Genomic DNA, 57,671 nt, shown 5'->3' on the forward strand with positions numbered 1-57,671 from the left:
GGCATCGGTGGTGCGCGCCAACGCCGACGGCTACACCCTGCTGTTCAGCTGGACCGGCACGCTGGTGCCCGCGAACACGCTGTATCACAACAAGCCCTACGATCCGCAAAAGGACCTGACGCCCATTGTGCTGGTCGCCTCGGTGCCGAACATCATCGTGGTGCAGCCGTCCTTGAAGATCGATACGCTCAGGGACCTCACGGTCTATGCCAAGGACCACCCCGACAAGCTGAACTTCGGCTCCACAGGCAGCGGCAGTTCTTATCACCTCTCCGGCGAGCTGTACAAGAAGACGGCCGGCGTCTCCATGCTGCATGTGCCGTACAACTCGCCCGGCGCCGTCTTCAGCGACCTGCTGGGCGACCGGCTGCAGCTGGCCTTCCCGGGCGTCACCGCCGCCGCGCCGCTGGTCAGGGACGGCAAGCTCAAGGCCCTGGCCGTCATGGCGCCAACGCGCTCGGACATGCTGCCCGACGTGCCGACGACCGCCGAGGCCGGCTACCCCACCCTGTTGTCCGACACCTGGTTTGGCTTGCTGGCGCCCAAGGGCACGCCGGCCGAGGTGACCACCAAGGTGAACGAGGCCATGAATGCAGCGCTGAAGACCCCCGCCTTCCGCAACAAGCTGGCGACCTTGGGTTTCGTCCCCTTGGGCGGGACGCAGGCGCGGTTCGTCAAGGCCATCGACGACGACATCACCAAGTGGGGCGAAGTCGTCAGGTTCTCCGGCGCGAAGATCGATTGAGCGCGCCGCGCGCCTATTCCCCGCGATAACCCAGGCGCGCCGACAGCCGTTGCGCTGTCGCGCGCAGGATGCGCGGCACCTCACCGTCCCAGTCGGGCGCCAGGCGCTCGGCCTGGCAGGTCGTGGACAGGGCGAGCACCATGTCCCCCTGCGCGTCGAACACCGGCACGCTGAATGCGTTGACCATCACCTTGTGCCGTGGCGATGGCGCGCAGCCCACGGCCCTGGCCATGCCGTGCTCGCGCGCCTCGGCCAGCCGCAGCGCGAACTGGCCTTCGTCGGGGTGGCCTTCCGCCTCGCGCAGCCGCAGCTCGTGGCGCACCGCGTCATCCACCACGCTAGGCCGCATGAAGGCGGCGAACGCCAGCCCCGTGGCGGACTGCGTCAGGCTCACCACGACGCCCGTCTGCAAATAAGGGCTGACCGGCTGCGACGACGGCTCCCAGCGCACGATGGTGGCGCCCTGGTTGCCCCACACCGCCAATCCCAAGGTGCGCTGCCCGATGCGTTCGCAGGTTTCGGCCAAGGCGGCGCCGGCCATGCGCACCGCCTCCAGCGCCGCCATGCCCGCGTTGCCCGGCGCCCCGCGCGCCTCGCCCAGGTCATGCGCGAACGTGACCATATAGCGCCCTTCGCCGAACGCGAGCGGGCGGTGCGCGCTGCGGTGTATGCGTTCGACCTGGCCGATGTACACCACATGGTCGCCCCCCGGATAGGCCGCCACCTTGCGGCACTCCAGGTGAGCGGCGCTATCGTCGATCACCGGCACGCCGCCCAGCCCCGTCTGTATGGGAATGCCCTGGAACTTGTCGTCGCCCGACTTGGCGAACTGGTTCGATACATGCACCTGATGGTCGGCCAGGATATTCACCACGAAGCGCTCGCAGTCGCGGAAGGCGGGATAGCTGCTGGACGTCAGCGCCTGGCTCCACAGGATCAGCGGCGGGTCCAGCGATACGGAACTGAACGAGTTGGCCGTCACGCCGTAGGGCTTGCCGGCGGCGTCCACGGTGGTGACCACCGTGACGCCGGTGGTGAACGCACCCAGGGTGCGCCGGAATTCCCGATGATCGAATGCGTCCATGACGCGCTCCAGCGCGGACGGCTGCGGTTTATTGTCCTGGGCCTGCATGGCCTTTCTCCTCGATGATCCAACGCGGATCAGACTGCGCACAGTCTAGGAGCCGCCCGGCCGGCCGGACAATTTGCGGAAATGAATGCACCTATAGCGAACGGGAATAAAAGCGGGGCCTGGACGACCGGATCGCCGGGACCGTCCACGCGCCGGCACGGCAGGCCGGCGCCGCGCGCCCGGTCCGCGCTCAGACGATGCTTTCCAGCGTCGTCTTGAAGTTCTTGCGCAGGTAGCCCTGGAAATTCGTCGCCGCGGCGCTGAGTTCGGCCTTGCTCGCGACCAGGCTGCCGTAGCGGCGCGACGCGTCCAGGTCCGAGACGGCCAGGGTCACGCGCGAACGCCGGCCATTGTTCTGCGCCATGCTGCGCGGCAGCAAGGTGATGCCGTTGCCCGCGTCTATCATGCCCAGCAGCGTCGGCAGCGTGGCGATGGTCGCCGGGTTGTAGGGCGCGCCGCGCGCCGCGTATTCGTCCTTCAGACGCTTGAAGAGGGACTTGTAGCGGTCCAGCATCATCAGGGGATAAGGCAGGATCATGTCCATGGTGACCGCCTGCTGCCCCGCCAGCGCGTGGCGCGCGGGCACCACGAGCAGCATGGGTTCCTCGGCCAGGGTCTGGAAGCGCAGTCCGCGTGGCGTGCCGTCCAATGCCGCCACCGCGAGATCCGCCCGCCCCTCGGCAACCTCGCGAATGACCTGGTCGTAGGGCAGGTCGTGCAGCACGATGCGCACGTCGGGATAGCGCTCGGTATAGGCGTGGATCAAGGACGGCATCACCGTGGCCGACAGCATGGGCGTCACCGCCACCGTCACGGTGTTGCGTTCGTGGTCCGACGCCGTCTGGAAATGACGCAGCGCATCACGCAAGCCGGCCACCGCGCGCTCCGCCGCCTCGCGCAAGCGTTCGCCGTCCGGCGTGGCCTCGACGCGGCGCGTGGTCCGCACCAACAGCTTCACGTGCAGCTTGTCTTCCAGGCGCTTGACCCGATTGGTCACGGCCGGCTGCGAAAGATGCAGTTTGCGCGCCGCAACGCTGAAACTCCCCTCCCTCACCACCCAGAGAAAGGTCTCCAGCTCGGCGAGCTCCAGGCGCGTCAGGGAAGGCGGGTCCGAAGATTTATTCATGTTCGTTATGAATGTATCACAGCGCGGAAATTGTGTTCGATCCGGTGCGACCCAATACTGGCTATCAAATTTTTGGACATCCCACCCGCACTCATAACGAGCAACGACATGACCAAGCCGCAACGACAAATGACCCTGGTTGCATTCATGCAAGCCCAGAACTGCACGAACTATGTCGGGTCCTGGCGACATCCGTCAAGCATGACCGACTACCTGTCGCCGGAATACTACCAACGCGTGGCTCGCACGCTGGAAGAGGGCAAGTTCGACATGGCGTTCTTCGACGACCGGCTGGCCATGCCGGACATCTACGGCGCCAGCCATCGCGATACGGTCAAGCATGGCGTGCGCGCCATCAAGCTGGAGCCGACGTCGGTGCTGATGGCCATGGCCATGGCGACGTCGCGCCTGGGCCTGGGCGCCACCTACTCGACCACCTACTACGAGCCCTTCCACGTCGCGCGCCTGTTCGCCAGCCTGGACCTGATGACCAAGGGTCGCGTGGCGTGGAACGTCGTGACGTCGATGAACAACTCGGAAGCCGCCAACTTCGGCCATTCGGAACATCTGGAACACGACCTGCGCTACGACCGTGCCGACGAGTTCATGGAAGTGGTGATGGGCCATTGGGACACGTGGAAGGAAGGCGCCATCGTCGCCGACAAGGAAAACAATTACTTCGCCGACCCCGACATGGTGACCCGCCTGGATCACAAGGGCCGCTTCTTCAACTCGCGCGGACCGCTGACCGTGCCGCGTTCGCAGCAGGGACATCCCGTCATCCTGCAGGCCGGACAGAGCGGCCGCGGCCTGGCCTTCGCCGCGCGCTGGGCCGAGGTCGTGTTCGCCAAGTACCCCACCCTGGCCAACGGCGTGAAGCAATACCAGGCGCTGAAGGACGGCGTGGCCAACGCGGGCCGCGATCCGGATGGCACCAAGATCGCCGCCGAAGTGAAAATCATCGTCGCCGAGACCGAAAGCCTGGCCCGCGAGCAGCGCGACCTGATCGCCAACCTCTCGCGTCCCATCGACGGCCTGACCATGATAGGCGAGACCTCCAACATCGATTTCTCCGGCCGGCCCTACGAGCAGCCCTTCACCGACGAGGAACTCGCCGCCATGTCCTGGCAGAGCCTGCGCGACAAGGTCGTCCAGGTCAGCGGCAAGCGCAACCCCTCGGTCAAGGATTTCGTCGAGGCTTCGGGCCGCGGGACCTTGAACGATGGCCCGGTGTTCTGCGGCACGGGCAAGCAGGTCGCGGACCAGATGGAAGAGTGGTTCAAGACCGCCTGCGACGGCTTCGTCCTGTCCGGCACCTCGGTGCCCGGCACCTACGAAGATATCGTCCGCCTGGTGGTCCCGGAATTGCAGAAGCGCGGCCTGTTCCGCAAGGAGTATGGCGACACCACCCTGCGCGGCAACCTGGGCGTGCCGAAGCCGCGCGCCGGCGACTGGCGCGGCCGCGCCTGAGGAGACGCCATGACTCGCAAAAGCGTGCGCATGATGTCGGCCAGCGGCATCCTCGGCTACGGCTTTCCCGAAGCATCCTTGCAGGCGGCGCTGGCCCTGAAGCCGGACATGATAGGCGTGGACGGCGGCAGCAGCGATCCCGGTCCGCACTACCTCGGCTCCGGCAAGACGCTGAATTCGCGCCTGGCCATGAAACGCGACCTGGGGCTGCTGCTGCGCGGCGCCATCGCCAACGGCATTCCGATGATGGTGGGCACCTGTGGCGGCGCGGGCGGCACGCCGCACCTGGCCGCTTGCGCCGACATCATCAGTGAAGTCGCGGCCGAGCACGGCCTGCACTTCAAGATGGCCCTGATCGAGGCCGAACAGGAAAAAGGCTTCCTGCTGGAGCAACTGGAAGCCGGTCGCATCAAGCCGCTGGGCAATGCGCCCGAATTGCGCGCCGCGGACCTCGAGGAGGCGGTGCGCGTGGTGGGCATGATGGGGCCCGAGCCGTATCTGGAGGCCCTGCGCGCGGGCGCCCAGGTGATCCTCGGCGGACGCGGCACCGACCCCGCGCCCTGGGCGGCCCTGGCCATGCATCATGGCCTGCCGCCGGCCCCCGCCTGGTACGCCGGCAAGATCCTGGAATGCGCCTGCAACGCGGCCATACCCAAGAAGCACGACTGCCTGATGGTCACCGTCGGCGAAGACTACGTCGAGACCGAGCCGCTCAATCCCGAACTGCGCTGCACGCCCTTGTCGGTGGCCGTGCAGGCCCTGCACGAAAACGCCAGCCCCATCATCCGCTATGAACCGGGCGGCGTGGTGGACTCCAGCGACTGCCGCATCGAGGCCCTCACCGACCGCCGCGTGCGCATCACCGGCATGCGCTGGACGGAGCGCCCCTACACCATCAAGCTCGAAGGCGCGCGCCAGGCCGGCTACAGCGCCATCGCCATCGCCGCCACGCGCGACCCCGGCCTGATCGGCCAGCTGGACAGCTTCATGGACTTTGTCCGTGAATCGACCGCGACCAAGGTCAAGGCGCTGGGCATCGCGCCGGAAGACTACCAGCTGGTGCTGCGGCTGTACGGCCGCGACGGCGTCATGGGCGCCTGGGAGCCGCATCCGGACGAGGCTCCCACGGAAGTATCCATCATCGCCGAAGTCGTCGCCCGCACGCAGGACATCGCCAACGCCGCCCTCTCGCTGGCGCGGGTCACCCTGCTGCACTCCGATTTCCCGGGCCGCATGTGTCGCGAAGGGAATATGGCCTTTCCCTTCTCCCCGTCGGACATCGAGCGCGGGGCCATCTACGAATTCATGCTGCAGCACGTCATCGAGATCGACGATCCCCTGCGCATGTTCCCCATCCGCTACGAGGACGTCTAGGAGCCACCATGGTCAAGCTCAAGCACATCGCCAAGGCGTGCAAAAGCAAGAATGCCGGACCTTTCCACATCACCCTGGACATCATGTTCGACAAGCCGGCCTTGTTCGAGCAGGTGCGCGAGACCGGCGTGATCAACGCCAAGCTGATCGCGCAGCTGTACGGCGTGGCGGAGGCCGACATCCTGTTCACCGAATACGCCCCGGCGCTGGCCTGGAAGGCCACCCTGCCGCGCCGCATTCCCTCCGGCGCCGTCGGCGACACCGACGTCTATGGCGCCCAGCAGCACGCGCCCCTGCTCGACATCGAGATCCCGCTGGACATCGCGGCATAGGGTCCGAGGGCGGACCCGACCGGGCCGGCACGGACAACGCCGGCGACGCTGCCGACGCCAGCGCGCGGGAAGATCCACGGCAAGCGAATAAAACCAGGCAAATAAAACCAAGGAGACAACCATGAAGTCGATCTGCACGGCATTGATCCCCGCCGTCCTGTTGCTGGCCGCGCCCGCCCATGCCCAGGACACGCTGAAAATCGGGGCCGTCGTAACGCTGTCCGGCGCCGGCGCCGCCTGGGGCCAGGCGCTGCTGTACGGCGCCGAGCTGGCCGCGGACGACGTCAACGCCAAGGGGGGCCTGGAAGTGGCCGGCAAGCGCTACAAGGTCCAGCTGGTTCCCTATGACGACAAGTACCAGTCCGGCGACGCGGTTACCGCCACCAATCGCCTGCTGTCGGACGATGGCGTCAAATACATCATCGGCCCCATGGGATCGGCGCCCGCGCTGGCCGTGCAGCCCGTCACGGAGCCCGGCAAGGTCATCATCATGACCCTGGGTTTCACCGCGAAGGCCCTCAGTCCGGAAAAGCCCTACTCCTTCCGCCCCAACCTGACGACGGAGGAAACGTCCTATCCCTCCATCGTATGGCTGGTGAATCACTTCAAGCTGAAGAAGGTCGCTGCGCTGTTCCCCAACGACGAATCCGGCCAGCAGATCGCGCGCGACCTGGAACAGGCCTACGCCAAGGCCGGATCGTCGATGTCGTCCAAGGAGTTCTTCGAGCGCCAGCGGGTCGACATGGTGCCTTTGCTGACCCGCATGATGGCGGCCGGCATCGACGCCATCGAACTGGACGGGAATTCGCCAGCCACCGCCGGCATGATCGTCAAGCAGGCGCGCGAACTGGGCTTCAAGGGCCCCATCGTGCGCAACGGCGGTCCGGCCACGCCTGAGATCGTCGCGGTGGCGGGCAAGGCGGCGACCGAGGGCATGATGGTCAGCTCCCTGACCGATCCGGACAACAAGGCGGTTGCCGAGTACGCCCAGCGCTACCAGAAGAAATACAACAAGAAGATGAACGGCTTCAGCCCGGCTTTCTATGACGGCACCCACATGCTGTTCAAGGCCATGCAGGACGCCGGCACCGTCACCGACTCGGAAAAGGTGCGCAACGCGCTGGAGGCGATCAAGAACTACCCGGGCATCCAGGGTACGTTGAACTGGGGCGGCAAGGCCAAGTACGGCATCAACCACCAGATCGAATCGCCCTTCTTCATCTCCGAGGTCAAGGACGGCGTCGAGGTGGTCCGGGCCCGCTGCAATGTCGAGCAATGCGTCGACGTGAAGTGATCGCCATGACCACGTCCACTCTACTCGCGCAGGCGCTCGTCAATGGCCTGATCATCGGCCTGCTCTATCTGCTGATGGCGGTGGGTTTTACCCTCGTCTTCGGCGTGATGCGGATCGTCAACTTCGCCCATGGCGAGTTCTATATGCTGGGTGCGTTCGCCGCCTACATCCTGGTCTCGCAATATGAGCTGCCGTTCATCGCGGCGGTGGCGCTGGCATTCGTTATCGCCGTCGGCGCGGGATGGGTGGTGGAGGAACTGGTGCTCAAGCCCTTCCGCCATGACGAGCTCAACGGCATGATCGCCACCATCGGACTGGCGATGATGCTGCAGGCCGGCGCCCTGATGCTCTATGGCCCGGACTCGCAGTTCATGCCCGCCGTGGCCGACGGCGTCATCGCCCTGGGCGGCGTCACCTTGCCGATGTCCAGGCTGTACGTGGTCGCTTTCTCCCTGGCGGTCCTGCTGGCGCTCTATCTTTTCCTCGGCCACACCCGCACCGGCCGCGCCCTGCGCGCGGTGGTGCAGGACACCGAGATCGCGGCCGCGCAGGGCATACGGACGCGCGTCATGTATCCGCTGGGCTTCGGCATCGGCGTCGGCCTGGCGGCCGTCGCCGGCGCCCTGATGGCGCCGCTGTTCTCGGTATCCCCCTTCATCGGCGCCACGCCCTTGCTCAAGGCCTTCGTGGTCGTCATCCTCGGCGGCCTCGGCAGCATCCCCGGCGCCGCGCTGGCCAGCCTGCTGCTGGGCCTGGCCGAAAGCGTGACCAGCACGTTCATGAGCAACAGCATCGCCGAAATCCTGATCTTCGTACTCGTCATGGCCATGCTCATCGTCCGCCCGACCGGACTGTTCGGCCGATCGGAGGCCTGACATGCAAGACGGCAAAGTTCTGCTATCCACCGCGGTCCCGGCCGCGCCGCCGCGGGCGCGGCGCAATCCCTGGGCCCTGCCGGGACGCCTCGCGCTGCTGGCGCTGGCCCTCCTGCCGCTGGCCCTGGGCAGGGACTTCACCCTGCACCTCGCCATCCAGATCTGCATCAACGTGGTGCTGGTCAGCGGCCTGTCCCTCCTGGCGCGAGCCGGTCAGGTATCCCTTTGCCACGGCGCCTTCGCCGGCATCGGGGCCTACGTTTCCGTGCTGGTGGTCATGGGCCTGGGCCAGCCCTTCGTGCTGGGCGCCCTCGCGGCCATCCTGGCGGCGGGCCTGTTCGCCTACCTGCTGGGCACCATCATGCTGCGCCTGACCGGCGTCTACTTCGTGCTGCTGACCTTCGCGTTCGGCGAGTTCGTGCGCCTGGTGCTGCTGGAAGGCGACAGCGTCACCGGCGGCGCCAACGGCATCACCGGCGTGCCGCCGGCGGCGCTGCTGGGCCATGTGCTGGACAACAAGACCGCGTTCTACCTGCTGGCGCTGGCTTGCGCGGCCGGCGTCACCTGGCTGCTGCACGCGCTGTACCGCTCGCCGGCGGGCCACGCCATCGACGCGGTGGGCGAGAACGCGCAATTGGCGGAGGCCACGGGCATCAGCGTGCGCGGCACGCAGCGCTACGCCTTCACCCTGGGCAGCGCACTGGCCGGGCTGGGCGGCGCGCTGACGGCGCACTACCTGCGCTATGTGTCGCCGGAGTCCTTCAGCATGCACCTGTCGCTGGCCCTGATCATCATGATGGTGGTGGGGGGCCGCCGCTATCTGTTCGGGCCCCTGATCGGCGCGCTGATCATGACGCCGCTGCCCGAATTGTTCCGCGGCGCCGTCGAGACCCAGAACATCTTCTACGGCGCGGCCCTGATCCTGATGCTCCGGTTCCTGCCGCAGGGCCTGGCCAGCCTGTTCCGCGCGCGCCGTGCGCATGAAGAGAAAAACCGGGGAGACAAAGCATGAGCGCGATGCTGGAAGTGCGCGAATTGAGCCGCAGCTTCGGCGGCCTGAAAGCGGTGTCCGGCCTGACCTTCGACGTGGGCCGCGACGAAGTGGTGGGCCTGATCGGCCCCAATGGCGCCGGCAAGAGCACGGCGTTCAACCTGATCAGCGGCACGCTGCGTCCCAGCGCCGGGCAGGTGCGCCTGCACGGACGCGACATCACCGGCCTGGCGCCCAGCCGGGTCGTGCGCCACGGCCTGGCCCGGACCTTCCAATCCACGGCCGTCTATCCCACCGCCACCGTCGCCGAGAACATCCAGCGCGGCGCCTTGTCGACCCTGCCGGGCTCGATCTGGACCCAGATCCTGCCCACGCGCGCACGCCGCCAGGCCCTGGCGGCGACCGCGCGCGAGGTCGAGGATGTGCTGGAACTGACGGGCCTGGGTCCCTATCGCCACGTGGTGGCGGGCGGACTGTCCTATGGGCACCAGAAGAAGCTGGGCGTGGCCGTCGGCATCGCCACCCGTCCCGACCTGCTGCTCATGGACGAACCGGCCGCCGGCCTGAACGGCGAGGAATGCGCCGAATTCGGCCGCCTGCTCAAGCAGCTGCAACGGGAGCGGCAACTGTCCATCCTGCTGGTCGAACACCACATGGCGCTGGTCATGGATCTTTGCCAGCGCATCGTGGTCCTGGTGCACGGACGCAAGATCGCCGATGACACGCCCGCCAACGTCCGCGCCGACCCGGCCGTGATCGAGGCCTACCTGGGAGCGCCCGACTATGCCCATGCTTGAAGCCCGCCAGCTCGCGGTGCGCTATGGACCGCTGGAAGCCGTCCATGGCATTTCCTTCGACGTCGACCAGGGCGAGATCGTCGCGCTGGTCGGCTCCAACGGCGCCGGCAAGTCGTCCACGCTGAAAGCCTTGATGGGCCTGAAGCTGCCGGCGGGCGGCACGGTCACGTGGAATGGCGAGCCGATCGCCCAGCTGTCGGCGGCGGCGCGCGTACAGCGCGGCATCGCCCTTTCGCCCGAGGGGCGGCGGCTTTTCCCGCGCATGACGGTGCTGGAGAACCTGCAAGTGGGTGCGCATGCCGTGCGTTGCGCCCGCACGCGGCAACGGGCGATGGACCAGATCCATGCCCTGTTCCCGCGCGTCGCCGAGCGACGCGGCCAGCTGGCCGGGTCGCTGTCCGGCGGCGAGCAGCAGATGGTCGCCATCGGCCGCGCCCTGATGGCGCAGCCGCGGCTGCTGATGCTGGACGAACCGTCACTGGGCCTGGCGCCCAAGGTGATCGCCGAGATCGCCGACGCCATCCAGGCCCTGAACCGCGAGACCGGCCTGTCCATCATCCTGGTCGAACAGAACGCGCGCCTGGCCTTGCGCCTGTCGCACCGGGCCTACGTGCTCGAACAGGGCGCCATCATGCAAACCGGCACGGGCGAGCAACTGCTCGCCGACGATTTCGTGCGCAAGTCCTACCTTGGAGCCTGACACCTTGGAAACCCTCACTCCCGATTTGCCCCGATACGAGGTCTACGCCCTGCGCTACGCCACCATGCAGCGCCGCGGCCCCGAGAATTTCATCCTCGGCGGCGACGAGCACGATGGCCTGGTCAATATGGACTTCTTCGTCTGGGTCATTCGCAATGGCGACCAGGTCGTCCTGGTCGATACCGGCTTCGGCGAGCGCGGCTCCAAGGCGCGCAACCGTCCGCTCGAATGCTGCCCCATCGAGGCCCTGCGCCAGCTGGACATCGATCCGGCGCAAATCCGCACGGTCGTGCTGACCCACCTGCACTGGGACCATGCCGGCAACCTCGACAAGCTGCCCAGCGCCACCTTCCACCTCCAGGACGCCGAGGCCGCCTTCGCCACGGGGCGCTGCATGTGCGAACCGGTGTTGCGGCGCGCCTTCGCCGTCGACGATGTGTGCGATTTCGTGCGCCGCGTCTATGAGGACCGCGTCGTCTTCCACGACGGCGACGATACCCTGGCGCCGGGCATCGAGCTGGTGCTCATCGGCGGCCATACAAGAGGCCTGCAAGCGGTGCGCGTGCACACGGCGCGCGGCTGGGTCATCCTGGCGTCCGACGCCGCCCATTACTATGCCAACCTCACGCGGCGCCTGCCTTTCCCGGTGGTGGTCGACGTGGCGGCCATGCTTGCGGGTCATGCCCGATTGCTGAAACTGGCCGACAGCGCCGATCATTTCGTGCCGGGACACGACCCGCTGGTGCTGGAACGCTATCCGCGCCTGCCGGGGACCAAGGCGGCGATAGCCTGCCTGCACCAGGCGCCCACGGCGGCCTGACGCGGCACACCATGCATCCGTTCCCGACCCGATACGCTCATCGTCCCTCACTTCGCATCCCAGACTGCCATGCATAGCGCATCCCGACTTCCCCAGCCTTCCGAGAACCTGGCCCTAGGCCTGGCGCGCTTCGCCCACGGGCTGCGCGCGGCCGACCTGCCGGCAGCGGTGCGGACCAAGTCCCTGCACCACATCATCGACGCCATCGGCCTGGCCTATGCCTCGCGCCACTTTCCTTTCGCGGCGCCCGGGCTGGCCGGCTTTCGCGCCGCCGGCGCGCCCGGCGCCGCGACCGTGATCGGCGGCGCCGAGCGCCTGCAAGCGCGCGACGCGGCGTTGTCCAACGGCTACCTGATCCATGGCCTGGACTTCGACGACACCCACCCCGGCAGCATCGTCCATCCCACGGTCGCCTGCCTGCCCGCGGCGCTGGCCATGGCGGAGGTCGCCGACGCGTCCTGGGGCGACCTGCTGGCCGCCTACGCCGCCGGCATGGAAACCTGCATACGCCTGGGCCGCGCGGTCAAGGGCGGCTTCCACCATGGCGGCTTCCACGCGACCGGCCTGGTGTCGCACTTCAGCGCGGCGCTCATCGCCGCCAAACTGCTGGGCCTGGACGTCCAGCAGATCGTGGCCGCCCAGGGCGTCGCCGCCAGCACCGCCTCCGGCGTGCAGGTCTTCCTGGAGAATGGCGCCTGGACCAAGCGCATGCACCCGGGCTGGGGCGCGCTGGCCGGCATCACCGCAGCGCAAATGGTGCAGGCGGGGTTCCACGGTCCGGACCGCCCCTATGAGGGCAAGTTCGGCTTTTTCGATACGCACATGCAGGAACGCGCGGGCCAGGTCGATACGGAATCCGTGATCAGGGACCTGGGCCGCGAATGGACGCTGCTCGACACCTCCATCAAGCCCTACCCCGTCTGCCACTTCATCCACGGCTGCGCCGAGGCGGGCGTGAAGCTGCACGCCCAGATCGGCGACCTGTCACAGGTTCGCCGCATCGTCTGCGAGCTGCCCGAAGCCACCTTGCCCATCGTGGCCGAGCCCGCTGCCGCCAAGCGCGTCCCGCGGTCCGACTACGAAGCCAAGTTCAGCGCGCAATTCGTGGTGGCCGCCTGCCTGCTGCGCGGCCGATTCGCGCTGTCCGAGCTGGACGACGCCAGCCTGGCCGACCCCGCCATCCTGCGGCTCGCGGCCAAGGTGGATTGCATCAAGCAGGAAGACACGGAATTCCCCAAGTACTTCTCGGGCGCCGTGACGGTGGAACTGGAACAGGGGGCCAAGCTGCACCATCACATTCCGATGAACCTTGGCAGCGGCGCCCGCGCCCTGGACCTGGACGACATCGCGGGCAAGTTCCGCGCCAATGCCGGCCTGGTGCTGCCCGAGGCTCGCGCGCAGGCGGTGCTCGATATGCTGCTGGCGGCGGGGCCGGATACGCCGGTGCGCGACTTGACGCGAGGATTGGTGGCCTAACCCTGGCGGCCCGACCCCGACGGCCCGACCCCGGCGGCGTCCTCGCCGCCACCCCGGCACGGCCTCACGCCGTGCCCCCCGCGCTCCGGGTAAACCCGGCATGCGTGTCGGCCAAGCTCGGCCGTGAACCGGCTATTCTCCGGTCCATACCTCCTATAACCAGGACCCGGGATTCCAGGACCCAGGCGCCGGCCGGCCCGGCCCGCGGCCTGGCCGGTCCCTATGCGAGACCAGCCTTCATGGACATGAGACAACTCCGTTACTTCGTCATGGTCGCGGAAGAACTGAGTTTCAGCCGCGCGGCCGAACGCCTGCACATGTCCCAGCCGCCGCTGTCGCAACACATCAAGCTGCTGGAGGAAGACATCGGCGTGCAGCTCTTTCATCGTACGCGCAGGGAGGTCAAGCTGACCGACGCCGGCGCGGTCTTCCTGCGGGAAAGCCGGCTGCTGCTGGGGCAGATGAAGACCGCGGTCAGCGCCACGGTACGCGCCGCCCAGAGCGACGCCGGCGTGCTGCGGCTGGGCGTCGCCACCTCGGCCCTGTTCCATGTCCTGCCCACCTTCGTCGATATGGTGCGGGAACGCTATCCCGGCGTGGAAATCTCGGTCAGCGACATGCAGTCGCAAGACCAGATCGCGGCGGTCAGCCATGGCCAGCTGGATATCGGCCTGGTGCACATCCGGCCCGACCGCAGCAAGCTGATGCGCATGCCGATCTACCACGAGCACTACATGGCCGTGCTGCCGCAAGGCCATGCCCTGGCCGCCAAGCCGGACTTCACGCTGGCGGACCTGGCCGACGAGCCCATGATCGCCCTCTCGCGCGAATCCGGGCCGACCGTCTTCGACGCCATCGTCGCCAGCTGCTACGAGGCCGGCTTCAGCCCTTCGTTCAAGCACGCCGCGCGCAGCCCGCTGACGATCTTCCAGATGGTGCGGCTGGGTTTCGGCGTGGCGCTGGTCCCGCGCTCCTATGCGTCCAGCGCCTATCCCGGCGTACTGTTTCGCGATCTGCCGCCAACGGCGGGACATGTGCGCATGGAGGCGGTCTGGAGCGAAAAGCACGCCTCCGAACTCACGCTGAAGATCGCCCGCGAACTGCTGCCACGGCTGGCGCCGGACATGGCGCCCGGTGCGGCGGCGCCCCTGGAAGCTACGGCTTCACATCCTGCTTAGGCGTGATACGCCCGTCCACCAGTTGCACAATGGCGGGATGGTAGTTGTTGACGATGCCGGCGTCGTGCGCCTGGCACATCAGGTTGTAGGTGTAGCTGGCGATCTTCGGCTGGAAGGATCCCGCCTTCGCCAGCGACAGCGCAAGGCTGGCATCCTTGATGGCGTAGACCATGGGGAACACCTTCTCCGGGAAGCTGTCCTTCACCAGGGATTTCATGCCGTGGTTGCGCAGGGCGAAGCTGTCGGCCGACCCGCCGGCCAGCAGTTCGAACAGGCGCTCGCCGTCCATGCCCGCGCGGCGGCCTATGGTCAGCACCTCGGACAGCGCATTCACCGTCATGAAGACCATCATGTTGTTCAGGATCTTGACGACCTGTCCGCAGCCCGTATCGCCACAGTGCAGCACGTCGGATCCCATGCAGGACAGCAGCGGCTTGAGTTCCTCGTACTGCGCCACGCTGCCGCCCACGCTGATCAGCAGCGTGCCCTTCAGCGCCGCCTCGGCCGTGCGCGCCACCGGCGCATCGACGAACGCCACGCCCCGGGCCTTCAGTTCCGCGGCCAATGCGCGGCTGCGCGCCACGTCGCTGGTGCTCATGTCGACGATCATGGCCGGCTTGCGCGCGCCGCCGGCCAGGGCACGCGCCACGGGCTCGACCTGGTCGATCGACGGCAGCGACAGGAACACCACGTCGGCCTTGGCGCCCACATCGGCCGCCGACGCTTCCGCCTTGCCGCCGTTGGCCGCCACACGGCCGACCGCGTCGGCGTTCATGTCGAAAATGTGTACCGGCAAGCCCGACTTGCGCACCAGGTTGTTGCACATGGGTTCGCCCATGACGCCGAGGCCGATGAATCCGAGAGTCTTGTATTTGCTCATGCTGTCTGCTCCATGCCGACGCCGTATCAGGCGTCCGCCTTGATATGTGCCTTGTTGATCAGGTCGCGGTACTTCTCCAGCTCGCTCGCCGAATATTTGGCGAAGGCGTCCGGCGAGGTGCCCATGGGGATGAAGGAAATCGCCGCAAGCTTTTCGGCCACGGCCGGCACCTTCAGCGCCTTGGCGGTTTCCATGTGCAGCCTGTCGACGATGGCGCGCGGCGTGCCCGCCGGCGCCCACAGGCCGTACCAGCTGGGCATGTCGAAACCCGGGAAGCCGCTTTCGGCCACGGTGGGCACATCCGGCAGCGATGCCAGCCGCTGCGCACTGGTCACCGCCAGCGCGCGCAGCTTGCCGGCCTGCACATGCGGATAGGCCGACGCCATGGGTTCGATCTGGGCCGAGACATGTCCGCCCATCACGTCCATCAGGGCGGGACCGCCGCCCTTGTACGGAATGATGGGCATGTCGACCTTCGCCTGCACGTTGACCAGCGCGCAGGCCAGGTGCCCGGCCGCGCCGAAGGCGGCGATGGCCCACGTGACGTGGCGGGGATGCTTGCGCGCATCTTCCACCAGGTCGCCCATCGTCTTGTAGGGACCGTCGGCCCGCACCACCACCAACTGTGGCTGCGCGCCGATCTCGGTGATGGAGACGAAGTCATTGAGCGGATCGTAGGTCGCGGTGGCCAGCAGCACCGGGTTCGCCACCTGCAGCGAAGCATTCAGCAGGATGGTGTAGCCGTCCGGCTTGGACTGCTTCACGTGCTGGGCGCCCATCACGCTGCTCGCGCCCGGCCGGTTCTCGATCACGACGGGCTGCCCCAGTTGCGCCTGCAATTGCGGGCCGACGGTGCGCGCCACGGTGTCGACCGAGCCGCCCGGCGGGAAGGGCACTACCAGGCGTATCGGCCCGGCGGGCCAGGCCTCCGCGGTCGTCGCCGCCACGGCTCGCGCGGGCGGATTCACACCCAGCATGGCGGCGCCTCCCAACGCCAGGCCGCGCTGCATCCACGCGCGCCGCCCCGGGGAAATCGCCTTGAGGGTCTTGTCTCCCATCTTTGTCTCCTTTTATTCTGATTGTCATCGCGGTCATCATTGGCGACCGCGGCGTTCAAGTCCGGATGGCGAACGGGTCCCTGACCTCGGTGGAGTAGTCGATCATCACGTTGCGTGTCGTCAAGTACTCGCGCAGGCCCGCTTCCCCACGCTCGCGGCCGATGCCGGACTCCTTGAAACCGCCGAACGGCGCCCCTGCCGCCAGGGCCCGATAGGTATTGACCCAGACCGATCCCGCCACCAAGGCACGCGACACCCGCATTGCCCGCGACAGGTCGCGGGTCCACAGGCCTGCCGCCAGGCCATAGCGGCTATCGTTGGCCAGCCGTATCGCCTCTTCCTCGGTATCGAAGGGAATGATGGCCAGCACCGGACCGAAGATTTCCTCCTGGGCCAGGTGGCTGGCGTTGTCCACGTCGGAGAAAATCGTCGGCTGGATGAAGTAGCCCTCGCCCAGCCCTTCGCCTTGCGCGCGGCCGCCGCCCGTCACCAGGCGCGCGCCGGCAATCTTGGCGCTGTCTATCGCCGCCAGGATGCGGCGGAATTGCGGTTCGTTGGCAACCGTGCCCATCTCCGTCGCGGGATCGAGCGGATCGCCCATGCGGATGCGCTGGGCGCGCTCGGCCAGGCGGTTCGCCACCTCGTCCAGGACCTTGCGCTGTACCAGCAATCGGGAGCCGGCGACGCAGGTCTGCCCGGTCGCGCCGAAAATGCCGGCCAGGGCGCCGACCACCGCGCGATCCAGGTCGGCGTCGTCGAAAATGATGTTGGGCGACTTGCCGCCCAGTTCCAGCTTGACCGGCACCAACCGGCGGCCGGCCATGGCCGCGATCTCGCGGCCGACGCCCGGGCTGCCGGTGAAGCTGACCAACGCCACGCCAGCGTCTTCGACCAGCGCGCGCCCGGTCTCCGCACCGCCGGTGACGACGTTGAATACGCCGGCCGGGAAGCCGGCCTCCTCCACCAGGGACGCGAACTCCAGCGTCGACGCCGATGCATGTTCGGACGGCTTGACCACCACGCAGTTACCCGCCGCCAAGGCCGGCGCGAGCTTGTTGGCCAGCAGCGCCAGCGGAGAATTCCATGCGGTGATCAAGGCGGCGACGCCATAGGGCTCCAACGTCAGGTAGTCCAGCACGTCGGCCTGGTCCACGGGCACCTGCTGGCCGAACAGCTTGTCCGCGTAGCCGGCGAAATAACGCAGCTGTCGGCCCACCCACATCATCTGCGGCTTGGTCTCGCGCACGATCTTGCCGTTGTCGGTGCTTTCGATGCGCGACATGCGCTCCGCGTCTTTTTCTATCAGGCCCGCCAGCTTGAGCATCAAGGCGGCGCGCCTGATGCCGGGCGTATGGCGCCATTCCCGCTCGAACGCGCGGTTGGCGGCGGCGACGGCGGCGGCCACGTCCTGCACGCTCGCGTCGGGAATTTCAGCCCACACCGCGCCGGTATAGGGGTTGGTGCTTTGCAGCATGCGGCCGCCGGTGCCGGGCACGCGCTGGCCATCGATGTATAGGGAATACTTCTGTATCACGCTCGTCTCCTGCTGGCCCTGGGTCGCCGGACCATGCGAAACCATGACCCTCCCACGCTGCCTGTGCCGTCTGAACGCGGCAAAAGGCAGTGTAGGAGTGGAGATCAAGAGCGTCTAATACCGTTTCGCACGTTCAGTTATAGGGAAACGGCGAAAGTAACGGCGGCGACGGCGGTGGCCCAGGCCGCCCGCCGCGCGCGCCATCAGCCGCTGTTGCGCAGGGCGGCGGCGATGCCGTTGATGCTGATGTGGATCGCGGTCTGGATGCGTTCGTCGGTCTCGCCGGCCCGCCAGCGGCGCAACAGTTCGACCTGTATGTGGTGCAGCGGATCGATATAGGGAAAGCGATGTCGCATCGAACGCGCCAGCCCCGGGTTGCCCGCCAGCCGGTCCGCGCTGCCGGTGATGCCGGCCAGCGCGGCCACCGTGCGGTGCCATTCCGCCGCGATCGCATCGAAGACCTTCGCGGCCAGTACCCGGTCCTCCACCAGCGTGCTGTACTTGCGCGCCAGGTTCATGTCGCTCTTGGCCAGCACCATATCGATATTGGCCACCAGCGTGCGGAAGAACGGCCACTCCTGGTGCATCTCGCGCAAGAGACGCCAGGCCGCGTCCGCGCCATCGGGATGATGCGCGACGTAGCGGTCCACGGCGCTGCCCAGGCCGAACCATCCAGGCAGGGTCAGGCGGCTCTGGCCCCAGCCGAAGCCCCAGGGAATGGCGCGCAAATCCTCCAGCCTGCGGCCCGGCTTGCGCGCGGCCGGACGCGAGCCGATGTTGAGTTCGGCGATCTCCCGCACCGGCGTCGCGTCATAGAAATACGCCGCGAAATCGGGGATGCCGTAGACCACGTCGCGATACGCGGCCATGCCCGCGTCGGACAGGGCCTGGGCCGCCGCCAGATAGTCCTCGCCTACCGGATGGCTGCCGTCCGACCGATCGCGGCCCGGCACCGCCGGCAGCAGCGTGGCTTCCAGCGTGGCCGCGACCAGCGTTTCCAGGTTGCGCCGCGCGATTTCCGGGTTGGCGTACTTGGACGCGATCACCTCGCCTTGTTCGGTCAGGCGGATCTGCGCATTGACCGTACCGGGCGGCTGCGCCAGGATGGCCTCGTAGCTGGGGCCGCCGCCGCGCCCCACGGCCCCGCCGCGGCCATGGAACATGCGCAGGCGCAACGGCGCGCCGTATTGCGCCGATAGTTCGGTGAACAGGCGCGCCAGCGCCACTTCCGCCACGTACAACTCCCAATGGCTGGTGAGTATGCCGCCATCCTTGTTGCTGTCGGAATAGCCCAGCATCACGTCCTGTTCAGCGCCCGAACGCAGCACCATGGCGGCGATGCCGGGCAGCGCGTAGTACTCCCGCATGATGGCCGGCGCGCGCCGCAGATCGCCTATGGTTTCGAACAGCGGCACGACGATGACCGGCGTGCGCGCCGATGCCGGCCAGGCGCCGGTGAGGATGCGCGCCTCCTTCAGCAGGACCAGCACTTCCAGCAGGTCGCTCACGTCTTCCGTGTGGCTGATGATGTAGTGGCGCAGCGCCTGCGCCCCATGCGTATCGACGACCTCGCGCGCGGCGGCATAGATGTCCAGCTCGCCCCGTGTACGGTCGCCGTAGCCATGGCCGGGTATGGTCAGCGGGCGCGGGTCGGCCAGCGTGCGCAGCAACAGGTCGCGGCGCGCCGGCTCGTCCAGCGTTTCGTAGTGCGCTTCGATGTCCGCGGCCCGCAGCAGTTCCGCGATCACGGCCTCATGCTGGTCCGAGCTCTGCCGCATGTCCAGCGTGGCCAGGTGGAACCCGAACACTTGCGCCTTGCGTATCAGTCCGCGCAGGCGTCCGGCCGCCAACGCGCCGCCGTAATGCGTCTTGAGCGACGTCTCGATGACGCGCAAATCGGCGAGGAATTCGTCCACCGTCGCATAAGGCGGACGGGTCACGCTTTCATGCGGATGGATATTCTCATTGGCCAACAAGGTGCGCAGACGGGCGGCGAGCCGGGCATAGACCACGGTCAGTGCGCGCCGGTAGGGCTCGTCGGCGCGCCGCTCGCTATCGTCGCCGGAAGACTGGGCCAGGTCGTGCAGGGCCTGGCTGACCGCCACGCGGCGTTCCGACAGGGAAAGCTCCGCGCCCAGCGCGTGCACTTCCGCCAGGTAATGCCGCAGGGCGACGCGCGACTGCCGCTGCAAGGCATAGCGCAGGGAAGCGGCGGACACGTTGGGGTTGCCATCGCGGTCGCCGCCTATCCATTGGCCCATCCTGAAGAAGACCGGCAGGTCCGGTGCATCCAGGCGGTCCTCCAGCCCCTCGTACAAGGCCGGAACTTCGGCCAGGAAGGTCGACTCGTAATAGCTCAGTGCATTGTCGATCTCGTCCTGCACGGTCAACCTGGCGTTGCGGATCATGCGCGTCTGCCACAGCTGGGTCACGCGCGCCCGGATGGCAGCCTCGGTCTCGCGCAGGTAGCCGGGCAGGCGCGCGTCGTCATCATCGCGCGCCTGGGCCTGGCGCAATTCCTCCCGGCGGCCCAGCAGGCCGGCGATGGCCTTTTCCGCGTCCAGGATGCTCTTGCGCTGGACTTCGGTGGGGTGCGCGGTCAGCACCGGGGAAATATAGGCCCGCTCCAGCGTCGCGACGATATCCGCCTGGCCGACGCCGGCGGCTGCCAGGCGATCCAGCGCCCCGGCGATGCTGCCGCGCGAGTGTTCGCCGCGCCGTTCATGCGCCTCGCGGCGGCGCAGGAAGTGCCGGTCCTCGGCCAGATTGGCCAGGTGGCTGAAGTAGGTGAATGCCCGCACCACCGTCACGACCTGGTCGCCCGTAAGCCCGTGCAGCAGGGCTTCCAGCTGGCCCTCGGCGCCTTCCCGGTCCCCTTGTCCGCGGCGGTCGGCGACCGCCAGCTGCCGTATGTGCTCGATCAGGGCATAGGCGTCCTCGCCCTCCTGCTCGCGTATCACCTCGCCCAATATCTGGCCCAGCAGGCGGATATCCTCCAGCAAGGGTTTCTCTTTATCGCTCTCGACCTGCTGATTCTTCATGGTTTTCGAAATCCAGGGAAAGCCTTCGGGCAGGGCGGCGCCAGCTCGGACGGAGCGGCGACGGGCCGAAGGGACAAGATGCGGGAGGGCCCACTATACGGGGCTTGGGATTTTTTTTCCGGCGGCCTGGCCACGCCAGGGGAACGTCCCAATTCTGGACTCCGAAAATTTCCCTATTGTGGTCCATACGGATGGACCACAAAGGTCCTAGAATCCCCGCAGCCACCCTCCCCTTTTTTCGCGCACGACAGACAACCATGGCATCCCGCACCAACGAATACGGACAACCCATAGGCCCCCCCCTGCCGGACTGGTCGCCGCCCGCCGAGCCGGCGGGCGTCACGCTGCAAGGCAGGCATTGCCGGCTGGAGCCGCTGGACGCCGAGCGGCATGCCGCCGATCTCCATGCGGCGTATCAAGCCGCGCCCGACGGCCGCGACTGGACCTATCTCTCCGTGGAGCGGCCCGCCACGCTTGAAGACTTCAAGCGCTACGCCGCGAACGCCGCGCGAAGCCGTGACCCGCGCCACTACGCCGTGATCGACCTGCGCACCGACAAGGCCGTCGGCACCCTGGCCTTGATGCGCATCACGCCGGCCGCCGGCGTCATCGAGGTCGGCCACGTCACGTTCTCGCCCCTGCTCAAGCGCACGCCCATCTCCACCGAAGCGCAGTACCTGCTGATGGCCTACGTCTTCGACCAGCTGGGCTACCGGCGCTACGAATGGAAGTGCGACAGCCTCAACGCGCCGTCGCGCGCCGCGGCCGATCGCCTGGGTTTCACCTTCGAGGGGATTTTTCGCCAGCTGGTCGTCTACATGGGACGCTCGCGCGACACCGCCTGGTTTTCCATCATCGACGCGGAATGGCCCTTGTTGAAGCAGGCCTTCGAAGCCTGGCTGGCGCCGGAGAACCACGATGCGCAGGGGCAGCAGCGCAGATCCTTGTCGGCCGTGCGCGAGGAGCGACGGGCAGCGATGGACGGACAACCAACGGCAGACGGACAGGCAAGGCTCAAGGCTTGAACCGCTGGCGCCGGGCCAGCGATTCGACGAAGGGATGCGCCTCGAAGTGGGCCAGCAGTTTTTTCTTCTGCTGGCCGGTGATGCTCGCGGCCGCAATCAGCGCCGGCCAGGTCCGGCTGGCCTTGCGCACGCAATCCGTGATGATCTTGGCAGCGGGTTTTTCGGGTATGCCCAAGGCGCCGCAGAATGCCCGCAGCAGTAGCGGTGAAAGCTGCTGCCTGGTCTTCGGCGCGTCCCGTGTATCGCGGCGCCTGGGCAGGATGTCCGGCGGGACAATCAACAACCCGTGGCCCACGTTGCGGTTGAAGGCGGCATAGGCAACGATGTCGTAGGCGGGGGGGAATTCCGGCGTCCGGCCGTCCGGGTAGCGCAATCCGATATTCTTCAGGTGCATGTCCGGATTGCCCAGCATCTCGTTGACCACCAGACGACGCAGCAATTCGTGTACGGCCGCCTCGCCCAGCGACTCGAAAGCGTACAGCACCGCCGCCACGTCCAGATACGTCAGGGGGCTGCCCCCGCGACGCCCGCCGCCGTATTTATCCTCGGGCATCTGGCCCAATACCTGAGCGAAGTCCTCGCAATGTATGCGTCCTCCCTCAGGCTTGCGGTCGTAGCGCACGACCGCAAGGAATTTCGTCCGGCCATCGGCGTCGCCCAGGTCGTAGCCATGTTGCACGGCCAGCTTTTCCAGGGGCTCCAGATACGCCTCGCAGGCATTTACGCCCGCGGCGGCGGCCAGTTGCAACGACAGGTACTCCAGCTCCGGCATCCTGGGCTGTCCCACGACCGGCAGCTTGGCGATGATATGCGTGTCGGCATCCTTGGTGCGCCCGACATAGCGGTCGCCATCCTGGATCACCGCAACCTTGGGCTGCACGCCGGATAGCGACACGCCGTCCTCCATGGGCGCCTCCGTGACCGACATCTCCAGCGCATCCTGGTCCTGGGTGATGTACCGGCTGATTTCCTCCTGGGACAACACGACCGGGAAAGCATGGACATTGCCCGGCAAATCCTTGCCGCAGGCCGCCAGCATTTCGAAGTTGTCCGTCGGCGCGCATGCCCGCAGCGCGGCGACATGGTCGCGGAATACCCCTTCGGGCAGGAGATTCTGGAAGAACGCCGGCAGCAGCCAGCCATTGCGGTTCGAATACCGCCCATTGAACGGCGTGGCGGTAATGTCACGCCAGAACGCCGCCTGCTGCGCGGGATTCTCGGACAGGTAGGCCGCCGACACGACGGGCGGATCGACCCGCCGCACGAAGGCGTCGTCGGCCACGAAGCGCGTGACGACCTGCGCGTCGTCGCGGCCGGGCTCGCGATATTGAAAGAGCACCCCGATACGCTGCTGCTGCTGGCCTATCGAGATTCCCAAGGCCTTGATGTTCACGTATCCGCCCCGTGTTTCGACCCGTCCACCCGCTCCAGCGCGCCAGCGACACGCGAGCGGATCGCCGGTTCCGTCACTGGGCCCGCCGCCACGGCCGGCGCGGCCTCCAGGGGCGCCAGGATCAGCGCCAGCCCCAATCGATCCGCCAGGGCGAAAAGCGTGCTGAGCTTGAAGTCCTCCGCGCCGCTCAACACCTTGGTAAGCGTGCGCTGGGACAGGCCAGCCTCTTCCTTGAGCCGCGCCTGGGTAAGCCCCCGGCGCTTGATCGCGTCTCTCAGCACTGTCGCAACATCAGCGTGGGTGTTCATAGCATTAAAGTAGTGTATATGTGCATAAAGATACTTTAGCACTACTTTTCCATGGTCTTCGGCCTACGCAAAGGATACTTTAATACTATTTTCGCAGATTACACTACTATAGCGCCATTTTGCTCCTTATGCCGGCGTGGCCCGCTACCCCTATCGGCCGCTGGCGACGGGGAGGCCACCGCAATGGTTCCAGGTGGGAGACATACGAAAGATCTAATCCCTTTACGTTCGTCGCGCCGGCACAGTAAGCTGCGTTTCAGTTCTACGCCAGCGGCGGTCGCCGGAATCCGAAGGCGCCGCTTCCGCAAGTCGCATGATGGTCTCCAGAGGGGAGTGCGGCGCAATGAGCCCTGTCGATAACATCGATAAGAATGCTGTCGTAGCTACATCCGTCTCGCGCCACAACGCGAGAAAAGGCCCTCGCAAAGCGGCTGTCGTCCCAGTGGGCGCCACGCTGCCGGGGCATGTAGCGTTGCACGATGGCACACAACTCCACGGGCTGCTGGAGCTGCTTCCCTTTGCCGTACTGCGGATCGGCCCGCACGGCCGCATCCTGCAGTCAAACGCCGCCGCGGACGCCCTCCTGGGCTACGGCGCCGACGCCCTGGCCGGCATGTCTGTCGAGACGCTGATCCCCGGCTTGAAAATACGGGCGCCGACGTCCGGCCAGGCCACTGCCGTCGCGAACAATCAACCTGCCCGCAGCGCGCCGTCCGGAATGGCGCGCTGTGCCGACGGTTCGGAAATCCCCGTGACGGTAATCACCGCGCCGCTGTCACCCGCGATGCAATCCGATGTCGTGATGACGATCATCGACCAGAGCCAGCAATACGAACTGGAACTCAATAAAAGGGTGCTGGCACACATGACCCGGGTGTCCACGCTGGGACAACTCGCTGGCTCCCTCGCGCATGAGCTGAATCAACCTCTCACTGCCATCCTCAGTAACGTGCAGACTGCTCAACGCCTGATGGCGTCGCCAGCCTGGAACCCGACCGAAATCCGGGAAATACTGAATGACCTCGTGAAGGACAACCACCGTGCAAGCGAGGTGTTGCGCAAAGTCCGCCTGCTGGTCAAGGAAGGCCCGCCCGAGCGGGAACCCGTCAGCCTTGGCGGCGTGATGCAGGACGTCGCCTTGCTGATGCACAGCGCCGCGATCGTGCGCGGCATCCGGCTATCCCTGAACATCGCCCCGGATCTTCCCCCCGTCTGCGGCGACCGCGTGCAATTGGAGCAGGTCGTACTCAACCTCGTCCTGAATGCATTCGACGCGCTGGCATCGCGCCCTCCCGCGGATCGCCTGGTGACCATCGACGCAGAGCCGGGGGAGCAGAACATGGTACGAGTCGTCGTGCGCGATCGCGGCTGCGGCTTTTCGGGCGATGTTCTCCAAAGTATCTTCAAGCCATACTTCACCTCCAAGCGCGAAGGACTCGGGCTCGGGCTATGGATCAGCCTCTCGATCGTGGAAAAGCACGGAGGCCGCATATGGGCGGAACACAATCAAGGGCAGGGGGCCGCGATTTTCTTCACTGTGCCCAGCATGGGGGCGATAAGCCCTTCGGCCGCGGAGAAAGCATAGTTCTCGCGCCTATCGTCTTTGTCGTCGACGACGACGATACCGTCCGCCGCGCGCTGGTCCGGCTGATCGGCTCGGCGGGCTATCGCGTTGCCGACTTTCCGTCGGCGGCCAGATTCCTCGAACATCCCTACGCCACGGACGATCCGAGCTGTCTTGTCCTGGACGTGCAGATGCCCGACCTCGGCGGCCTGGACCTGCAACGCGCGCTCAATGAGGCGAGTACATCGCTCCCCATCATCTTCCTCACCGGGCATGACGACTGTCCCACCATCGTAAAAGCCATGAAGGCCGGCGCCGTCGATTTCCTGGCGAAGCCGGTGGAGAGCGACGATCTGCTGCATGCCGTGGCGACCGCCCTGCGCGACGCGACGCAGGCGCTCGAACGACGGACCTCGCGCGAGCTGTTCCGCAGGCGTCTTGCCAGACTGACGCTCCGGGAACGCGAAGTCATGGTGCTGCTGGTCAACGGCTGCCTGAACAAACAGGCCGCCTACGAGCTTGGCATCGCCGAGAAAACCGTGAAAGTCCATCGCGCCAGGGTCATGAAGAAGATGGAGGCGAAGTCCCTCGTCGAACTGGCCAGGGCTGCCGACAAGGCCGGCGTATCCCTCTTCCTGGCCTGATCCGCGGCTCCGGACCCTGGCGACACGCCGCGTCGCCATCGAGATTCCAGCGCGCCGGCATGGGCATTGGACCAAGGTCCAATACCCATATCCCCCCACCTGTCATAGCCTAGCTCCACGTTCCACACAACACATCGCTCGCCTCCACACGGGGATCGTTCGCCATGAGCCACGCCAAATCGTTCGTCGCCGTCGTGGATGACGACGATTCGGTAAGCCGCGCCGTAAAGCGGCTGTTGCGCTCCATAGGCGTGGCAGCCAACACGTTCAAAACGGGCGATGCGCTTCTGGATATGCTCGACGCTTTCCCGACCTACCGCCCCGCCTGCATCGTCCTGGATATGCAGATGCCCGGGCTGAACGGCCTTCAGACCCAGCGGCAGCTTGCCGGCACCGGCATCCCCATCATCTTCATCACGGCCCATGACGAGTCCGATATGCGTGCGCAAGCGCTGGCGGCCGGCGCCGTGGCCTACTTGCGCAAGCCCTTCGAAGACGAGGTCCTCATCAGGGCAGTCACCTTGGCCATGGAGCCGGACGACGGCGCATAGCGACGCCGCGGACGGCAAAACGCCTCGACGAGCGAAACACCATGGACCGTTCCTCTCTCATCGCTTGCCACGACTGCGACCTGCTGCAACGCGAGACCGTGCTCGCGCCGGGCGGCATCGCCTGCTGCAGGCGCTGCCGCGCGGAACTGTATCGCAGCTATCCGGGCGGCACGGCCCGCCCCCTGGCCTTCGCGATCGCGGCAGCGATCTTCTTCGCCATCGCGAATCTATTCCCGATACTCGGGCTGAAGGTCAACGGCAATATCGTCCAGACTACGCTGTCCGGCGCCGTCTGGCTGCTCTATCGCGACGGCATGTGGCCACTGAGCGGGCTTGTCTTCATCACCACCATACTCACGCCCCTGACCGAAATCCTGGCGGTGCTGTACCTGCTGATTCCCTTGTACCTGCGTCGGACGCCGCCTTGGCCGCGCCTGGCTTTCCGCGTCCTGCTGCTGGCGCGCCCATGGAGCATGACGGAAGTGCTGATCCTGGGCGTGTTGGTCGCGCTGGTCAAGCTGGCGCATCTCGCGAGCGTCGTGCCGGGCGTGGGACTATGGACCTTCGGCGCCGCGATGATGTCGCTCGCCGCCATGGCGGCGGCGTTCGACCCCCGGATTGTCTGGGCCTCGAGGCACCATCCACTCGCCCGTAACGGCGACAACGGCGGCGACGGCGTGCCCGCCCTGCGCGGTGCGTCCCGCCTGTCGGCGCCGACCGCCGCGCGCGCAGGCATCTGCGTCTGCCATGGTTGCGGGCAGCTATCCGTTCTCCCGCCGCATGCCCACGCCGGCGACTGTCCGCGTTGCGGCGCCCGCGTGCACCTGCGCAAGCCCGACAGCATCCCCCGCACCTGGGCGCTGCTGTCCGCCGCCATGATTCTGTACGTCCCCGCCAACCTGCTGCCGGTGATGAATACCCGTTCATTGTTCGGCTCCCAGAACGACACCATCATGAGCGGCGTCGTCTACCTGTGGGTATCGGGATCCTGGCCCCTGGCCATCGTCGTCTTCATCGCCAGCGTCGCCGTGCCCATGCTGAAGATCCTTGCGCTCATGTTCCTGGTCGTCACCGCCCAGATGCACAACGCCGGCATGTCCTTGCGGTGCACGCGCATCTACCGGATGCTGGAATTCGTGGGGCCATGGTCGATGCTGGACATCTACGTCATCACCATCCTGGTCGCGCTCGTCCAGTTCAGCTCGCTCGCCACGATCAAGGCTGGCCCGGCCGCCATCGCTTTCGGCGCGGTGGTCGTCCTGACCATGCTGGCGGCCAGGGCATTCGATCCCCGCCTGCTCTGGGACGCCGAGGAGAAGCGCCATGCCTGAGCCCAACGAAACTGCCGGCGCCACGGGGCCTGCCGGGCTGCCCGAAGCAAGCGCCAGTCCCCCTTCGCGCTGGAGCGTCCGGCTCGTATGGCTGGTGCCGCTCGTGGCCGTGCTGATCGGCGTCTGGCTGGCCGCGCAGGCGGTCATCGAGAAAGGCCCCACCATCACCATCCAGTTCCCCACCGGGGAAGGACTGGAAGCGGGCAAGACCAAGATCAAGTTCAAGAACGTCGACATCGGCGTCATCAACCACGTCGACCTGGCGCCCGACTACAAGAGCGTGGTCGCCACCGCCGAGCTGACCAAAAGCGCCACACGGCTCCTCGTCGAGGATACGCGCTTCTGGCTGGTGAGCCCGCGCATTTCCGGTGGATCGGTGTCCGGCCTCAGCACGCTCCTGTCCGGGTCGTATGTCGGCATGGACACGGGTTCCAAGACCAAGGAACGGCATGAATTCGTGGCGCTGGAAGAGCCCCCGGTACTCGTCAGCGGCACGCCGGGGCGCGAGTTCGTACTCAAGAGCGAAAGCCTGGGCTCGCTCGACGTGGGCGCACCCGTCTACTTCCGGCGCCTGCAAGTGGGACAGGTGACGGCCTATACGCTGGATCCGACAGGCGAAGGCTTGACCTTGCGCATCTTCGTCAACGCTCCCTATGACCGCTACGTGAAGGACGAAACGCGATTCTGGCATGCCAGCGGCGTGGACGTGTCGCTGGATGCCAGCGGCGTGAAGGTCGACACCGAATCGCTGGTAAGCATCCTCACGGGCGGTCTCGCGTTCCAAAGCCCGCCAGAAGCCCTCAATGCCAAGGTCGCGGACGCGGACACCGAGTTCCGGCTCTTCAACAACCGCACAGAAGCCATGAAGCGACAGGACCGCATCGTCGATACCTACGTCTTCAATTTCAAGGAGTCGGTGCGCGGCCTGGCGATAGGCGCGCCGGTGGATTTCCGGGGCATCGTGGTCGGCGAGGTAATCGGCATCTACACCCGCTACGACAGGGTCAAGGGCGAATTCAGCATCCCCGTGGAGGTGCATCTTTATCCGGAACGCTTCACGTCCCGCTACGCTTCGGGAGCCCCAGGCGGCAGGCTTGGCGACGACCCGCGCCAGACGGCGCAGTGGCTGGTGGAGCACGGGCTGCGGGGACAGCTGAGGACCGGCAATTTCCTGACCGGCCAGCTGTATGTCGCAATGGATTTCTTCCCCAACGCCCCCAAGGCAGGCGTGCTATGGGACAAGGGCCCGCCTGAGTTGCCGACCATTCCCGGCGGCCTGCAATCGCTGCAGGACTCGATCACCGGCATCGTCGAAAAACTGAACAAGCTGCCGCTCGACGACATGGCCAAGGATCTGCGGCAAGGCCTGAAGGACGCCAGTACGCTGATGAGGACATTGAACAACAGCGTGGCGCCCGAGGCCCGGGCCGCGATGGTGGCCGCCCGGGCAGCAATGGAATCCGCGACCCGATCCATGCAGCCCGTTCCCGCGCTCGCCCAGGGCGCGACGGAAGCCATGCGCGAAATGGCGCGGACCGCGGCGTCTTTCCGGGCGCTGGCGGATTATCTGGAGCGCCATCCCGAGGCGCTACTGCGCGGCAAGACGGAGCAAAGGCAATGAAGCGACTTCCCCTGTTCATGGCCGGTCCCATGTTGCTGCTGACCGCATGCGCCACCTCGCCCGCGAAGTTCTATACCCTCGATGCCCAGGCGCCGGCACGCGAAGCTTCGGGACAGGCCGTTCCCGCGATCATCGTGATCAGCCACGTATCCGTCCCGGAACTGGTGGACCGGCCACAATTCGTGCTGAGGATCGACGCCACCCGGATCAGGATAGACGAGTACTCGCGCTGGGCGGAACCCCTTAAGGAACAGATCGCCCGCGTGCTGGCCGCCGACCTGGCCCTGTCCTTTCCTGGCGCGTTGGTCTCGACGTCCGCGCGCTGGGAGGATCAGGCTCGCACCCATCAGGTATCGGTCGAGGTGCAGGGCTTCGAATCGACGCCGGGCGACAACGCCACGATCGCAGTCCTGTGGACCGTCCGCTACCCCGGCAAGGAAGACACCCGCAGCGGACGGTCCATCGTGCGGGAGCCGGTCAAAACGCAGGAGAACGCGGACCTCGTGCAAGCCCACAGCCGCGCGCTGGCGGGCATCAGCGCCGACATCGCCCGCGCGATCCAGGCCAAGCCACCCTTGACACCGAGCCCCTGACGCGCCGGGTCCGCCATGCTGCCCGTGGATAGCCTCCGCCGCCTGCTGCTGATGGGCGTCGTCTGCCTTACCGCTTGCAAGGCGGTGGGACCGGACTTCGAGCCGCAACGCGAGTCATGGCCCGGCACCTGGACCACCGCCGCGCTGGCGCAGGCCAGCGCACAGGGCGCCGAGGCCACCCACCAGGATACCCGCGGCTGGTGGCGGGTCTTCGGCGATCCGGCGCTGGACGCGCTGATCGCCGAAGCCGACCAGTACAACGCCGGACTGCGGATCGCGGGATTGCGCATCATGGAGGCTCGTGCGCAACTGGGCATCGCCCGCAGCGGACGCTATCCGCAGGTACAGGTCGCCACCGCCGACGCCCTGTACCAGAACCGCAGGCAGTTCAATAACACGAGTCCCCTGCCCTCCAGCTTCTGGCAGTACAGCGCCGGCGTGAATATCGGGTGGGAACTGGATTTCTGGGGCAAGTTCAGCCGCGCCATCGAGTCCGCCGATGCTGCCTATTTCGCGGCCCAGGCCAATCGCGAGGATGTCCTGGTACTGCTGCACGCCCAGGTGGCGGAGACCTATTACGCCCTGCGCGTGGCCGAGGCGCGGCTGCGCATTGCCGGCGACAACGCGCGGATCCAGCGGCGCAGCCTGGAGATCACCGAGCGTCTGTTCAAGGGCGGCGAAACCGACGAACTGGATGTGCAACAGGCCAGGACCCAGTACCTGGGCACCTTGAGCAGCATCCCGGACTTCGAGGGCCAGATCGCCCGTAGCCGCAACGCGCTGGCGGTCCTGGTCGGCCGTCCGCCCAACCCCATGCCGGAGGTGCCGGCGGCAGCCAGGCAGCCGCCGGCCATCCCGTTGATCGATAAGGCCGTGCTGGATGACGTGCCCGCGAACCTGCTGCTGCGCCGCCCGGACATCCGTGCCGCCGAACTGCTGATCGCCGCGCAGTCGGCGCAGATCGGCGTGGCCCTGGCGGACCTCTATCCGTCGCTGACCCTGCTGGGCAGCCTGATATGGTCCGCCACGTCCTTGCCAGGCAGCGGCAGCACGCTGGCGCTGATAGGCGGCCCCAGTCTGACGTGGAATATCTTCGACCATGGCCGCATCAGGAACACCGTGCGGGTCCAGGACGCCAGGCTGCAGCAGTTGATCGTCGCCTACCAGGACGACGTGCGCCAGGCTGCCCGGGAGGCGGACGACGCAGCCACCGGCCTGGTGAAGTCCGTGGAGCGCGACGGCATCTTGCGCGATGCGTCGCAGGGAGCCGAACGCGCCCTGGTGCTGGCCAATACGCTATACCGGGAAGGCTACACGAACTTCGAACGAGTGCTGGACGCCCAGCGGGCCTTGGCGGTCCAGCAGGATGCCTATGTGGTGAATCGCGGCAACGCGGTGAGCGACCTGATCGCCCTGTACAAGGCCCTGGGCGGCGGTTGGGACACAGACCAGCCATGGGTGGACGATGCCACACGACGCCAGATGCAGCAACGCACCGACTGGGGCGGGCTGCTGGATGAAGGGGCGCAGCCATGAGCGACGCATCCAGTGCCCGCCCACCCGCGTCCGGCGGCACGGCGCCTGCCTCCGACCCATCGCGTAAAGGCGTCCGGTGGGTCGTGCTGCTGATCCTGCTCAGCCTCGCCTGGTATCTTTTCGCCGACCGCTACACGCCCTATACGCAACAGGCGCGGGTACAAGCCTATGTCATTCCCGTCGCGCCGGAGGTGGCGGGCCGGGTGACCAAGGTCTATGTGCGCAACGACCAGGATGTCCACGCCGGCGCTCCCCTGTTCGATGTCGATCCCGAGCAATACCGCATTGCCGTCGACAGGGCGCGCGCCGATCTCGAATCGATGCGGCGCCAGGTCGGCGCGGGTACGGCGGGCATCGCATCCGCGCTTGCCGCGTTGCGCGCCGCGCAGGCCGGTGAAACCCGGGCCCGCCAGGACGCGCGGCGCCTGGAAGGCCTGTATCGCGAGGATCCGGGCACCGTTTCCCTGCGACGGCTGGAATTGGCACGCGCCACGCTCGACCAGTCGATCAGCCAGGTCGCGGCCGCACGCGCCGAGGTGCAGCGCGCCCGCGAACAGGAAGGCGGCCCCGAAGACGTGAATGCCAGGCTGCTCAGCGCCGCCGCTGCCCTGGAAAAAGCCGAGCTCGACCTGGCGAACACGCGCGTGCGCGCGCGCTCGGCCGGCCTGGTCGTGGACCTGCAGACCGATACCGGCCAGTTCGCCGCCGCGGGCAAACCCGTGATGACGCTGATCGCCATCCATGACGTCTGGATCAGCGCGGAAATGACCGAGAACAACCTTGGCCATATCGTGCCGGGTTCGCCCGTGGGCATCGTCCTGGATGCACTGCCGGGCCATGTCTTCGAGGGACATGTGCGCAGTATCGGCCGCGGCGTCAATGCGGGGCCGCCCAGCCCGCCGGGCACCCTGCCTTCGGTGCAGAACAGCCGCGACTGGCTGCGCCCCGCCCAGCGCTACCCCGTCATCATCCAGTTCGATCCCGGCGAATTGCCGGACGTCAGCGCGCTGCGCGTCGGCGGCCAGGCCGAAGTCATGGCGTTCCCCACCCAAGGGAATCCCTTGAATCCGCTTGGGCGTCTCTATCTGCGCATCATGAGCTGGTTCTCCTATGTCTACTGACACGTCCGCACTTGCCTTCCCCCTAGGCCGCCGTGCGCTGCGGCTGGCGGCCGGCGTGGCTTTGTGCATGGCCGCCAGCTTCGGCCTGGCGCTGCCGATACCGTTCATCGCGCCGGCGCTCGCGGTGTTCCTTTTCACGATGATGCCTCGTCCGCTTTCCTTCAAGGCGGCGGCCGGCTTGCTGCTGGTGGTCTTGTTGACCACCAGCGTCGGCCTGCTGCTCACGCCCGTCCTGCGCCACTATCCGGGCAGCGGCGTGCTGGCGATCGGCTTGAGCCTCTTCCTTGCCTTTCGCTACGGCTTACGGGGTGGCAACGCCGTTGTCTCGCTGTTTCTGGTCGTCGGCCTGACCATGATTTCCGCCGCCGGGTCCGTCGCGTTCGCCTTGGCGCTCGTCGTGATCGAAGCCTTGCTGAAGGGCTTGCTGGTCGTGCTCGTGGCCTTGCCCTTGTGCCATTGGCTTTTCCCCGATCCCGCCGGCCTGCCGGCCGCGCCGGCCCCTCCCACCCTGCCCCATGCGCTAGCCAGCCGGGTGGCGCTGCGCGCGACCCTCATCGTGCTCCCCGCCTTGCTGCTTGCCTTGACCGATCCGCTCGCCTACATGCCGATACTCATGAAGTCGGCCAGCCTTGGGAAGCAGAGTTGCGCGCTCGCGGCGCGCGGCGCGGCGAAGGAAATGCTGGGATCCACGCTGTGGGCCGGCGTGCTGGCACTGCTGTTCTGGCACGCGCTGGGCCTGCAAGTGAATCTATGGATGCTCTTCCTCTGGACCCTGCTGTTCGGGCTGGTGATAGCGGCCAGGATCTACCGGCTGCGACGCTCGCGCTTTTCCCCGGGCTTCTGGTTGAACACCCAGGCGACGATGATCATCCTGCTGGGCCAGTCCATCCAGGACAGCGTCGCGGGCAAGGATGTCCAGACCGCTTTCGCGGTGCGCATGGGACTGTTCCTGTCCGTGGCGCTGTATGCATGCCTGATGCAGCACCTGCTTGCGTGGCCAGCTCGCCCATCCCCTTCTTCCAACGCCCTCATGCCTTCCTGAAAGGAGCGACATCATGACCATCCTGTCCGACACCGACACCGCCCAGGAACCCGCCGCCACGGGAGGATGGCGTTTCAAGGTGGGCATCGGCCTCTTCCTCTTTGCCTTCGCCTTGTGGCTGCTGGTGCCGCTCGCAGGATGGCTGGACGTGCCCGGCGGACGCATCGCGGCATTGACCGGGGTCATCTTCATCGCCAACAAGGTGCTGATCATTACCTGCATCGCCGTGATGGGCAAGGTGGGATTCCAGCAACTCAAGGCGATCGTCTTCGGCCATGCGAAGCGCCTGGCGCCCGTCGCCACGGTGGGCCCTGTTCGCCACGCCATCGGCCTCGTGATGTTTTTCGTTCCGCTCATCTCGGCCATGCTGGAGCCTTATGTCGACACCATCTGGCCCGGGCTGCGCCCCAACCTGTGGCAAGTCCAGGCGGCGGGGGACCTCATGCTGATTGCGAGCCTCTTCGTGCTGGGCGGCAATTTCTGGAACAAGCTGCACGCGCTGTTCGTCCGCACGGCATGACGCTCGACGTCCTCCAGCTACCGCCATCCGTAAGCCAATACCACGACCAGTCCCCCACAAGTGGTCAACAGGATATTGGACGTGGCATAGGGCACGGTGTAGCCGAGGACGGGAATCCGGCTGCCCGCTTTCTCCTGCACCGCGGCCAAGGCGGCGGTAAAGGTCTGGGCGCCCGCCAGGCCGCCCAGCAACAGCAGGGGATTCATCTTGAGAACGTACCGCCCGATCAGCAGGGCCGCCAGCAGCGGAGCCCATGTCACGGCCACGCCGGCCAGGATGATGCCTACCCCAAGCTCGCCCACCGCGCGCACGAACTCCGGCCCGGCCTGCAATCCCGCCGCCGCGACGAAACCGGCCAGACCGAAATTGATCATGAAGTCCAGGGCCGGCTGGGGTATCTCGCCCAGGGCCGGACGCTCCGTGCGCAACCAGCCGAAGAAGAGGCCGGCCAGCAGCACGCCGACGCTCGTGCCCAGCGTCAGCCTGAAAACGCCGATATCCACATAGGGCAGGCCGGCCAGAACGCCAATCAGGATACCGAAGCCCAGCACCGACAAGCGTGTCGACACCGTCGCCGGCAAGGCTTGCCCCATTTCCCCGGCAACCCGCTCCACGGCCTGGGTGGGCCCGATCAGCGTCACGATATCGCCCCGGCTGAGCGTGGTGGATGCGCCAAAGGGTATGTCCTGCCCGCCACGCGTCAATGAACGCATGCCCACGCTGCGAAAGCTCAGTATCTTGCCGTCCACCAGCTCCTGCAAGGTCGGTCCGGCAAGCTGCCGCTTGAGGACGATGACGCGCAGGATGGAGACCGGAAAATCGAGCAGCTCCGGCTCATGCAGCTCCTTGCCGAACAGCGGGCCGACCGCCACCAGCGCCTCGCTGCGGCCGTGTACCACGATCACGTCGCCGGGCAGCAATACCGCGTCCGGTCTCGCCTCGATATCCGCCTGTCCCCGGCGGATACGCTCGACGAAATAGCGATACTGGTGACGGGCCTGTTCCGCGTCGGCGATGCGGCGGCCCGCGAACCCGGCATCCGGCAGCACCCTATAGGCACGCGCCGCGAACTTCAGGTAGCCGGAGAGCACGCCATCCGACTTGGTCTTGATCCCGTACTGCTCTTCCAGCGCGGACGCCTCCTTGCGAAGATCGATGCGCAGGATGCGAGGGGCGATGACGCTGATGAAGAGAATGGCGCCGACCGCGCCGAAGACATAGGTCAGCGCATCGGCGACCGCGACATGGCTCGCCAGCAGGCGATGCGTCTCGGAAGAAACAGGCAGGTTCGCCAGCGCGTCCGTCGCCGTCCCGATGGCCGACGATTGCGTCAGCGCGCCGGCAAACAACCCCGCCGTCAACCCAGCGTCCAGCCCCAGGACATGGCCCATGCCGAGTGCCACCCCCACTCCCACGACGACGACCACCAGCGACAACGCCATCGGCTTTACGCCATCCCGCTTGAGCGCCTGGAAAAACTGCGGTCCGGCGGAATAGCCATTCGCGAAAAGGAAAAGATAGAACAGGCTCCAGCGCAGTTCCCGGCTGGCCTCGATGCCGACCTGGCCGATGACCAGGCCGGCGATCAAGGCGCCCGTCGGCGTGCCCAGGGAAAAGCTGCCGATGCGGATATTTCCCAGCACATAGCCTATCGGTATGGCCAGGAACATCGCCATTTCCGGCGACTTGCGCAATATGGCCGGAATCCATTCGAACGGCATGTCTGCTACCCTCCCCGCGGCCAGGAGCCTAGTGCGCCAACAGCATCGCGAAATAGCCGAAGATGGTGAGCAGTACGCCCGACACCGCATAAGCGACCGGAAAACCCATCCATGGCACTGAACTATCTATCTCCTTCGCCGCTTCCCGGCAAGGACCGGAGTGGCTGCGGGCGCCCGCCGTGACGCCCATCAATACGGCCGGGTTGGTTTTCAATACGTGGTATCCGATAGCCCAGACGATGAAGGGCGGGATCGTGCAGGCAACGAAGCCTACCAGGAAGATTTTCAATGCGATCGCGCCTGTCAGCTGCTCCAGCAGGCTGGCGCCCGCATTCAGGCCCACGATGGCGACGAACACCACCAGGCCAAGGTCTTCAAGGATGTTGCGCGCGGCGTTCGGGGTGCTGCCGAAAAATCGCAAGCGCGACGATATGGACGCGACGATGATGCCCGAGACGAGCAAGCCGCCCGCATTGCCGAGGCCGACCCTGCTGCCGAACGCAGGGAAGTCGATCTTGCCGATCAGAAAACCCAGGATCATGCCAGCCGATAGCGTCAGCAGATCCGTCGCCGTACTCGGCCTCGCGATCATCCCGAAGATCTCGCCTGCCCGCTGCACCGCGGGTTTGAGGCCGGTAATGAACAGGACGTCGCGCTTCTTCAGCGTCGTTTCCAGGCCTATGGGTATCGGCACCCCCGAACGCTCGATCTTGGTCAGCTGCACCTGTCCCGCAATGTCGGAATCGCGGAAGGACTTCAACGGGTGGTCGATGACCTCCTTGGACGTCACCAGGATCTCCGCCTGGTCCAACGGCACGTTCAATGCCTTGGGATCGGCGACTTCCGGCCCCAGCAATCCCATCTTGTCGGTGAGCGATTCCAGCCGCCCTCCCAAGGCAATGACATCGCCTTGTCGCAGGACCAGGTCCGGCTCACAGCCCAACGATTCCTCCTCCCTCCGCACATTGATCACGCGGTACTCGGGGTTCGCATCGCGGAACTGCCGGATGCTCATGCCAGCCACTGCCGGGTTCTCCAATCGGTATGCACGCAGGCCGCCGCCGCGATAGCCGGACAGGCCCGCGTCGTCGACATTGCGCACGCCCACCTCTTCCTCGTATTTTTTCGCCGCGGCGCGCGCATTCACGCCCCACCAGCGCGGCAGGTACTTGACGATGAGGATGATGCCGACCGTTCCCCAGATATATGTAATCCCGTAGGAGAGTGCGATCATCCCGGTCGCCGCCTCTCGCGTCATCCCCGCGGGCAGCGCGACCACGCCGTCCGTGATGGCCTGCTCGGCCGATCCAATCGCCGCCGACATGGTCTGGCTGCCGGCCAGGATGCCGCCGGCCGTGCCCACCGGCAGGTCCGCCCATATGACGCCGAGCACGACAAGCACCAGGCCGAGCACCGGCGCGAGGATGGCCAGGAAGGTGAAGCCCACGCTGTCGCGGCCAAGGCTGTTCACGAACGAGGGGCCGACGCGCAGCCCTACGCCATACATGAACAGGTAATAGAAGAGCAGCCGCACGAAGTTGTCCAGCTGCAGCTTGATACCGTAGGTGGACGCCCAGATGGACAAGGCCGCGCCGACTATCACCGCACCGGCCACCATGCCCAGGCCATACCCCTTGATGGTCAGGCGCCCCAGCCATACCGAAAGCCCGACCGTGAAGAACAAGAGAATGTAGGGGTTAGCCTTCATCACGCCGAAAAACCATTCCATGACCCTTCTCCTTGATGATTGGACAGGCAGGAAGACACGTGGCCGCGCGTTGGCCAGCCACGTGCGTCGGATGGTCTACATCGCCAGGCCACCTTCCTCGATGGCATCCGGCTTGATCAGCTTCAGCCCGCGCGCCGCGTTGTAGCCATGGATTTCCTTCACATCGAGCTTGCGCATGAATTCGATGGTGTCCGCGTCGATGATCTGCCCCGGCACCATGATCGGAAACCCCGGCGGGTACGGGATGACGAAGTTGGCCGAAACCAGCGCCGGGCCGTTGGCCAGCCTCTCGTCCATGGACGGACTCCGGAGCGGCAGGTATTCGCACTCGGCCTCGTCATAGGCAGCGAAGAAGGCCGCTCGCATATTCCCCTCCAGGGTGACGCTGCCAGGATCTTCCCGATAGCCGTCATGGAAGCGGCTGAAATTCGGCAGGTTGGGCACGTCCTCCATCAGGTTCCTGACCTTGCCGGCGAAGGCCGCCTGGCCGGCTTCGCCCTCCGCCTTGAGCCTCCCGTCGATATCCTCGGCGATCTCCAGCAGAACCTTGATCAGCAACGCGACATCGCTGCGAGTGTTGTTGATATTGCTCTGGAGTAGCACGCTGTTGCGCGAGGTCTTGTTCAACTGGATGTTGTACTTGGATGCCAACAGGTTCTTGAACGCGGTACCGTCGTAGCCCGCCGTTCCGCACACCAGTGTCAGGCGCGTGGGATCCAGGCAGAACTCGTCCTCCAGCAGGGCTCTTGCCGCGGTCATCCAGTTGGCGCCGGGCTCAAGGTAATCGACGAACCCGGATGGACGAAATTCCTCCGGCACCATCTTGTCGGCGCCGAGCACGCTGAAGTATTTCGAGATCAGCGGATGCCTGGCGATTTCCCGCCGGATCGCCAAGGCGACCTCGATCGCCCGCATGACCAGCTCGTAGCCTTCCAATTCCATTTGCCGCCGCGCGATGTCCAGGGACCCGATGATCTGTGCGTTCGGCGACGTCGAGGCGTGGATGAACACTGCTTCACGGAACGCCGACACATGGTGGTCATAGTCCTCGTCGCGCACGGCGACGATGGACCCCTGGCGCAAACTGGACATGGACTTGTGGACGGAATCCGTCTCGTAGACCCGGATCCGCATGGCGCGGGGATCGGGCACCAGGCGCCGATCGAGCAGTCGGTCGTCGTCCGGCCGCAGGTCCTCGCCGAATTCCTGGGCCTGTGCTTCCCACGCCTGCAGCGCGGCGGGGTCATCGCGCCAACGCTGCAAGGCCTGTGCGGCGCCCATCGCCGTACGCGGACGCAGGAAGGGGGACCACCGCGCAAAGCCGAACCATGCTTCGTCCCAGAGGAAGATGAGATCCGGCTTGATGGCCAGGCATTCTTCCATCACCCGGCGCGTATTGTAGATGTGGCCGTCGAAGGTACAGTTGGTGAGGGTGATCATCGCCACCCGATCCAGGCGTCCTTCGGCCTTCAGGTCCAGCAGCGCCTTCTTGATTGTGCGTAGCGGCACCGCGCCGTACATGGAGTATTCGGTCATCGGGAAGGCTTCCACGTACAGCGGCTGGGCGCCCGACAGCACCATGCCGTAGTGGTGCGACTTGTGGCAGTTCCGATCGACGATGACGATGTCGCCGGGCTTGGTCACCGCCTGATAAACCATCTTGTTGGACGTCGAGGTGCCATTGGTAACGAAGAAAACGTGATCCGCCCCCACGGCACGGGCGAACTTCTCCTGGGCGACCTTTATGTTCCCGGTGGGCTCCAGCATGCTGTCCAGCCCGCCGGTCGTCGCCGAGGTTTCCGCGAGAAAGAGGTTCAAGCCATAGAACTCGCCGAAATCCCGGATCCAGTTCGACTTGATGATGGATTTCCCCCGGGCGATGGGCAGCGCGTGGAAGGTACTGATCGGGCGGGTCGCGTAACGCTTCAGGTTGTCGAAATACGGCGTCGCATACCGGTCCGCCACGCCCTCCAGGACATTGAGGTGGACTTCCATGGGCTCTTCCACCTCGTAGAACACGCGGCGTACCATCGCGGCGTCCGGGTTGCCCGCCAGCTCCTCCACCCGCCTGTCGGTCAGCAAGTAGATGTCCAGCTCGGGACGGATACCCTTGATCACCTGGGCCAGCTTGAGGCCCACGTCGCGCGGTGCGGTATTGCGGGTGTCCAGGTCCTGGTAGACATTCAGGAACTCCCGCAGTAGCGGAACATCCTGGTCGGAAGGGACCGGGATGCCGTCATAGATCACGACGGCTTCGAGCTTGCCGTTGAGCACGGCGGCCAGCAGGGCGTCCTCGAAGTTGCCCACCATGACGGGTTCGTAGATCATGTTGTCGTCCCGCCGTCGCAATTCGCGGATTTCGCCCGCCATCGCGGCGGTGCGGGCGGCCGGCGCCGGAGTGACGAACAAGGTCTCGAAATACGGCCGTCGCGCGGCCTCGGCCCGCAATCCCGGGGGAATGCGATCGGGGACGTCCGCGGCATCGTCCTCGCCATCCTCCCAGGCCCCCTCCTCATACCGGTAGCTGCCGGACAACAAGGCGTTGCTGATGCGCAGGATCAGGCGCCCCGCGCCTCGGGCGTCGTCATCCGCGATCCGCTCGTCCAGCAGCCGCAGCAACCGGCCCCCCGGATACGCAAAATAGCTTTCCATGGGCCGTACGATGGCCAGGGCCTCGCGCACCGGCGCCCCGCTGCCCCGGCTATCGCCGCCTCGGCCTCCCGCCGCCCACGCCTGCGCCGCCGCGTTCAGGTCGCGCCAGCGGTCCATGCGGGCCGCGGAACTCGAAAAAAGGTGATCCAGATGCTGATCGCCGGCTGATTCGGTCTTCATGGCATACCCCCTCGATATCGGAGAAGCCGGGAGCGGCGTGGCACTGCTCCCCGCTGGAGATACGCATCCGCCCGCTGCCGCTTGGACCAATGCGCTCGGATCGCCATGAACGCGCGATTCGGGCGCGGTCGCAATTGGACCAAGGTCCAATTGCGATGCCGCGGCCCGGTGTTTCACTATGCAGCCAAGCTAGGAGACATCCCAGCCGGAATCGCTGCCTGTCGCTCCGGGCTGACCCATTTTCTGGAAAGGGTGTAAATCATGAACAAGTTCCTCAAGCTGGTCCTCGCGATCCCCGTGCTTCTGGCCATCGCGGCATGTTCGAGCAACCCGTCCACCCGCAATGGCGGCGATCCGGAGCTGGATGCCAAGGCCAGGGCGGCCCTGCAGCAACTGTTTCAAGAGGAGCCGAAAGCCAGGGATGTCATCCGGCCGATGGCAAAGGCAGTGGTGGTATTCCCCAGCGTGTTCAAGGCTGGCCTCATTGCCGGCGGCCAGCGCGGAGACGGCGTGATGTTCGACAGCGAGGGCAAGGTCCTCGGCTACTACCGGACAGGCGCGCTTTCCTTCGGCATGCAAGCCGGCGCCCAGGCCTATTCGGAAGCCATCTTCCTGATGACCGATACGGCGATCCAGGAGTTGACCAGCGGGGCCGGTCTGTCCCTTGGTGTAGGCCCGAGCTTCGTACTGGTCGATTCCGGCGTCGCCAAATCGCTGACCACGACCACATTGAAGGCGGACGTCTACGCGTTCATCTTCAGCCAGGAGGGACTGATGGCCGGTGTGGGCGTGCAAGGACAGCGCATCGTCAAGTATGACTGACTGCAGGCACCGTCCCTTGGCACGCTGCGCAGCGGCAGGCGTCCATACCTTGTAAATCGAAAGGAGCCATGATGGCCCATCACAAGGAGAAAGACGGCGAGCAGGAGACCTCTGGCGCGCACCGCATGTCGCAGCAGCAATACGAGGAAGAACTGATTCGCCTGCACGTCGAACTGGTCAGGCTGCAGGAGTGGGTCGTCCACACGGGCGCCAAGGTGTGCGTGGTATTCGAAGGCCGCGATGGCGCGGGCAAGGGCGGCACCATCAAGGCGCTTACGGAACGCGTGAATCCGCGGGTATTCCGGGTCATCGCGCTGCCCGCGCCGACCGAGCGGGAAAAGACGCAGATGTTCGCGCAACGCTACCTGCCGCTGCTTCCGGCGGCGGGGGAAATCGTGATCTTCGACCGCAGCTGGTACAACCGCGCCGGCGTGGAACGCGTGATGGGCTTCTGCACGGAAACCCAGGCGCAGGCGTTCCTGAAGATGGTACCGCTTATCGAGCGCGCCATCGTCGACTCCGGCGTCACCCTGCTCAAATACTGGCTCGAAGTGAGCCAGGAAGAACAGACGCGCCGGCTGGAAGCGCGCATCAATGACGAGCGCAAGATCTGGAAACTCTCCAAGATGGATCTCGATTCATACAGCCGTTGGTACGACTATTCGCGCGCGCGGGACGAAATGCTGCGTGCGACCGACACCGCCTTTGCGCCATGGTTCATCGCGCCGTCGAACAGCAAGCGGCGGACGCGGCTGAACATCATCAGTCATTTCCTGGGCTGCATACCCTACGAGGCCCTGCCGCGGGCCAGGATAAAACTGCCCAAGAGGCAGGCTGCCGGCGACTATAGCGAGCCCGACCATCCGCTCAGGCTCATTCCCGAAAAATATTAGAAACGCCGGACTCGAGGCGCTCGCCATGGTCCACGACACATCCACCCGCCGGGTCAAGCTATCGCACCATGCCTTGCCGGCCTGGTTGCGCAGCTATGACAAGGCGTGGGCCAGGCAGGACATCATGGCGGGATTGACCACATCGACGGTCGTCATTCCCAAGGCACTGGCCTACGCTACCGTAGCGGGCCTGCCTGTGCAGGTCGGTCTCTATACGGCGTTCCTGCCGGCGATCCTCTACGCGCTGATGGGCGCCTCGAAGACGCTCAGCGTGAGCACGACCACGACGCTCGCCATCCTGAGCAGCGCGGCGCTCGCCAGCGCCGTACCCAACGAAGATCCCGCCGCACTCGTGGCCGCCACCGCGACCCTGGCACTCCTGGTCGGCCTCTTCCTGCTGATCGCATCGGTCCTGCGATTGGGCTTTCTCGCCAACTTCATTTCGGAGCCCGTGCTAACCGGCTTCAAGGCGGGCATCGCCGTGGTGATCGTGATCGACCAGCTTCCCAAGCTGCTTGGCATCCACTTTCCCAAGGGGCCGTTTTTCTCCAATGTGCGCGAGATCATCCGTGGCATCCCGGACACCTCCCTTCCCACCCTGGCGGTAGGCATGGCTACCGCCGGCGTGCTGGTCCTGCTGGCGCGGGCGTTGCCCCGATGGCCCGCGCCACTGCTGGTCGTGGCCGGTGCGATCGCGCTCTCCGGCTTGTTGGGCCTGTCCAGCCACGGGGTCGAACCCATCGGCCACGTTCCGACCGGGCTGCCGTCGTTGACGATGCCCGATCTTGCGCTGGCAGGGCAACTCTGGCCCAGCGCCCTGGGGATGGCATTGATGAGCTTCACCGAGACGGTCGCCTCTGGCCGGGCTTTTCTCAAGGAGAGGGAACCGTCGCCGGGCGCCAACAGGGAGCTGTTCGCGACGGGCATCGCGAACGTGGGAGGCGCGCTGTTCGGCGCCATGCCCGCGGGCGGCGGTGCCAGCCAGACTGCCGTCAACTTCCAGGCGGGGGCATGCACCCAAGTGGCGGGATTGGTGACCGCCGTCGTGTCGCTGGCCGTGATGATGCTGTTGGCGCCCTTCCTTGCGCTGATGCCGAAATCCACGCTGGCGGCGGTGGTCATCGTGTTTTCGGTCGGGCTGTTCTCGCCGGCCGAATTCCGCGCGATCGCCCGTATACGGCGTACGGAGCTGGCCTGGACGCTCGTGGCGGTCTGCGGCGTCGTACTGCTGGGAACGCTGCAAGGAATATTCGTCGCCATCGTTGTCTCGCTGGTGGCGCTCGCCTACCAGGTTTCCAATCCCCCGGTGCATGTCCTGCGGCGTAAACCCGGTACCAATGTCTTCCGCCCCGTGTCGGCAAACAAGCCCGGCGACGTTTCCTTTCCCGGCCTGCTGATCCTGCGTCCGGAAGGCCGCATTTTTTTCCTGAACGCGGACAACCTCGGCCTGAAGATGCGGCGGCTGATCGCCGAAGCGAAGCCTAGGGTCGTGGTGCTGGATCTCTCCGCGGTATTCGACATCGAATACACGGCACTGCGGATGCTGAACGACGCCGACCGCCGCTTGCGGCGGGACGGCATATCGCTATGGATGACCGGCCTCAATCCGACCGTGCTCGATATGGTGCGGAGATCGCCGCTTGGCGCATCCCTGGGAGACACGCGGCTGCATCACAACCTGGATGCGGCGGTTTCCCGATACCTAGCCGCAACCTCGGTGGAAGGGGAGACGTATCATGAAGCGGATACGCGCTAGCGCCCTTGCCATGGCCCTGGCCGCCATGGCGCAATCATCTCCCCTTTTTTTCCTGGGGACCGCCACGGCGGCCGCCGCAGCGGAAACGGATCCGGCCGGGTCATCGACCGTGGCCGCACCGTCGGGGCCGGTAACGGCGCAAGGGGCGGCGCCAGGACCGGCCCAGGCCCAGACGCAGACCCAGGCTCGGGAACCGACCCAGGCGCCCGCCCAGCAAGAACCGCCGCCATTCAAACCGGAAGAGATCGAGGCCTTGGTCGCGCCGATCGCGCTCTATCCGGACGCCCTTCTATCCCAGGTGCTGATGGCGTCGACTTACCCACTGGAAATCGTGCATGCGGCGCGCTGGGCCAAGGCGAACCCGAAGCTCAAAGGCGACGCGGCGGTAAAGGCCGTGGAGAAAGAGCCGTGGGATATCAGCGTGAAGTCGCTGGTCGCATTCCCGCAGATCCTGGAGCCGATGAACGACAAGCTCGATTGGACCCAGAAGCTGGGCGACGCGGTTCTTGCGCAGCGGCAGGACGTCTTCGCGGCGATCCAGCGGCTACGCAAGCGCGCGCAGGAAGCGGGCAACCTGTCGTCGAACAAACAGCAGAACGTGATCGTGGAGCCCGCGGCGAAAGATAACACGACGGTCGTGCGCATCGTTTCCCCCGATCCTGAAGTGGTCTATGTCCCGTCCTACAACCCGACAGTGGTGTATGGCGCCTGGGGGGCGCCAGCCTACCCACCGACCTATTGGCCGCCCTCGCCGGCCTACTACCCTGGAACCGCGCTCATGTCCGGGCTGGCCTGGGGTGCGGGCCTGGCCGCGGCCGGCGCCCTCTTCAGCGACTGTGACTGGGATGACGACGACATCGACATCGACTACAACAAGGTCAACAACATCGACCGCAATGTCGACCGCGGCAAGATCCAGGCACAAAACGGACGCTGGCAGCACGACCCCGGCCATCGCCAGGGGGTGGCGTATCGCGACAACACCACCAGGCAGAAAATGGCCGGCCAGGTTCCCGGCGCGGACAAACGGGACGCCTACCGCGGCCGCGGCGCCGATGCGAATGCCGCGCAGGCCCGCGCAGCCGCCGGCTCGGAGGGCATCGGCCGCGACAGCGCGGCCAACCGCGCGGCGGCGGATCGCGGCAACGCCAACAAGCCGCCGTCGACCACGGCGCGTAACGATACCAACAACCGCCCTGGGGCGGCGGGCGCCAACGCAAGCACCCGGCCATCCGGGACGGCCAGGCCCGATCCCAACAACCGCGCAACGGCCGGCGCGCGCGGACACGCGCAGGGTCCAGGCAATGCCCAGAGCCGCAGCGCCCATCCCGGCCCCCACCCCAGCCCCAGGGCCGGCGGCGGACGCGATAGTGCATTTACCGGTGTATCGGCGGGCGGCGCCGCGGCCCAACGCAGCTACGATCGAGGCAGGGCGAGTTCGCAGGGATCCAGCTTGAACCGGCCATCCGCCGGTGGCGGCGCGCGCGCGGGCGGGGCCGGCGGCAGGCGTTGAGGAGAGCGTCATGAACATTCCATCACCGGCTCGCGACCGGCACCCCACCGTCGTAGCCATGTTCGCGGCGACCATCGCCCTCGCCTTTGCGTTGACCGCCGGGGCGCAGGACCAAACACTGGCGCAGCAGACGCAGGCGCAAAGCCCAGGCCCTGGTCGCGCCCAGCTGAATTTCAAGTCCGCGGCGGCGGCAATGGACGCCTTTGGCGCAGCGATCCGGGAAAACAGCGAAGACGCATTGCGGACGCTGTTCGGCCAGGACTTTCGCGATTTGATCCCTCCGGCCGGCGGGGAGACCAGGGACACGTTCATCGCCGCCTGGAATCAGTCGCACGCCATCGTATCCAGCGGCGACGGACGTGCGCGCATCGCGGTCGGAAACGCGGGCTGGACCTTTCCCGTCCCGCTGGTCGAAACGCCGCGGGGATGGCGCTTCGACACACACGCCGGCACCGAGGAAATGCGGCTGCGCCGTATAGGCCGTAACGAACTGGCCGTCATACAGACGATGCTCGCCATCTACGACGCGCAGCGCGAGTATGCCCAGACCAGTCACGACGGCAGCAACCTGCTGGTATATGCCTCGAAGCTGGTGAGCACGCCCGGCAAACATGACGGTTTGTACTGGCCGGACCAAGCGGGCGGCGCCCCAAGTCCGCTTGGTCCGGCGTTTCTGGACGCGGCATCCAGAGCCTCCGGAGACGCGGGCTTGCACGGGTACCGCTTCAAGCTGCTTACCTCCCAGGGCAAGGACGCACCGGGTGGCGCTTACGACTATGCCGTCGATGGCCTGCTGTTCGGAGGATTCGCGGTGCTTGCATGGCCGGTCAAGTATGGCGACACGGGCATCGAGAGCTTTATGGTGAGCCATGCCGGAGCGCTTTACCAACGCGACCTGGGGGCCGATACGGCGCGCAGGGCCGAGGCGATAAAGCAATTCGATCCGGGCGCCGGATGGCGCAAAGTGCCTGCGCAGGATATCGAGTGACGCGCAGGCCTGGGGCGGCAGTGCGCGCCAGGCCAGAGTGCAGCCAGGAATACAAGCATGCCCCCCGCTCGTTGGCCACGCTCGTTGGCCCTGCTAGTCGGTAACGGCAGCTTCACGCATACTGGGCCAATCCATGGCCTAGCGACCAGTTTTCCCGCGCGACTTCAACAATGTTGATGAACACATCTTCGGCGCGTATACCGGGACTGTCGCCGAGGCGCCGCACGATGGATTGGTACAGCGCCTTTTTCTGCTCGACACTGCGGGTGGCGTTGGCGGTGATCTGGATGAACACCAGATCGTCGCTGCGGGCCACATTCAAGTAGGACGCGCCGTAGCGAAAGTCGGCGCTTTCATGCCCGGTCACGACCATGAACTGGTCGTCTTCGGGCACGTCGAACGTTTCTCGCATCGCGTGGTAGATGCCATCGCAGATTGCTTGCCGATAGGCGGGCGGCTTTCCGTTACGCAGGGAAATGTGGACGAGGGGCATGACGCTTCCTTTGATATGAGTCTCAACGACGAATACTCGCTACGAGTGCCAAGGGAAGCTTATGGACTATCATCTATTTTAGAAAGACATAGACAGATATATCAAAGATAACCATCTGAAATGATAGATCCCTCCTTGGACATCGATGCCGTTCGCGCATTCGTGCGTATCGCAGAATTTGGCAGCTTCACGCTTGCGGCCGATAGCGTGCATACGACGCAGTCCGCCGTCAGCCTGAAACTCAAGCGTTTGGAAAAGCGGCTGGGCGTGCGGCTGGTTGAGCGCACGCCCCGGCACGTCCAGCTTTCCGCGCATGGCGTCGCTTTCCTGGAGCATGCGCGCGGCTTGTTGGAAGCGCACGATCGCGCGCTGACCGTGTGCGGCAACGCGAGGCAGCGTTTGGCTTTAGGTATCAGCGATCACGTGGCGGGGCCGGAGCTGCCGGCCTTGATTGCCCGCATGAACGCACAGGACGCTCAACTCCTCATCGACATTCGCATCGCCACGTCGGGGGATTTGCTGCAACGCTTCGATCGGCGCGAGCTGGATGCGGCCATCGTGCGCCTGGACACGGGGCGCGACGATGGGGAGTTGGTGACGGAAGAACCCTTAGCCTGGTTCGCCGCGTCGGGCTGGCAGCACCGCGCGGGCGAGCCGCTACCCTTGGCCACGATGGCCGAGCCTTGCGGTGTGCGCGCGCTGGCCGAGCAGACGCTGGATGCGGCAGGCGTACCATGGAAGGAGGTATTTGTCGGCGGCGGCGTTGCCGCCGTTGCCGCCGCGGTCATGGCAGGCCTGGGCGTGGCCGCGCTGGCGCCCCGCATGCTGCCGTTCGGCGCCGAGAACGTCGGCCGCAGGCTTGGACTTCCTGAACTGCCACGTTTGCCGGTGCTATTGCACACCCGAATCCGCGCCGGCCGACCGCGTAACGCCCTGGATGCCCTGGCAGCGGCATTCAGGAGCGTCGTGCGCGGGTAGTGAGGAAAACGTGGTGGTGCCAGCGATCAGCCCGGAGGTCCAGATGCAAAAAAACCCGCAAAAACAGTGTTCCGGATAATTCCGTTGTCTGTGCGGGCTTGGCTTGCTCGATGTCCATAGCTTTCTATGGAATAAATCTTGGCGGACAGAGGGGGATTCGAACCCCCGATACGCTTTTGACGTATACACGCTTTCCAGGCGTGCGCCTTCAACCGCTCGGCCACCTGTCCTGATCTGGGTCACGTTTACGCAGGGGATAGCCACTGCGAAAAATGCGAATCCGCAATTCTAGCAGAAATGTGCCAGCTTGGGCGTGGCGGCGGCATGACCGGTCATGGATGGCCCGGAATGGGCGCCCGGGCGGGCCAGGCTTGCGGCTGTCCGCTTGAAGGCGGACGGGGTTTCCGGTCCAATGATCCAGGCCCGTGCCGCCACTCCTCGCGGGCCAGTCACACAGGGAGCGCCAGCATGGCCACGCAACGACTGCTTTCCGATGAAGAGGTGCGCAAGAACCCCCAGGCCTGGGCGGTCTTCGAAGATATCCGCGCCACGCGCAAGTCAGACTTCGTCAACAACTTCTGGCGCGCGCTGGCCAACGACCCGCCGCAGTTGCAGCGCGTCTGGGATCAGCTAAAAAGCGTCATGATGGCCGAAGGCGAACTCTCGCCGCTGATGCGGGAACTGATCTATATCGCCGTGTCCACGGCCAATGGCTGCACCTACTGCATCCACTCCCACACGGCCGCCGCCCGGGCCAAGGGTATGACCGACGGGCAGCACGCCGAGCTTCTGGCAGTAATCGGCATGGCGGCGCAGACCAATGCGCTGGTGACAGCCATGCAAGTGCCCGTGGACGAGGCCTTCCAGGTAGGGCCGGGGTAAGCACACAAGGGCGGGACATAAGGGAGGGACATAAGGGCGGCGCGCAACGACAGCACGCAATGGCCGCACGCAGGGCAGCACCAAGGGCGCGCACAGGCGTTCGTTGGCCCTACTTCCCCGCCCCACCCCGCGTCACGCAGTTCAAATACCCATCCACCGCCGCCAACGCCGTCGCCGTCTGCACTTCCTGCGCAAAGCGGAAGCGGTCGCCGTAGACCGTCTCGTCGGGAAACTCGCTGATCAGCATCAAGGGCACCCGCTCCCCCGGCGACTCGGTGAACTGAACGGGAATCCCGTTCACGGTGTCGAAGCCCTGCTCCTGCGCATGCGCCCGGAACAAGGCTACCTGTCGGCGGTTGAAACGGATCAACTCGGGCTGCTCGCGTGCCAGGCGGGCGGTGATGTTTTCGATCAGCGCGCGCGCCTTGCCCGCCCAGCCGGGATGGTGCCGCATGACCAGGAAAAAGCCCTTGGGAACGGTCCACAACTCAAAGTTGCGCGGCAGGTACCCTGACAAGGGCCGAGTCCACTCATGGGACGGATAGCCGTGCAGGCTGATGTGCAACTGCGCGCCGCTCATCTCGTAGGCCTTGAACCGCGCATCCAGTTCGTAATACGGCGCCTTCTCGCGATAAGCGAGATCATCCCCCAACGCGGTATAGCGAGCGGCATGATGCATGTGGCGCGGATTGGTCTGGCACAGGCGCCCGAACAGCGCATAGCCATCCGGATTCTCCAGGCCGATCAGGACGAAATGGGCATCGAGCCGCGCCTTCAACACATGCGCGGCGGCCAATGCGCCCACCACGCCGGAAGCTTCGTTGGCATGCTGCCCGCCCGAAATCACCACGGCAGGCTCGGCGCCGCGCACATAGCTACCCCACACCTGACGCCCCTGGCGCGAACGCACGACAAAGGGTTCGCCGCCCACAGCCTTCATCTCATGGGCGATGCGCTCCAGCGACAAGGGTCCGTTGACACCCGACAAGGGCGTGCCAAGCGACCGGCTCACCACGTCCCGAACCGGCTCGTAAGCCTCGGTGGCGATGCGCAGCTTCACCTCGCGTTCGCTGTGGCGCACATCCGGCACGATCTGCCCCGGCTGCAAGCCACGGTTGCCCAAAGGCCGCCCCGAATGGCGCTGGAAGATCTCCAGCAAGCCGAAGTAGATTTCCTCGTGCATGGCTTCGAAGGTGCTGATGACCTCGTCGTCGTAGCCGGTATCGCGCTCGATGCCCGGCAGGTCCACGCTTACCTCCAGCCGCTCGAAATACGGCTCGACCTCGCCCCAGGGTTGGCTACCCACTACCCGCAGGATGGTGTCATATATTCGCGAATACTCGGTCGGCCGCGCCTCGTCCAGCAGCAGCTTGCCGTCCGCGCTTTCCACGCGTACCCAGCCGGTGGGCGTCAGGCTGACCACGCCGGCGTGGTCGGTGACGACATGGTTGGGCGCAAACACCCTTTTCTGCTCGGTGCGGGCCGTGGCGTAGCGCAGCTCCACCGCGTACTCGAGTTCGGGCCCTCCTGGTTCCAGCGACACCTCCATCGTGTCCAGCATGCCGATCAGCGGATATGCCTCCAGGGTGAACCGCCGCCGCGGCGCCGCTTCATGCACCGGATAGCGCACGGTAACGCCGGCCAGGCCGCTGACATCGACTTCGTCCAGGAAGAAATGCACCAAGGGCTTGTAGGCGCTGAAAAACCGCGCATGCACGCCCGCTTGCGACAGCCGCAACTCCGCCGAACGGCGCGCCGCGGCATCCTCGAACAGCCAGGCCTGCACGCGGGCGCCTCGATAGGCGGGATCTGAAAACTCCCGCACCCAGGCATCCAGGGTGCGCTCGAAGGTCTGTTCCAGCAGTATCGCCATGTCTACACCTTGCCGGTAGGATCGAGACGGTCGCGCAGCCAGTCTCCCAGGAGATTCAGGCCCAGCACCGTCAGCATGATGGCCAGCCCCGGAAACACGCTGACCCACCACGCGGTCTGCAAATAGGTCCGGCCATCGGCAAGCATACCGCCCCAACTGGGAACGGTGGGGTCCACCCCTAGTCCCAGAAAGGTCAGGCTGCTTTCCAGCAGGATATTGTTGGCCACGTTCAAGGCCATCAGGATGATCAGGGGGCCCAGCAGATTGGGCACGATATGGTGGCGCAGCATCGCCAGGTCGCGCACGCCGGAAGCGCGCGCCGCCTGCACGAATTCGCGCTCCCGCAAGGCCAGCACCTGGGCGCGCACCAGACGCGCGTACTGCACCCACTGCGAGATCACCATGAAGAAAATCACATTGAACAGGCCGCCGCCCAGGATGGAAATGAACGTGATGGCCACCAGGATGAAGGGCAACGCCAGTTGCACGTCGGCAAAGCGCATCACGATGACGTCCCACACGCCCCGGTAGTAACCGGACACCAGCCCCATGACGGTGCCGAGCAAGGCGCCGAACAGGACCGAGAAAAAACCCGCCGTCAGCGAGATCTGGCCGCCCGCCACCACGCGGGCCAGCACGTCGCGGCCCAGCGGATCGGTGCCGAATACATGGGACCAGGACTGGAAGGGCGGAATCAGGCGCGCCCCCAGGTCCATGGCCTCGCCGCCGTCGGGAAAGAGCCATCCGGAGAACAGCACCGCCAACACCATGACACCGGTCAGCACCACCCCCAGCACGAACTCCAGGGAACGAAAGCGGCGCAGCGCGGCGGCGCGGCGCGTGGCGACATCGGTAAGCGTCGTCTGCATGTGACCTCAGCGTGTACGAATGCGAGGGTCGACGATGCCATAGGCGATGTCGACCAGCAGGTTGACCACGACGATGACCAGGGCCAGCACCGTCACCGTTCCCTGCAGCACGGGATAGTCGCGCGAGGCGATGGCGTCGAAGGCCAGCGTTCCCATGCCGGGCCAGTTGAACACCTTCTCGATCACCACGATGCCGCCGATCAGGCCGCCGAATTGCAGGCCCATGTAGGTGATCAGCGGAATGGCGCAGTTGCGCAGCGCGTGCTTGTAGAGGACCACCCGCTCGCGCAAGCCCTTGCTGCGCGCCACCATGATGTATTGCGCCGACAGCGTTTCCAGCATGGTGGTGCGCACCAGCCGCACGTTGGTCGCGCTGAGGATGATGGCCATGGTCAGCGCGGGCATGACCAGGCTGATGGGCCCCTCCCATCCCGACGGCGGCAGCAGCGGAAAGGTGATGGACAGCAGCAGCACCAGCATCAGCGCCAGCCAGAAGTTCGGAAAGGACAAGCCCACCAGCGACAGGATGCGTATCGCCTGGTCGCTGGCCTTGCCCTTGCGCACCGCCGCGCGAATGCCCAGCGGCACCGAGATCAATATGGATAGCGCCAGCGATACGAAGGCCAGCATCAGCGTCGCCGGCAGCGCGTCGCCGATCAGCCGTCCCACCGACGTTCCGCCGGCGAAGCTGCGGCCGAAATCGCCATGCAGCAAGCCGCCCATATAGGACAGGTACTGCACGGCGAAGGGCCGGTCCAGCCCCAGGCCGGCGCGGATGTTTTGCAGATCCTGCTCGGTAATGCTGCCGGCGCCCTGGCTCAGCATCACGGCCGGGTCGCCGGTCAGGCGCACTGCATAGGAAACAAGCAGCGTCACCGCCAGCACGACGAAAACGGCTTGCAGGACGCGCTTGACGATAAAACCGGTCATGACGGTATTTGCCTGCCTGGTTGCCCGCTTGATTGCGTAAGTAGTGCTATCCCACCCGGCCGGGTCACTCCACGCTGGCGTTCACGAAACGGAAACGGATGTCCCCCGGGATATCCGCGCCCTTGACGCGATTGTTGACGCCGACCACGGTATCCAGGGCATACATCGGCAGGTCCAGCGCCTGGTCCGCCACATAGGCCGCGACGGCGCGCAACGTCTTCTGACGTTCATTGACATCATACGTGTTGCGCTGCGCCTCCAGCATGGCGTCCAGCTTGGCGTCCTTGTCGTACGGATTCCACTTCTCGCCGCTGTGGTACATCAGGTATGCGGTGTTGTCGTAGTCATAGGTCCATCCGCCCCACTGGTTCTGCCACATCGCGCCGGTCTTGCCCTGCGGGATGATGTCGTTGATCAGCACCGGCGTCTCATACGGCTTGATGGTCACCTTCACGCCAACCGCCTGCATATAGGCCGCCATGGCCTGCGCCACTTCGCGGAATTGCGAATCGCTGCCGCGCACGTCCAGCTGGACGGCCTCCCCGGGCTTGACCCCGGCCGCGGCCAGCAGCTTCTTCGCCTCGGCCGGATTGAAGGGCAGGGGCTTGAGCGCCGGATCGTAGCCGAAGGACAGGTCGCCCTGGAAGCTGGCGATAGGCTTGGCCTTGCCCAGCAGCAACTGCTTGATGATGGCGTCGCGATCCACGGCCATGGTCAAGGCGCGGCGCACGTCCCGCTTCGCGGTGATGCCATGCGCGGTATCGAAGCGCACCACGATGGTGACGGGTCCGCTGGTGCTGACCACGTGGGCGTTGGACGACTTGTCGATGGTGGCGATCAGGTTCAGCGGAATGACGGTTGCGATATCCACCCGGCCGGCCTGCAACTCGGCCACCTGCGTTGCGGGCTCGGCGATGAAGCGATAGACCACCTGGTCCAGCTTGGGCTTGCCGCCCCAGTAATCGTCATTGCGCGCCAGCGTCAGGCTGACCTTGGGCTTGTAGTCGACGAACTTGAATGGGCCGGTGCCCACGGGATGTTCATTGAAGTAGGCATCCCCCTTCTCCTGGATGTACTTCGGCGGCACGATCATGGCGCCGTAACCGGCCAGCTTGGTCAGCAGCACCGGATCCGGACGCTTCATCACGAAGTCCACCGTCTGCGCATCGACCACTTCCACCTTGTCGATCGACGTGTAGTTGGACCGCTGCGGCCCCTTCGCGCCCTCCTGTCCCAGCAAGCGCTCGAACGTGAACTTCACGGCATTGGCGTCGAAGGGTTCGCCATCATGGAACTTGACGCCCTGGCGCAGCTTGAAGCGGATGCGCGTGTTGTTGTCGAGAAACTCCCAGCTGGTCGCCAGCGCCGGCTGCAATTTCATGTCCGCGCCACGCATGGTGAGGCCGTCATAGATATTGCTGCCCACCGACCCCCACCAGGTCACGAAGGTATCGATAGGATCCCAGCTACCGGCATCCTGCGTAATGGCCACCGTCAAGGTGCCTGCCGCGTGCGCGCCGGACAGCGGCACCAGGGCCCCGGCGCCGAGCGCCAGCGCCACGCTCATCGCGGCTGCGGTCTTTTTCAGGGAAAACATGGTTGCCTCCAAGGACACGATCAGTAAGAGAAATAAATGGAGCGGCCGTTCGCTACGACAATGGCATTGGGATGGGCATCGGCATCATCGGGCCACCAGGTGCCCCGGTTCGACTTCATCCAGCATCAAAAGGGCCGGTTCGTCGCCGACGCGGCGCACGGGACTCGGAATCTCCCCGGACACCAGGCTGGTATCGATGTGCCGGCCCGGTTCGGCCACGGGCACGGCCGCCAGCAGCTTGCGCGTGTAGGGGTGTCGGGGCGATTCGAAAATGCGACGCCGGCTGCCCAACTCGACGATCTGCCCCAGGTACATGACCGCTACCCGATGGCTGACCTGCTCAACCACCGCCATATCGTGCGTGATGAACAGGTAGGACAGTCCGTGCGCCCTCTGCAAATCCATCAGCAGGTTGAGGATCTGCGCCTGGATGGAGACATCCAGCGCCGACACCGACTCGTCGGCGATGATCAGCCTTGGCTTGCTGGCGAGCGCGCGCGCGATGCAGACCCGCTGGCGCTGGCCGCCGGAAAACTCGTGGGGATAGCGTCGCGCATGTTCGGCGGACAAGCCCACCTGCTCCAGCAATTCGGCCACGCGCTGCTGGATGGCTGCCTGGCCCTCCAGCAGGCCATGCGTGACGATGGGTTCGGCGATACTGAAACCCACGGTCTTGCGCGGGTCCAGCGACGCATACGGGTCCTGGAAGATGTACTGGATCTCCCGGCGCAAGCGCTGGCTGCCCGCCCGGTCCATCGAGAAAATATCGCGTCCGTCGAAGCGCACCTCGCCCGCCGTGGGCGACACCAGCTGCTGCAAGGTCTTGCCGATGGTCGACTTGCCGCTGCCCGACTCCCCCACCAGGGCCAGCGTCTCGCCCGGATAAAGATCGAAGCTGACGCCCTCCACGGCGTGCACGCGATGCGTGGCGCGGCCGAGGAAATTGCGCCTGACGTCAAAGCGCGTGGTCAGGCCGCGTACGCTGAGCAAGGGCTGGCGATAGTCCGCGGTGTCCTGTTCATACGCCGCGCCTGCCTCATGCGGCGTGTCGCCGTCCAGCACGACCTGCCGCGTGCGGCGCGGCAAGTCGGTCCCGGTCATGCTGCCCAGGCGGGGCACGGCTGCCAGCAAGGCCTGCGTATAGGCGTGCCGCGGCGCGTCGAAGATTTGCGCCACCGCCCCCTGCTCCACTTTCTTGCCACGCAGCATGACGACCACCTCGTCGGCCATCTCCGCCACCACGCCCATATCGTGCGTAATGAAGAGCACGGCCGTGCCCAGGTCGCGCTGCAACTCGCGGATGATGTTCAGGATCTGCGCCTGGATGGTCACGTCCAGCGCGGTGGTCGGCTCGTCGGCGATCAGCAGGCGCGGCTGGCAGGACAGCGCCATGGCGATCATGACGCGCTGGCGCATGCCGCCGGACAGTTGATGCGGAAAGCGGTCGAGCATCTGCTCCGCATCCGGCAAGCGTACTTTTTCGAGCAAGGCGCGCGCTGCCTTGCGCGCAGCCGCGGGCGTCAGCCGCTGATGCAGGATGATGGCTTCCTGGATCTGATCGCCTACCGTATAGACCGGGTTCAGCGACGTCATCGGTTCCTGGAAGATCATGGCGATGTCGTTGCCGCGCAGGGCCCGCATCTGGTCTTCGGAGGCCTGCGTCAGATCCACCGTATGGCCGGCCTTGTCGCGCAACACGATGCTGCCTGCGCTCACGCGCCCGCCCGTGTAGCGGGTAAGACCCATGATGGCCAGGGATGTCACGGATTTGCCCGAACCGGACTCGCCCACGATGGCCAGGGTCTGGCCAGGGCGCACATCGAAATCCAGGCCGTCGACGGCGCGCACGGAGCCGGCGTCGGTGGAGAAATCCACGGTGACCCCGCGCAGCGACAGCAGGACGTCGGCGGAAGGCGAGGGGGTGTTGCGGGTAGGCAAGGAGGTAATAAGCAAATGTGAATCGATTGATTCTCGACGGACGCGCGCCGGCGGCACATCCGTACAAACCCTTAGCATGCTCGCTCGGCCGCTGCCGACAGGACGCGCCCGCTATTCAGCCGGCCACGCCTGGTCCACGCACTCCAGGAAGGCCCGTGCCAGCCGCGTGCTGGGCGTATTCGTCGGCCGCAGCACATAGCTCCTGAACTCGATGGCCGGCTCGAACGCGATGGCCTTGGTTCCAGGGATCTTCATGCTGCGGCTGACGATGGGATTGACGATGCCCACACCCAGCCCCAGGCCGACCATGCGGCAGATCGTGGTGGCGTAAGGCGTTTCCATCATCAACTGGCGTGCGTCGGTTTCGAAGGCGGCATCGGTGGCCAGGCGGGTCGAACTGCCCTGGGGCAGCGAAATGAAGCGCTCCCCCGCCAGGTCCGCCGCCCGTATCAGGCGCTTGCGCGCGAGTCGATGATTACCGGGCACCACGCAGACGCCTCGCTCCTTGCGCAGCGGCGTCGCTTCGATGCCGGGAATGTCGGACAGGAAGGACACCAGTCCCACCTCGCAGTACCTCAACGCCGTCCACTTCGCGACAGAGGACGATCCGCTGGTATGGATCACCACCGGCACCTTGGGGTAGCGCTCGGTGAACAAGCGCATGGCCTCGGGAATGATGCTCATGGCGATAGACGATACCGCGCCGACCCGCAGGCTTCCGGTACCGGACTGCCGGATCGACCTGGCGGAATCGGCCAGGCTATCCAGCCCCACGAACGCGCGCTCCACTTCGACCAGCAGGGACTCTGCCTCTACCGTCGGCGTGATGCGTCCGGCCACACGCTCGAACAAGGCGAAGCCCACCTCATTTTCCAACTGGGAAATGACGCGCGTGACATTGGGCTGCGAGGTGTGCAACTGGCTGGCCGCGAGCGTCATGGAGCGCGTCAGCATGACGGCGCGGAAGGTTTCGATCTGCTTGAAGTTCATGTCATGCGGCCTCCGGAAACGCCTGTTGCCAAGCCCATATCAAAAACGTATCGACGCGCCAAGATAACTGATTTGACGATATAGGAGGGCATTTTCATACTGGCCGGCATACGTTTTCACGGAGCTACAGAGATGGAATCCAAAGTCAGCCGGCGCCTCAAGGAGGCCATCGCACCCGAGGTGCGCGAGTTCATTTTCGTGCCGCGCCTAAATCGCGAATTTCAGGCCAACTTCGCCTACCTGACGAGCATCAACCAGGCGCACCTGCTCATGCTGCACGACACGGGCCTGATGGACACGGCCACGGCCGCGACGCTCGCCCAGGCCTTGGCGCGCATGGAACAGGAAGGCCCGGAGGCCGTCGAACTGGATGCCGGCCGCGAGGAAGCCTATTTCAATTACGAAGCGCGCCTGATGGAAATCGCTGGCCGCGATGCGGGTGGCCGCCTGCACATGGCGCGCAGCCGCAACGACATGGGCGCCACGGTGGACCGCATGAAGACCCGGACCAAGGTGCTCGACGTCATCGAAGCGCTGGCCGCCGTGCATCAAGCCGCCCTGGCGCGAGCCCACGATTTCGCCGACGTGGTCATGCCCGGCTACACCCACCTGCAACCCGCCCAGCCCATCACGTATGGCTACTACCTGAGCGCGGTCGCCGACACCCTGCTGCGCGACATCGACCGCCTGAACTTGGGACTTGGCCGCCTGGACGCCTGCCCCCTGGGCGCCGGCGCGCTGGCCGGCACCGCCTTCCCCATCGACCGCCAGGCCACGGCGGCGTGGCTGGGCTTT

The 57,671-nt window shown here is 65.9% G+C and carries 49 protein-coding genes and 1 tRNA gene (2 of these 50 running past the window's edge); 31 read left to right on the top strand and 19 right to left on the bottom strand.

What is annotated here, in order from left to right; all coding sequences use genetic code 11:
• On the top strand, positions 1–745 hold the 3' portion of the coding sequence (locus C7R54_RS24300; RefSeq protein ID WP_129153300.1) for a Bug family tripartite tricarboxylate transporter substrate binding protein. Its footprint begins 257 nt before the window's first position; only the last 745 of its 1,002 coding nucleotides appear in the window; its start codon lies beyond the left edge, outside the window; it ends in the stop codon at positions 743–745.
• Positions 746–758: 13 nt separating this feature from the next.
• Here C7R54_RS24300 and C7R54_RS24305 read toward each other — a convergent pair whose 3' ends face one another.
• Positions 759–1,877 carry a flavin reductase gene (locus C7R54_RS24305; RefSeq protein WP_240039692.1) on the bottom strand — a complete coding sequence of 373 codons (1,119 nt, stop codon included), beginning with the start codon at positions 1,875–1,877 and terminating at the stop codon, positions 759–761.
• Positions 1,878–2,067: 190 nt separating this feature from the next.
• A complete protein-coding gene (locus tag C7R54_RS24310; protein ID WP_129153301.1) occupies positions 2,068–3,003 on the bottom strand; it encodes a LysR family transcriptional regulator in 936 nt (311 codons plus the stop codon).
• Between the two features lie 108 nt (positions 3,004–3,111).
• On the opposite strand from C7R54_RS24310, the gene C7R54_RS24315 reads away from it, so the two are divergent.
• The 11 genes from C7R54_RS24315 to C7R54_RS24365 all read left to right on the top strand — a co-directional run bounded on the left by C7R54_RS24315 (position 3,112) and on the right by C7R54_RS24365 (position 14,310).
• A complete protein-coding gene (locus C7R54_RS24315) occupies positions 3,112–4,473 on the top strand; it encodes an LLM class flavin-dependent oxidoreductase (protein WP_129153302.1) in 1,362 nt (453 codons plus the stop codon).
• Between the two features lie 9 nt (positions 4,474–4,482).
• Complete coding sequence (locus tag C7R54_RS24320) at positions 4,483–5,847, top strand: acyclic terpene utilization AtuA family protein (RefSeq protein ID WP_240039693.1); 1,365 nt, start codon at positions 4,483–4,485, stop codon at positions 5,845–5,847.
• 8 nt (positions 5,848–5,855) lie between these two features.
• Complete coding sequence (locus tag C7R54_RS24325) at positions 5,856–6,179, top strand: DUF4387 domain-containing protein (protein ID WP_129153303.1); 324 nt, start codon at positions 5,856–5,858, stop codon at positions 6,177–6,179.
• Between the two features lie 121 nt (positions 6,180–6,300).
• Positions 6,301–7,473 (top strand): ABC transporter substrate-binding protein, encoded by a 1,173-nt coding sequence (locus C7R54_RS24330; RefSeq protein ID WP_129153304.1) that lies wholly within the window; start codon positions 6,301–6,303, stop codon positions 7,471–7,473.
• A gap of 5 nt (positions 7,474–7,478) precedes the next feature.
• Complete coding sequence (locus C7R54_RS24335; protein ID WP_129153305.1) at positions 7,479–8,348, top strand: branched-chain amino acid ABC transporter permease; 870 nt, start codon at positions 7,479–7,481, stop codon at positions 8,346–8,348.
• 1 nt (position 8,349) lies between these two features.
• Positions 8,350–9,360, top strand: coding sequence for a branched-chain amino acid ABC transporter permease (locus C7R54_RS24340; RefSeq protein WP_129153306.1), 1,011 nt, complete (start codon positions 8,350–8,352; stop codon positions 9,358–9,360).
• On the top strand, positions 9,357–10,136 hold the full coding sequence (locus tag C7R54_RS24345) for an ABC transporter ATP-binding protein (RefSeq protein ID WP_129153307.1): 780 nt from the start codon (positions 9,357–9,359) through the stop codon (positions 10,134–10,136). The genes C7R54_RS24340 and C7R54_RS24345 overlap by 4 nt, the downstream gene beginning before the upstream one ends.
• Positions 10,123–10,836, top strand: coding sequence for an ABC transporter ATP-binding protein (locus C7R54_RS24350; RefSeq protein ID WP_129153308.1), 714 nt, complete (start codon positions 10,123–10,125; stop codon positions 10,834–10,836). The genes C7R54_RS24345 and C7R54_RS24350 overlap by 14 nt, the downstream gene beginning before the upstream one ends.
• A 64-nt stretch (positions 10,837–10,900) precedes the next feature.
• Entirely contained in the window at positions 10,901–11,656 is a 756-nt protein-coding gene (locus C7R54_RS24355; protein WP_129153676.1) for an N-acyl homoserine lactonase family protein, read from the top strand.
• Between the two features lie 69 nt (positions 11,657–11,725).
• Positions 11,726–13,132, top strand: coding sequence for an MmgE/PrpD family protein (locus C7R54_RS24360; RefSeq protein WP_129153309.1), 1,407 nt, complete (start codon positions 11,726–11,728; stop codon positions 13,130–13,132).
• Between the two features lie 245 nt (positions 13,133–13,377).
• Positions 13,378–14,310, top strand: coding sequence for a LysR family transcriptional regulator (locus tag C7R54_RS24365; protein WP_240039694.1), 933 nt, complete (start codon positions 13,378–13,380; stop codon positions 14,308–14,310).
• Here the strand turns inward: C7R54_RS24365 and C7R54_RS24370 are convergent.
• The 4 genes from C7R54_RS24370 to ppc form a co-directional block, all read right to left on the bottom strand.
• The gene (locus tag C7R54_RS24370; RefSeq protein ID WP_129153311.1) at positions 14,288–15,190 is read right to left on the bottom strand and encodes an NAD(P)-dependent oxidoreductase; all 903 of its coding nucleotides are present in this window, start codon (positions 15,188–15,190) and stop codon (positions 14,288–14,290) included. The two genes, C7R54_RS24365 and C7R54_RS24370, sit on opposite strands and share 23 nt — an antisense overlap.
• 26 nt (positions 15,191–15,216) lie before the next feature.
• The gene (locus tag C7R54_RS24375) at positions 15,217–16,248 is read right to left on the bottom strand and encodes a Bug family tripartite tricarboxylate transporter substrate binding protein (protein ID WP_129153312.1); all 1,032 of its coding nucleotides are present in this window, start codon (positions 16,246–16,248) and stop codon (positions 15,217–15,219) included.
• A 55-nt stretch (positions 16,249–16,303) separates the two neighbouring features.
• Positions 16,304–17,782: an aldehyde dehydrogenase gene (locus C7R54_RS24380; RefSeq protein WP_338026241.1), complete on the bottom strand. Its 1,479-nt coding sequence runs from the start codon at positions 17,780–17,782 to the stop codon at positions 16,304–16,306.
• Between the two features lie 203 nt (positions 17,783–17,985).
• The gene (ppc, locus tag C7R54_RS24385) at positions 17,986–20,823 is read right to left on the bottom strand and encodes a phosphoenolpyruvate carboxylase (RefSeq protein ID WP_129153314.1); all 2,838 of its coding nucleotides are present in this window, start codon (positions 20,821–20,823) and stop codon (positions 17,986–17,988) included.
• Between the two features lie 257 nt (positions 20,824–21,080).
• Between ppc and C7R54_RS24390 the strand changes: the two genes are divergently transcribed.
• Positions 21,081–21,848 carry a GNAT family N-acetyltransferase gene (locus C7R54_RS24390; RefSeq protein WP_129153315.1) on the top strand — a complete coding sequence of 256 codons (768 nt, stop codon included), beginning with the start codon at positions 21,081–21,083 and terminating at the stop codon, positions 21,846–21,848.
• Here the strand turns inward: C7R54_RS24390 and C7R54_RS24395 are convergent.
• Both C7R54_RS24395 and C7R54_RS24400 read right to left on the bottom strand, forming a co-directional pair.
• Positions 21,838–23,241: a type II toxin-antitoxin system HipA family toxin gene (locus C7R54_RS24395; protein ID WP_129153316.1), complete on the bottom strand. Its 1,404-nt coding sequence runs from the start codon at positions 23,239–23,241 to the stop codon at positions 21,838–21,840. The two genes, C7R54_RS24390 and C7R54_RS24395, sit on opposite strands and share 11 nt — an antisense overlap.
• Positions 23,238–23,522 carry a helix-turn-helix transcriptional regulator gene (locus C7R54_RS24400; RefSeq protein ID WP_192903736.1) on the bottom strand — a complete coding sequence of 95 codons (285 nt, stop codon included), beginning with the start codon at positions 23,520–23,522 and terminating at the stop codon, positions 23,238–23,240. Before C7R54_RS24400 ends, C7R54_RS24395 begins: the two co-directional genes overlap by 4 nt.
• A gap of 370 nt (positions 23,523–23,892) precedes the next feature.
• Between C7R54_RS24400 and C7R54_RS24405 the strand changes: the two genes are divergently transcribed.
• From C7R54_RS24405 to C7R54_RS24450, 10 genes are all read left to right on the top strand, one after another.
• Positions 23,893–25,134, top strand: a complete 1,242-nt coding sequence (locus C7R54_RS24405; RefSeq protein ID WP_192903737.1) for an ATP-binding protein — start codon at positions 23,893–23,895, stop codon at positions 25,132–25,134.
• Positions 25,041–25,757: a response regulator transcription factor gene (locus C7R54_RS24410; protein WP_129153319.1), complete on the top strand. Its 717-nt coding sequence runs from the start codon at positions 25,041–25,043 to the stop codon at positions 25,755–25,757. The genes C7R54_RS24405 and C7R54_RS24410 overlap by 94 nt, the downstream gene beginning before the upstream one ends.
• 164 nt (positions 25,758–25,921) lie before the next feature.
• On the top strand, positions 25,922–26,308 hold the full coding sequence (locus C7R54_RS24415; protein WP_129153320.1) for a response regulator: 387 nt from the start codon (positions 25,922–25,924) through the stop codon (positions 26,306–26,308).
• 41 nt (positions 26,309–26,349) lie between these two features.
• A complete protein-coding gene (locus C7R54_RS24420; RefSeq protein ID WP_129153321.1) occupies positions 26,350–27,639 on the top strand; it encodes a paraquat-inducible protein A in 1,290 nt (429 codons plus the stop codon).
• Entirely contained in the window at positions 27,632–29,260 is a 1,629-nt protein-coding gene (locus C7R54_RS24425) for a PqiB family protein (RefSeq protein WP_129153322.1), read from the top strand. Before C7R54_RS24420 ends, C7R54_RS24425 begins: the two co-directional genes overlap by 8 nt.
• Positions 29,257–29,853, top strand: coding sequence for a PqiC family protein (locus C7R54_RS24430; RefSeq protein ID WP_129153323.1), 597 nt, complete (start codon positions 29,257–29,259; stop codon positions 29,851–29,853). Before C7R54_RS24425 ends, C7R54_RS24430 begins: the two co-directional genes overlap by 4 nt.
• Before the next feature lie 51 nt (positions 29,854–29,904).
• A complete protein-coding gene (locus tag C7R54_RS24435; protein ID WP_240039714.1) occupies positions 29,905–31,389 on the top strand; it encodes an efflux transporter outer membrane subunit in 1,485 nt (494 codons plus the stop codon).
• Positions 31,386–32,510: an HlyD family secretion protein gene (locus C7R54_RS24440; RefSeq protein ID WP_129153325.1), complete on the top strand. Its 1,125-nt coding sequence runs from the start codon at positions 31,386–31,388 to the stop codon at positions 32,508–32,510. Before C7R54_RS24435 ends, C7R54_RS24440 begins: the two co-directional genes overlap by 4 nt.
• Positions 32,500–33,552, top strand: a complete 1,053-nt coding sequence (locus tag C7R54_RS24445) for a DUF2955 domain-containing protein (RefSeq protein ID WP_129153326.1) — start codon at positions 32,500–32,502, stop codon at positions 33,550–33,552. Before C7R54_RS24440 ends, C7R54_RS24445 begins: the two co-directional genes overlap by 11 nt.
• A 13-nt stretch (positions 33,553–33,565) precedes the next feature.
• Positions 33,566–34,072 (top strand): transporter suffix domain-containing protein, encoded by a 507-nt coding sequence (locus tag C7R54_RS24450; RefSeq protein ID WP_129153327.1) that lies wholly within the window; start codon positions 33,566–33,568, stop codon positions 34,070–34,072.
• Between the two features lie 17 nt (positions 34,073–34,089).
• On the opposite strand, the gene aspT is transcribed toward C7R54_RS24450, so the two are convergent.
• From aspT to C7R54_RS24465, 3 genes are all read right to left on the bottom strand, one after another.
• Entirely contained in the window at positions 34,090–35,793 is a 1,704-nt protein-coding gene (aspT, locus tag C7R54_RS24455; protein WP_158021281.1) for an aspartate-alanine antiporter, read from the bottom strand.
• A gap of 28 nt (positions 35,794–35,821) precedes the next feature.
• Entirely contained in the window at positions 35,822–37,522 is a 1,701-nt protein-coding gene (locus C7R54_RS24460) for an aspartate:alanine exchanger family transporter (RefSeq protein ID WP_129153329.1), read from the bottom strand.
• 75 nt (positions 37,523–37,597) lie between these two features.
• Complete coding sequence (locus C7R54_RS24465) at positions 37,598–40,354, bottom strand: aminotransferase class I/II-fold pyridoxal phosphate-dependent enzyme (protein WP_129153330.1); 2,757 nt, start codon at positions 40,352–40,354, stop codon at positions 37,598–37,600.
• 261 nt (positions 40,355–40,615) lie between these two features.
• Between C7R54_RS24465 and C7R54_RS24470 the strand changes: the two genes are divergently transcribed.
• The 5 genes from C7R54_RS24470 (at position 40,616) to C7R54_RS24490 (ending at position 46,326) form a co-directional block, all read left to right on the top strand.
• A complete protein-coding gene (locus tag C7R54_RS24470; RefSeq protein ID WP_129153331.1) occupies positions 40,616–41,176 on the top strand; it encodes a lipid-binding SYLF domain-containing protein in 561 nt (186 codons plus the stop codon).
• Between the two features lie 71 nt (positions 41,177–41,247).
• Positions 41,248–42,069, top strand: coding sequence for a polyphosphate kinase 2 (ppk2, locus tag C7R54_RS24475; protein WP_129153678.1), 822 nt, complete (start codon positions 41,248–41,250; stop codon positions 42,067–42,069).
• A 25-nt stretch (positions 42,070–42,094) separates the two neighbouring features.
• Positions 42,095–43,825, top strand: coding sequence for a SulP family inorganic anion transporter (locus C7R54_RS24480; protein WP_129153332.1), 1,731 nt, complete (start codon positions 42,095–42,097; stop codon positions 43,823–43,825).
• Positions 43,806–45,338, top strand: coding sequence for a DUF3300 domain-containing protein (locus C7R54_RS24485; RefSeq protein WP_240039695.1), 1,533 nt, complete (start codon positions 43,806–43,808; stop codon positions 45,336–45,338). Before C7R54_RS24480 ends, C7R54_RS24485 begins: the two co-directional genes overlap by 20 nt.
• 10 nt (positions 45,339–45,348) lie before the next feature.
• Entirely contained in the window at positions 45,349–46,326 is a 978-nt protein-coding gene (locus tag C7R54_RS24490) for a DUF2950 domain-containing protein (RefSeq protein ID WP_240039696.1), read from the top strand.
• A gap of 112 nt (positions 46,327–46,438) precedes the next feature.
• Here the strand turns inward: C7R54_RS24490 and C7R54_RS24495 are convergent, their stop codons facing one another.
• Complete coding sequence (locus tag C7R54_RS24495; RefSeq protein ID WP_129153333.1) at positions 46,439–46,819, bottom strand: tautomerase family protein; 381 nt, start codon at positions 46,817–46,819, stop codon at positions 46,439–46,441.
• Between the two features lie 120 nt (positions 46,820–46,939).
• Between C7R54_RS24495 and C7R54_RS24500 the strand changes: the two genes are divergently transcribed.
• Positions 46,940–47,797, top strand: a complete 858-nt coding sequence (locus C7R54_RS24500; RefSeq protein ID WP_129153334.1) for a LysR substrate-binding domain-containing protein — start codon at positions 46,940–46,942, stop codon at positions 47,795–47,797.
• A 139-nt stretch (positions 47,798–47,936) separates the two neighbouring features.
• On the opposite strand, the gene C7R54_RS24505 is transcribed toward C7R54_RS24500, so the two are convergent.
• Positions 47,937–48,027, bottom strand: a tRNA-Ser gene (locus C7R54_RS24505).
• A 238-nt stretch (positions 48,028–48,265) separates the two neighbouring features.
• On the opposite strand from C7R54_RS24505, the gene C7R54_RS24510 reads away from it, so the two are divergent.
• A complete protein-coding gene (locus C7R54_RS24510; RefSeq protein ID WP_129153335.1) occupies positions 48,266–48,679 on the top strand; it encodes a carboxymuconolactone decarboxylase family protein in 414 nt (137 codons plus the stop codon).
• Between the two features lie 109 nt (positions 48,680–48,788).
• Here the strand turns inward: C7R54_RS24510 and C7R54_RS24515 are convergent, their stop codons facing one another.
• From C7R54_RS24515 to C7R54_RS24540, 6 genes are all read right to left on the bottom strand, one after another.
• Positions 48,789–50,552, bottom strand: coding sequence for a M14 family metallopeptidase (locus C7R54_RS24515; protein WP_129153336.1), 1,764 nt, complete (start codon positions 50,550–50,552; stop codon positions 48,789–48,791).
• A 2-nt stretch (positions 50,553–50,554) separates the two neighbouring features.
• Positions 50,555–51,421, bottom strand: coding sequence for an ABC transporter permease (locus tag C7R54_RS24520; protein ID WP_129153337.1), 867 nt, complete (start codon positions 51,419–51,421; stop codon positions 50,555–50,557).
• A gap of 6 nt (positions 51,422–51,427) precedes the next feature.
• Complete coding sequence (locus C7R54_RS24525; protein ID WP_129153338.1) at positions 51,428–52,351, bottom strand: ABC transporter permease; 924 nt, start codon at positions 52,349–52,351, stop codon at positions 51,428–51,430.
• Positions 52,352–52,415: 64 nt separating this feature from the next.
• Positions 52,416–53,948 carry an ABC transporter substrate-binding protein gene (locus C7R54_RS24530; RefSeq protein ID WP_129153339.1) on the bottom strand — a complete coding sequence of 511 codons (1,533 nt, stop codon included), beginning with the start codon at positions 53,946–53,948 and terminating at the stop codon, positions 52,416–52,418.
• An 84-nt stretch (positions 53,949–54,032) separates the two neighbouring features.
• Entirely contained in the window at positions 54,033–55,847 is a 1,815-nt protein-coding gene (locus C7R54_RS24535) for an ABC transporter ATP-binding protein (RefSeq protein ID WP_338026252.1), read from the bottom strand.
• A gap of 150 nt (positions 55,848–55,997) precedes the next feature.
• Positions 55,998–56,876, bottom strand: a complete 879-nt coding sequence (locus C7R54_RS24540) for a LysR family transcriptional regulator (protein WP_129153340.1) — start codon at positions 56,874–56,876, stop codon at positions 55,998–56,000.
• A 132-nt stretch (positions 56,877–57,008) separates the two neighbouring features.
• Here C7R54_RS24540 and argH point away from each other — a divergent pair, with 132 nt between their 5' ends.
• A protein-coding gene (gene argH / locus C7R54_RS24545; protein ID WP_129153341.1) for an argininosuccinate lyase crosses the window boundary here: on the top strand, positions 57,009–57,671 show its 5' portion. It continues 843 nt past the right edge of the window; only the first 663 of its 1,506 coding nucleotides appear in the window; the start codon lies at positions 57,009–57,011; its stop codon lies beyond the right edge, outside the window.

This window comes from Achromobacter aloeverae (assembly GCF_004121055.1).
GTDB classification, from domain to species: Bacteria; Pseudomonadota; Gammaproteobacteria; order Burkholderiales; family Burkholderiaceae_B; genus Bordetella_C; species Bordetella_C aloeverae.

Coding starts and splice junctions, on each gene's coding strand:
- C7R54_RS24460 (WP_129153329.1), bottom strand. CDS start 37,522: ATGGAATGGTTTTTCGGCGTGATGAAGGCTAACCCCTACATTCTCTTG.
- C7R54_RS24490 (WP_240039696.1), top strand. CDS start 45,349: ATGAACATTCCATCACCGGCTCGCGACCGGCACCCCACCGTCGTAGCC.
- C7R54_RS24375 (WP_129153312.1), bottom strand. CDS start 16,248: ATGGGAGACAAGACCCTCAAGGCGATTTCCCCGGGGCGGCGCGCGTGG.
- C7R54_RS24390 (WP_129153315.1), top strand. CDS start 21,081: ATGGCATCCCGCACCAACGAATACGGACAACCCATAGGCCCCCCCCTG.
- C7R54_RS24480 (WP_129153332.1), top strand. CDS start 42,095: ATGGTCCACGACACATCCACCCGCCGGGTCAAGCTATCGCACCATGCC.
- C7R54_RS24405 (WP_192903737.1), top strand. CDS start 23,893: ATGAGCCCTGTCGATAACATCGATAAGAATGCTGTCGTAGCTACATCC.
- C7R54_RS24330 (WP_129153304.1), top strand. CDS start 6,301: ATGAAGTCGATCTGCACGGCATTGATCCCCGCCGTCCTGTTGCTGGCC.
- C7R54_RS24515 (WP_129153336.1), bottom strand. CDS start 50,552: ATGGCGATACTGCTGGAACAGACCTTCGAGCGCACCCTGGATGCCTGG.
- C7R54_RS24365 (WP_240039694.1), top strand. CDS start 13,378: ATGAGACAACTCCGTTACTTCGTCATGGTCGCGGAAGAACTGAGTTTC.
- ppk2 (WP_129153678.1), top strand. CDS start 41,248: ATGGCCCATCACAAGGAGAAAGACGGCGAGCAGGAGACCTCTGGCGCG.
- C7R54_RS24430 (WP_129153323.1), top strand. CDS start 29,257: ATGAAGCGACTTCCCCTGTTCATGGCCGGTCCCATGTTGCTGCTGACC.
- C7R54_RS24445 (WP_129153326.1), top strand. CDS start 32,500: ATGTCTACTGACACGTCCGCACTTGCCTTCCCCCTAGGCCGCCGTGCG.
- C7R54_RS24345 (WP_129153307.1), top strand. CDS start 9,357: ATGAGCGCGATGCTGGAAGTGCGCGAATTGAGCCGCAGCTTCGGCGGC.
- C7R54_RS24495 (WP_129153333.1), bottom strand. CDS start 46,819: ATGCCCCTCGTCCACATTTCCCTGCGTAACGGAAAGCCGCCCGCCTAT.
- C7R54_RS24420 (WP_129153321.1), top strand. CDS start 26,350: ATGGACCGTTCCTCTCTCATCGCTTGCCACGACTGCGACCTGCTGCAA.
- C7R54_RS24415 (WP_129153320.1), top strand. CDS start 25,922: ATGAGCCACGCCAAATCGTTCGTCGCCGTCGTGGATGACGACGATTCG.
- C7R54_RS24450 (WP_129153327.1), top strand. CDS start 33,566: ATGACCATCCTGTCCGACACCGACACCGCCCAGGAACCCGCCGCCACG.
- C7R54_RS24315 (WP_129153302.1), top strand. CDS start 3,112: ATGACCAAGCCGCAACGACAAATGACCCTGGTTGCATTCATGCAAGCC.
- C7R54_RS24350 (WP_129153308.1), top strand. CDS start 10,123: ATGCCCATGCTTGAAGCCCGCCAGCTCGCGGTGCGCTATGGACCGCTG.
- C7R54_RS24530 (WP_129153339.1), bottom strand. CDS start 53,948: ATGTTTTCCCTGAAAAAGACCGCAGCCGCGATGAGCGTGGCGCTGGCG.
- C7R54_RS24425 (WP_129153322.1), top strand. CDS start 27,632: ATGCCTGAGCCCAACGAAACTGCCGGCGCCACGGGGCCTGCCGGGCTG.
- aspT (WP_158021281.1), bottom strand. CDS start 35,793: ATGCCGTTCGAATGGATTCCGGCCATATTGCGCAAGTCGCCGGAAATG.
- C7R54_RS24370 (WP_129153311.1), bottom strand. CDS start 15,190: ATGAGCAAATACAAGACTCTCGGATTCATCGGCCTCGGCGTCATGGGC.
- C7R54_RS24525 (WP_129153338.1), bottom strand. CDS start 52,351: ATGACCGGTTTTATCGTCAAGCGCGTCCTGCAAGCCGTTTTCGTCGTG.
- C7R54_RS24410 (WP_129153319.1), top strand. CDS start 25,041: ATGGGCGGAACACAATCAAGGGCAGGGGGCCGCGATTTTCTTCACTGT.
- C7R54_RS24305 (WP_240039692.1), bottom strand. CDS start 1,877: ATGCAGGCCCAGGACAATAAACCGCAGCCGTCCGCGCTGGAGCGCGTC.
- C7R54_RS24310 (WP_129153301.1), bottom strand. CDS start 3,003: ATGAATAAATCTTCGGACCCGCCTTCCCTGACGCGCCTGGAGCTCGCC.
- C7R54_RS24340 (WP_129153306.1), top strand. CDS start 8,350: ATGCAAGACGGCAAAGTTCTGCTATCCACCGCGGTCCCGGCCGCGCCG.
- C7R54_RS24510 (WP_129153335.1), top strand. CDS start 48,266: ATGGCCACGCAACGACTGCTTTCCGATGAAGAGGTGCGCAAGAACCCC.
- C7R54_RS24320 (WP_240039693.1), top strand. CDS start 4,483: ATGACTCGCAAAAGCGTGCGCATGATGTCGGCCAGCGGCATCCTCGGC.
- C7R54_RS24435 (WP_240039714.1), top strand. CDS start 29,905: ATGGGCGTCGTCTGCCTTACCGCTTGCAAGGCGGTGGGACCGGACTTC.
- C7R54_RS24465 (WP_129153330.1), bottom strand. CDS start 40,354: ATGAAGACCGAATCAGCCGGCGATCAGCATCTGGATCACCTTTTTTCG.
- C7R54_RS24355 (WP_129153676.1), top strand. CDS start 10,901: ATGCAGCGCCGCGGCCCCGAGAATTTCATCCTCGGCGGCGACGAGCAC.
- C7R54_RS24325 (WP_129153303.1), top strand. CDS start 5,856: ATGGTCAAGCTCAAGCACATCGCCAAGGCGTGCAAAAGCAAGAATGCC.
- ppc (WP_129153314.1), bottom strand. CDS start 20,823: ATGAAGAATCAGCAGGTCGAGAGCGATAAAGAGAAACCCTTGCTGGAG.
- C7R54_RS24360 (WP_129153309.1), top strand. CDS start 11,726: ATGCATAGCGCATCCCGACTTCCCCAGCCTTCCGAGAACCTGGCCCTA.
- C7R54_RS24540 (WP_129153340.1), bottom strand. CDS start 56,876: ATGAACTTCAAGCAGATCGAAACCTTCCGCGCCGTCATGCTGACGCGC.
- C7R54_RS24335 (WP_129153305.1), top strand. CDS start 7,479: ATGACCACGTCCACTCTACTCGCGCAGGCGCTCGTCAATGGCCTGATC.
- C7R54_RS24500 (WP_129153334.1), top strand. CDS start 46,940: ATGATAGATCCCTCCTTGGACATCGATGCCGTTCGCGCATTCGTGCGT.
- C7R54_RS24470 (WP_129153331.1), top strand. CDS start 40,616: ATGAACAAGTTCCTCAAGCTGGTCCTCGCGATCCCCGTGCTTCTGGCC.
- C7R54_RS24520 (WP_129153337.1), bottom strand. CDS start 51,421: ATGCAGACGACGCTTACCGATGTCGCCACGCGCCGCGCCGCCGCGCTG.
- C7R54_RS24440 (WP_129153325.1), top strand. CDS start 31,386: ATGAGCGACGCATCCAGTGCCCGCCCACCCGCGTCCGGCGGCACGGCG.
- C7R54_RS24485 (WP_240039695.1), top strand. CDS start 43,806: ATGAAGCGGATACGCGCTAGCGCCCTTGCCATGGCCCTGGCCGCCATG.